Source organism: Streptomyces sp. NPDC002564 (assembly GCF_042889645.1).
In the GTDB taxonomy this organism is placed as follows: Bacteria; Actinomycetota; Actinomycetes; order Streptomycetales; family Streptomycetaceae; genus Streptomyces.
This window is the reverse complement of sequence record NZ_JBIARE010000002.1, coordinates 363,964-421,634: the sequence shown is the minus strand read 5'-3', so window position 1 is coordinate 421,634 and position 57,671 is coordinate 363,964. Positions and strand designations below refer to the sequence as shown.

The 57,671-nt window shown below is 71.1% G+C and carries 44 protein-coding genes and 2 pseudogenes (2 of these 46 only partly in view); 26 read left to right on the top strand and 20 right to left on the bottom strand.

Features of this window, described 5'->3' with window-relative positions:
* On the top strand, positions 1–613 hold the 3' portion of the coding sequence (locus ACFYXE_RS08355) for a hypothetical protein (protein ID WP_389310279.1). 83 nt of this gene lie to the left of the window's left edge; the window shows 613 of its 696 coding nt (coding positions 84–696); the start codon falls outside the window, past its left edge; the stop codon is at positions 611–613.
* Positions 614–783: 170 nt separating this feature from the next.
* On the opposite strand, the gene ACFYXE_RS08350 is transcribed toward ACFYXE_RS08355, so the two are convergent.
* The 3 genes from ACFYXE_RS08350 to ACFYXE_RS08340 form a co-directional block, all read right to left on the bottom strand.
* On the bottom strand, positions 784–1,365 hold the full coding sequence (locus tag ACFYXE_RS08350; RefSeq protein ID WP_389310277.1) for a fasciclin domain-containing protein: 582 nt from the start codon (positions 1,363–1,365) through the stop codon (positions 784–786).
* 268 nt (positions 1,366–1,633) lie between these two features.
* Positions 1,634–2,470 (bottom strand): hypothetical protein, encoded by an 837-nt coding sequence (locus tag ACFYXE_RS08345; protein ID WP_389310275.1) that lies wholly within the window; start codon positions 2,468–2,470, stop codon positions 1,634–1,636.
* Complete coding sequence (locus tag ACFYXE_RS08340) at positions 2,454–3,716, bottom strand: hypothetical protein (protein WP_389310273.1); 1,263 nt, start codon at positions 3,714–3,716, stop codon at positions 2,454–2,456. Before ACFYXE_RS08340 ends, ACFYXE_RS08345 begins: the two co-directional genes overlap by 17 nt.
* Positions 3,717–3,872: 156 nt before the next feature.
* Here ACFYXE_RS08340 and ACFYXE_RS08335 point away from each other — a divergent pair, with 156 nt between their 5' ends.
* A complete protein-coding gene (locus ACFYXE_RS08335) occupies positions 3,873–6,170 on the top strand; it encodes an SUKH-4 family immunity protein (RefSeq protein ID WP_389310271.1) in 2,298 nt (765 codons plus the stop codon).
* A gap of 70 nt (positions 6,171–6,240) precedes the next feature.
* Here ACFYXE_RS08335 and ACFYXE_RS08330 read toward each other — a convergent pair whose 3' ends face one another.
* Both ACFYXE_RS08330 and ACFYXE_RS08325 read right to left on the bottom strand, forming a co-directional pair.
* Positions 6,241–6,846, bottom strand: a complete 606-nt coding sequence (locus ACFYXE_RS08330; RefSeq protein ID WP_389310269.1) for a hypothetical protein — start codon at positions 6,844–6,846, stop codon at positions 6,241–6,243.
* Between the two features lie 150 nt (positions 6,847–6,996).
* Entirely contained in the window at positions 6,997–7,665 is a 669-nt protein-coding gene (locus tag ACFYXE_RS08325; RefSeq protein ID WP_361169362.1) for a LysE family translocator, read from the bottom strand.
* A gap of 26 nt (positions 7,666–7,691) precedes the next feature.
* On the opposite strand from ACFYXE_RS08325, the gene ACFYXE_RS08320 reads away from it, so the two are divergent.
* Positions 7,692–8,216 (top strand): CGNR zinc finger domain-containing protein, encoded by a 525-nt coding sequence (locus tag ACFYXE_RS08320; RefSeq protein WP_389310267.1) that lies wholly within the window; start codon positions 7,692–7,694, stop codon positions 8,214–8,216.
* 70 nt (positions 8,217–8,286) lie between these two features.
* Here the strand turns inward: ACFYXE_RS08320 and ACFYXE_RS08315 are convergent, their stop codons facing one another.
* Positions 8,287–8,910 carry a hypothetical protein gene (locus ACFYXE_RS08315; RefSeq protein ID WP_361169368.1) on the bottom strand — a complete coding sequence of 208 codons (624 nt, stop codon included), beginning with the start codon at positions 8,908–8,910 and terminating at the stop codon, positions 8,287–8,289.
* A gap of 175 nt (positions 8,911–9,085) precedes the next feature.
* Here ACFYXE_RS08315 and ACFYXE_RS08310 point away from each other — a divergent pair, with 175 nt between their 5' ends.
* The gene (locus ACFYXE_RS08310) at positions 9,086–10,606 is read left to right on the top strand and encodes a helix-turn-helix domain-containing protein (RefSeq protein WP_389310265.1); all 1,521 of its coding nucleotides are present in this window, start codon (positions 9,086–9,088) and stop codon (positions 10,604–10,606) included.
* Between the two features lie 60 nt (positions 10,607–10,666).
* On the opposite strand, the gene ACFYXE_RS08305 is transcribed toward ACFYXE_RS08310, so the two are convergent.
* The 9 genes from ACFYXE_RS08305 to ACFYXE_RS08265 all read right to left on the bottom strand — a co-directional run bounded on the left by ACFYXE_RS08305 (position 10,667) and on the right by ACFYXE_RS08265 (position 20,229).
* A complete protein-coding gene (locus tag ACFYXE_RS08305) occupies positions 10,667–11,035 on the bottom strand; it encodes a low affinity iron permease family protein (protein WP_361169374.1) in 369 nt (122 codons plus the stop codon).
* A 52-nt stretch (positions 11,036–11,087) separates the two neighbouring features.
* On the bottom strand, positions 11,088–12,461 hold the full coding sequence (locus ACFYXE_RS08300; protein WP_389310262.1) for an NAD-dependent succinate-semialdehyde dehydrogenase: 1,374 nt from the start codon (positions 12,459–12,461) through the stop codon (positions 11,088–11,090).
* Positions 12,462–12,721: 260 nt separating this feature from the next.
* Positions 12,722–14,968 (bottom strand): SpoIIE family protein phosphatase, encoded by a 2,247-nt coding sequence (locus ACFYXE_RS08295; protein WP_389310260.1) that lies wholly within the window; start codon positions 14,966–14,968, stop codon positions 12,722–12,724.
* A complete protein-coding gene (locus ACFYXE_RS08290) occupies positions 14,965–15,381 on the bottom strand; it encodes an STAS domain-containing protein (RefSeq protein WP_389310258.1) in 417 nt (138 codons plus the stop codon). Before ACFYXE_RS08290 ends, ACFYXE_RS08295 begins: the two co-directional genes overlap by 4 nt.
* A 215-nt stretch (positions 15,382–15,596) precedes the next feature.
* Positions 15,597–16,403: a glycosyltransferase gene (locus ACFYXE_RS08285; RefSeq protein WP_389310256.1), complete on the bottom strand. Its 807-nt coding sequence runs from the start codon at positions 16,401–16,403 to the stop codon at positions 15,597–15,599.
* Positions 16,400–17,038, bottom strand: a complete 639-nt coding sequence (locus ACFYXE_RS08280; RefSeq protein WP_389310254.1) for an SAM-dependent methyltransferase — start codon at positions 17,036–17,038, stop codon at positions 16,400–16,402. Before ACFYXE_RS08280 ends, ACFYXE_RS08285 begins: the two co-directional genes overlap by 4 nt.
* On the bottom strand, positions 17,035–17,955 hold the full coding sequence (locus tag ACFYXE_RS08275) for a PIG-L deacetylase family protein (protein WP_389310252.1): 921 nt from the start codon (positions 17,953–17,955) through the stop codon (positions 17,035–17,037). The genes ACFYXE_RS08280 and ACFYXE_RS08275 overlap by 4 nt, the downstream gene beginning before the upstream one ends.
* The gene (locus ACFYXE_RS08270) at positions 17,952–18,917 is read right to left on the bottom strand and encodes an acyl-CoA dehydrogenase (RefSeq protein WP_389311379.1); all 966 of its coding nucleotides are present in this window, start codon (positions 18,915–18,917) and stop codon (positions 17,952–17,954) included. Before ACFYXE_RS08270 ends, ACFYXE_RS08275 begins: the two co-directional genes overlap by 4 nt.
* 322 nt (positions 18,918–19,239) lie before the next feature.
* Positions 19,240–20,229 (bottom strand): SDR family NAD(P)-dependent oxidoreductase, encoded by a 990-nt coding sequence (locus ACFYXE_RS08265; RefSeq protein WP_389310250.1) that lies wholly within the window; start codon positions 20,227–20,229, stop codon positions 19,240–19,242.
* 353 nt (positions 20,230–20,582) lie between these two features.
* On the opposite strand from ACFYXE_RS08265, the gene ACFYXE_RS08260 reads away from it, so the two are divergent.
* From ACFYXE_RS08260 to ACFYXE_RS08235, 6 genes are all read left to right on the top strand, one after another.
* Positions 20,583–21,767, top strand: coding sequence for an alcohol dehydrogenase catalytic domain-containing protein (locus ACFYXE_RS08260; protein WP_389310248.1), 1,185 nt, complete (start codon positions 20,583–20,585; stop codon positions 21,765–21,767).
* Positions 21,768–21,972: 205 nt separating this feature from the next.
* The gene (gene tal, locus ACFYXE_RS08255) at positions 21,973–23,631 is read left to right on the top strand and encodes a transaldolase (protein WP_389310246.1); all 1,659 of its coding nucleotides are present in this window, start codon (positions 21,973–21,975) and stop codon (positions 23,629–23,631) included.
* A gap of 186 nt (positions 23,632–23,817) precedes the next feature.
* Positions 23,818–24,276, top strand: coding sequence for a DUF4383 domain-containing protein (locus ACFYXE_RS08250; protein WP_389310244.1), 459 nt, complete (start codon positions 23,818–23,820; stop codon positions 24,274–24,276).
* Between the two features lie 146 nt (positions 24,277–24,422).
* Complete coding sequence (locus ACFYXE_RS08245) at positions 24,423–24,668, top strand: DUF6479 family protein (protein WP_361169403.1); 246 nt, start codon at positions 24,423–24,425, stop codon at positions 24,666–24,668.
* Between the two features lie 621 nt (positions 24,669–25,289).
* Positions 25,290–26,060: a SigB/SigF/SigG family RNA polymerase sigma factor gene (locus ACFYXE_RS08240; protein ID WP_389310242.1), complete on the top strand. Its 771-nt coding sequence runs from the start codon at positions 25,290–25,292 to the stop codon at positions 26,058–26,060.
* Between the two features lie 78 nt (positions 26,061–26,138).
* Positions 26,139–26,585, top strand: a complete 447-nt coding sequence (locus ACFYXE_RS08235) for an SsgA family sporulation/cell division regulator (protein WP_389310240.1) — start codon at positions 26,139–26,141, stop codon at positions 26,583–26,585.
* Between the two features lie 430 nt (positions 26,586–27,015).
* Here the strand turns inward: ACFYXE_RS08235 and ACFYXE_RS08230 are convergent, their stop codons facing one another.
* The gene (locus ACFYXE_RS08230) at positions 27,016–27,528 is read right to left on the bottom strand and encodes a CPCC family cysteine-rich protein (RefSeq protein ID WP_389310238.1); all 513 of its coding nucleotides are present in this window, start codon (positions 27,526–27,528) and stop codon (positions 27,016–27,018) included.
* 133 nt (positions 27,529–27,661) lie between these two features.
* Positions 27,662–28,543, bottom strand: coding sequence for an NmrA/HSCARG family protein (locus ACFYXE_RS08225; RefSeq protein ID WP_389310236.1), 882 nt, complete (start codon positions 28,541–28,543; stop codon positions 27,662–27,664).
* A 467-nt stretch (positions 28,544–29,010) separates the two neighbouring features.
* Between ACFYXE_RS08225 and ACFYXE_RS08220 the strand changes: the two genes are divergently transcribed.
* From ACFYXE_RS08220 to ACFYXE_RS08205, 4 genes are all read left to right on the top strand, one after another.
* Positions 29,011–29,994, top strand: a complete 984-nt coding sequence (locus ACFYXE_RS08220) for a polysaccharide deacetylase (RefSeq protein ID WP_389310234.1) — start codon at positions 29,011–29,013, stop codon at positions 29,992–29,994.
* Between the two features lie 46 nt (positions 29,995–30,040).
* Positions 30,041–30,706: a hypothetical protein gene (locus tag ACFYXE_RS08215; protein WP_389310232.1), complete on the top strand. Its 666-nt coding sequence runs from the start codon at positions 30,041–30,043 to the stop codon at positions 30,704–30,706.
* Between the two features lie 41 nt (positions 30,707–30,747).
* The gene (locus tag ACFYXE_RS08210; RefSeq protein WP_389310230.1) at positions 30,748–32,187 is read left to right on the top strand and encodes a pyridoxal phosphate-dependent decarboxylase family protein; all 1,440 of its coding nucleotides are present in this window, start codon (positions 30,748–30,750) and stop codon (positions 32,185–32,187) included.
* A gap of 64 nt (positions 32,188–32,251) precedes the next feature.
* Positions 32,252–33,493 (top strand): amidohydrolase family protein, encoded by a 1,242-nt coding sequence (locus tag ACFYXE_RS08205; RefSeq protein WP_389310228.1) that lies wholly within the window; start codon positions 32,252–32,254, stop codon positions 33,491–33,493.
* Between the two features lie 249 nt (positions 33,494–33,742).
* Here ACFYXE_RS08205 and ACFYXE_RS08200 read toward each other — a convergent pair.
* Positions 33,743–34,041 (bottom strand): annotated as a pseudogene (locus ACFYXE_RS08200) (hypothetical protein); the annotation flags it as partial.
* A 688-nt stretch (positions 34,042–34,729) separates the two neighbouring features.
* On the opposite strand from ACFYXE_RS08200, the gene ACFYXE_RS08195 reads away from it, so the two are divergent.
* Together ACFYXE_RS08195 and ACFYXE_RS08190 are read left to right on the top strand one after the other, a co-directional pair.
* Positions 34,730–36,055, top strand: coding sequence for a GAF domain-containing SpoIIE family protein phosphatase (locus ACFYXE_RS08195; protein WP_389311377.1), 1,326 nt, complete (start codon positions 34,730–34,732; stop codon positions 36,053–36,055).
* 27 nt (positions 36,056–36,082) lie between these two features.
* Positions 36,083–36,499, top strand: a complete 417-nt coding sequence (locus ACFYXE_RS08190; RefSeq protein WP_389310226.1) for an STAS domain-containing protein — start codon at positions 36,083–36,085, stop codon at positions 36,497–36,499.
* Between the two features lie 111 nt (positions 36,500–36,610).
* Here ACFYXE_RS08190 and ACFYXE_RS08185 read toward each other — a convergent pair whose 3' ends face one another.
* Positions 36,611–37,354, bottom strand: a complete 744-nt coding sequence (locus tag ACFYXE_RS08185; RefSeq protein WP_389310224.1) for an ANTAR domain-containing protein — start codon at positions 37,352–37,354, stop codon at positions 36,611–36,613.
* 118 nt (positions 37,355–37,472) lie between these two features.
* On the opposite strand from ACFYXE_RS08185, the pseudogene ACFYXE_RS08180 reads away from it, so the two are divergent.
* The 5 genes and pseudogenes from ACFYXE_RS08180 to ACFYXE_RS08160 form a co-directional block, all read left to right on the top strand.
* Positions 37,473–37,903: pseudogene (locus tag ACFYXE_RS08180) on the top strand (hypothetical protein); the annotation flags it as partial.
* A 2-nt stretch (positions 37,904–37,905) separates the two neighbouring features.
* A complete protein-coding gene (locus tag ACFYXE_RS08175) occupies positions 37,906–38,343 on the top strand; it encodes an STAS domain-containing protein (protein WP_389310222.1) in 438 nt (145 codons plus the stop codon).
* An 830-nt stretch (positions 38,344–39,173) separates the two neighbouring features.
* Positions 39,174–40,736: a DUF4331 domain-containing protein gene (locus tag ACFYXE_RS08170; RefSeq protein ID WP_389310220.1), complete on the top strand. Its 1,563-nt coding sequence runs from the start codon at positions 39,174–39,176 to the stop codon at positions 40,734–40,736.
* Between the two features lie 77 nt (positions 40,737–40,813).
* Positions 40,814–42,148: a tetratricopeptide repeat protein gene (locus tag ACFYXE_RS08165; RefSeq protein ID WP_389310218.1), complete on the top strand. Its 1,335-nt coding sequence runs from the start codon at positions 40,814–40,816 to the stop codon at positions 42,146–42,148.
* The gene (locus tag ACFYXE_RS08160; protein WP_389310216.1) at positions 42,145–43,818 is read left to right on the top strand and encodes a nickel transporter; all 1,674 of its coding nucleotides are present in this window, start codon (positions 42,145–42,147) and stop codon (positions 43,816–43,818) included. The genes ACFYXE_RS08165 and ACFYXE_RS08160 overlap by 4 nt, the downstream gene beginning before the upstream one ends.
* A 269-nt stretch (positions 43,819–44,087) precedes the next feature.
* Here the strand turns inward: ACFYXE_RS08160 and ACFYXE_RS08155 are convergent, their stop codons facing one another.
* On the bottom strand, positions 44,088–45,242 hold the full coding sequence (locus ACFYXE_RS08155) for an epoxide hydrolase family protein (RefSeq protein ID WP_389310214.1): 1,155 nt from the start codon (positions 45,240–45,242) through the stop codon (positions 44,088–44,090).
* A 1,163-nt stretch (positions 45,243–46,405) separates the two neighbouring features.
* Between ACFYXE_RS08155 and ACFYXE_RS08150 the strand changes: the two genes are divergently transcribed.
* From ACFYXE_RS08150 to ACFYXE_RS08130, 5 genes are all read left to right on the top strand, one after another.
* Positions 46,406–46,606, top strand: coding sequence for a hypothetical protein (locus ACFYXE_RS08150; RefSeq protein WP_389310212.1), 201 nt, complete (start codon positions 46,406–46,408; stop codon positions 46,604–46,606).
* A gap of 254 nt (positions 46,607–46,860) precedes the next feature.
* Positions 46,861–48,186, top strand: a complete 1,326-nt coding sequence (locus ACFYXE_RS08145; protein ID WP_389310210.1) for an ABC1 kinase family protein — start codon at positions 46,861–46,863, stop codon at positions 48,184–48,186.
* Between the two features lie 147 nt (positions 48,187–48,333).
* On the top strand, positions 48,334–49,932 hold the full coding sequence (locus ACFYXE_RS08140; protein ID WP_389311375.1) for a PfaD family polyunsaturated fatty acid/polyketide biosynthesis protein: 1,599 nt from the start codon (positions 48,334–48,336) through the stop codon (positions 49,930–49,932).
* 80 nt (positions 49,933–50,012) lie between these two features.
* A complete protein-coding gene (locus ACFYXE_RS08135; protein WP_389310208.1) occupies positions 50,013–55,868 on the top strand; it encodes an SDR family NAD(P)-dependent oxidoreductase in 5,856 nt (1,951 codons plus the stop codon).
* On the top strand, positions 55,858–57,671 hold the 5' end (the start) of the coding sequence (locus ACFYXE_RS08130; protein ID WP_389310206.1) for a beta-ketoacyl synthase N-terminal-like domain-containing protein. It continues 4,594 nt past the right edge of the window; only the first 1,814 of its 6,408 coding nucleotides appear in the window; it begins with the start codon at positions 55,858–55,860; the stop codon falls past the right edge of the window. The genes ACFYXE_RS08135 and ACFYXE_RS08130 overlap by 11 nt, the downstream gene beginning before the upstream one ends.

Sequence of the window (57,671 nt, the reverse complement as noted above, 5' to 3'; positions counted from 1 at the left end):
GCTCTTCTACGCCCGTCGCGCCGTCGACCGCTTCCGGACCCTGCTGGGCCGCCAAGGGCTCCTCGACCTGCTGGCCGACGACATCGAGGAGGGCAACGCCTTCCTGCGCGAGAGCGCTCGCACCTCCGGAGGACGCTTCAAGGCGGGCACCACCGTGCTCGCGACGAAGGGCCTGACCTCGACCGCGTTCCTCGCCTGGATGGACGGGGCGTTCGCGGGCGACGAGAGGGCGCTGCTGGCGGCGCATCCCGAGCACTACGCGATGGGCACCGACGCCGTCGGGGCACGGGTGGTGGAGAACATCGGCCCCCACGTCTGCTCGTTCTACATGGGCGGCTGGGGAACCGACGCGCTGGACTGGGCCGCGGACGCGGACGAGCTCCTCCCGGAGTCGGAGTTTCCGCGCAAGATGTCGTCGAACCTCTTCCTGGCCGACGGCACCGTCGTCGGGCGCGCGCTGATCCAGTTCGGTGACACCGCCGACGGCTTCACGTCCGCCCTGACCGTCTACCTGCCCAGCGCGTGCCCGGACGAGGTCCTGGACCACCACTTGCGGCACTACGCCGTCGAGTTCAGGAACTGGATCGTCGCCGCCGCGGCCGCCCGCGCCTGACTCCCCCACGGACTCGGGGCACCGGCACGGCAGTCCGGGTCCGGCGGCACGCCACCGGACCCGGGCCACCGGCTCGCGCCCCAGCCCTTCGACTCCCGGCTCTTCGACTCTCGGCTCTTCGACTCTCGGCTCTTCGACTCTCGGCTCTTCGGCCCTTGGCTCTTCGGCCCTCAGCTCTTCGGCATGAGGACGGAGTCGATGATGTACACCGTGGCGTTGGACGTCTTCACGTTGCCGCACACGATGTTCGCCGCGTCGTTCACCTTGAACTTCTCGCCCGATCCCGTGGTGGTGATCATGCTTCCCTCCAGGGACTTGAACGATCCCTTGGAGAGCTGATCGGGGGCGACCTTCTCACCGACGACGTGATAGGTGAGGATCTTGGTCAGCTGCGCCTTGTCGGCAAGGACCTTGTCGAGGTCGGCCTTGGGGATCTTGGCGAACGCATCGTTCGTCGGCGCGAAGACCGTCGCGTCCTTGGCGTTGTTCAGGGTGTCGACGAGTCCGGCCTTCTTGACGGCCGTGACGAGCGTGGACAGGGCCGGGTTGTTCGAGGCCGCGGTGGCGACCGGATCGGAGGCCATGCCGTCGAAGCTGCCGGCGCCGTCCTTGGGGACGCCGGCGCACGCCGGGCCGAACGGTCCGGACATGTCGTCGGCGTGGGCCACCGGGGCGAGCAGCCCCAGCGAGACGGGCAGCGCGAGGGTCGCGGCGGCTGCCACGGCGGTCCTGCGGAGATGTGTGGTGCGCATGGTCTTCCTCCCTGACGGAGGTCGGTCCCGGACCATTCCCGGGAACGGCCCGGCCGGCCGGGTGGCCGCCGGGACAGCGGGTGCGCGCGTTCACTTCGCATAGCGCGCCGCGTCGTTCACACCGCATGGCGCGGCGCATTTCGCGGCGCTTTCGCACCGCTCAGGGGCGGCGCTTTCACACTCGCTGCACAGGTACTTCCCGGCCGCGTAGCGCCACGGATGCGCAGATTCATCACTTTTTACGCTTCGTGGCGGAAAGCGGGACTTCTCACCTCTCCGCCCCGGCGATCCCGGCGCCGGGGATCCGGGCGCCGGGGATCCGGGAAACTCGTGCCGGTTCGGGGGGCATCACATCTCCCGCGCTGACCGTGTACGTCAGCGCGGGATAGGCGAAGTCCGTCTCGGTGTTCTCGCGGCGCCGCATGCGGAAGAATGCGACCCGCTGCTCCTCGTCGGCCACCGTGAGCCGCGTTCCCCGCGGCAGATACGGAAGACCGTCGCTGAACCGGATGAAGGTCTTCGAGGTGCGGAGCGTCAGGCCCAGCCACTCGTTGTCCGCCGCCTCGACGGGCCCGTCGAGCACGATCCTGTGCCGGAGCCGTCGATTCGTCCCGACCGAGAAGACCACGATGCCGTGGTGGGTCAGAGGGATCTCGACCTTCTCGCCGTCCCCCTCCTTCGCCTCGAAGATCAGCTTCCTCGGCGGTCCGGATGCGGGATGCCGGTAGCAGGAGAACACCGCGATGAACGAATCGTCCGCCAGATCGAGGGCCTGGTCGGAATGGCCGCCCATCTTGGTGTACGCGTTGGTGTACCGCTCGATGAGGGCGTTGTTGAAGCCGACCGGAAGATCCGCGTGCTCCAGGATCTGCTGCGCCAGCCGTTCGTGCACCGGCCGGAAGGGCTGCGTCGGGCAGCCGTACTGGGCGGTGGTGCGCACGAGAGGCACCTCGCCGGACGCGTCGGGCCTCGTGAGCGCGGCGGCCCGCCTGCCTTTGCCCACGCCTTCCCAGGCCACCGAGGCGGACAGTTCCGCGAAGAGGTTCCCTTCGACCGGAAGGACGCCGGAGAAGATCTCGTCCGGGATCCTAGGCCCTGGGGGCACGGTAATCCCCCGTATTCATGCTGAAGAAGAAGGCGTCACCGTAGTCGATGAAGGACGAGGTCCTGTTCTCCGCGGCGTACAGTCCGCGCAGCTCGTCCATGCCGGCCTCCGTCGGGGGCTCCAGTTCCACCCGGTCCCCGGCGCCGGTTCCTCCCGTTGGGGTGAGGAAGGTCCGGCCGTCCTCATGCACGGCTTCGGCCTTGGAGCAGCGGACCACGTATCCGAGCCGGGTCGGAATCAGGTCGGCGTCCAACGCGGACGGGCGGATCTCGTGCGTGTAGAGGCGGTTGGTGGACAACGGCATGAGGAAGACGGAGCCGGGGTGGAGCGTCACGGTGAACTGCGCGGGGAACGGGACGTCGTCGCGTTCCCCGGTCGGATCCCTCAGATCCTTCAGATCCTTCAGGCGAAAGCGCAGGCGTGTCAGACCGCTGACGCCCTTCCGCCCGACATCGAAGGGGTCGTCGGGCAACGGCTGCAGGTGATCGAGCCCGTCGTAGAACGTGCAGAACGCCATGATGCCGTTGGCGGGCATGTCCTTGGTCTTGTCCGCGTGCGCCGAGATCCGGGCCTTGGACTGCTTGCGCTCCGGCGTGGCAAGGGTGTTGTGGTAGATCTGGGCCAGGACGTGATTGAGCGGTGCCTGGTCCCGGAAGACGCCGGCGGCCTCGCGGTTGAGTTCCTCGACGATACGCACGTCGGTGGGCCCGAAGTTCTCGGTGGGCCCCGATAGGTTCGTGGAGCACCGCAGCAACCGGAAGTGCAGCGCGTCGCCGTCCCGCGTGACGGGCGTCAGATAGATTCCGCTGCGCCGGGCGCTCCCCGGCTTGGTGGACTCCGTCAAGGACTGGAACGTGTGCTCCGCGCGGATACGGCCGAACTCGTCGCCGCCGGGCCCGAAGAAGCGTCGGTAGTACACGCCGGCGCCGTGCACGCGGAGCGGAACGCGCCCGGAGTCGACCAGGGACCACGGCGCGCCGACGCCCTCGGGGTACCCGTGTGAGAACTCCCGGATGACGAAGACCCGTGCCGCGGACCGCAATCGGCGTTCGTCGATCCCGGAGAGGTCGCCGCAGAGGTAGAGGGTCTTCCCCGCGAGATCGGGCGCGGCGGAGGCAAAGTCCTCGGGTGTGAGGGTGGTCCCGAGGAATTCCCTGGCCCATTTTTGGTCCCGCAGCCCGGACGGCACGACCAGGAAATGTCCCGAACCGACGATTCGGGCTTCTGTGGCCTCTGTTGTGCCCATGCGACGGTTCCTGTCCTCCGCGCTCGCGAGTGGTTTTCCAGCGAGGAGAGCGAGGCGACCAGTTTCTTCCCCCGCGGGGCGAGAGGGCGCCCCGTTGTCCTCGGCCTCCGGAACGCTAACAGCCCTGCGGAGAGGACGCCCCACGGTTTCTCCGGCATGCGGTTCTCCACCTGGGCCCCGCTCCCCCGGTCGGCGATCCGGCTCATTACAGTGATCGGCTTCGGAGCGGCGGCGAAGAGGAGCGGTACGACGGTGGCATCGGTGGGCAGCCCTGCGGAAGAAGTGTCCGGTCGCGTGGGCGCCTGGTGGCGTTCCGGCGGGAGAGGTGGCAGCGCCGCCCATGTCGTCGCTCCGGCCGGCGCCGACACGGGGGCCGTCCTGCGGCGGGTGCACGAGGACGTGCCGGGGAGCGTCCTCGTCGATGCCACCGGGCTCACCGCCGAGCAGGTGATGCGCAAAGCGCTGTCCGCGCTGGGAGTTGACCTGTCGTCCGGCGAGCGGGACGACTGGCGGTCGGCGCTCGGTTCGTGGGGCGAGGAGCGCCTGCTGGTCCTCGTCAACGCCCACCGTGCCGGGCGCACCCGGCGGTCGTACGAGCCGGAGCGGTTGATACGCGGCACCGTCCCCCTGCTGGCGCACGCGAAGGTGGCCGTGCTGGCCGATACCCGGCCGGAGTTCCTGCCCCGAGCGGCGCCCCCCGAGGCCGTTTTCCGGCTGTCCGAGCCCGACGGTGCCGTACGCGCTCCCGACGCCCCGGCCGCCCTGCGCGCTCTCGCCCTCGCGGAGCCGCGGGTCGTGCCCCTGCCCGTGTGGGCGGAGCTCGTCGCCGCCGTGACCGGCACGCCCATGGCACCGGCCGCGCTCGCCGAGTGGGCCCGGGAGCATGCGGACGTGCTGCGCGTCGGCGCTCTCGGGGTCTCCTTCACCGAGGAGGCCGTGGCCGAAGCCCTGCGCCGCCGTGTCGGCTCCGAGGAAGTGGCCCGCGTCAATCGGCACATGGTGGCGTGGCTGCTGCGCGCCTCCGCCGAGTTCCGTCATCCCCACGGGTGGGCCGAGGACGGCGCCGTCGGGCGGTACGCGGCCACCGGGCTCGCCATGCACGCCGTGCGGGCAGGGACGTACGAGGAACTGCTGCGCGATGGGCGTACGGTGGCCCATCTGCCGCAGACCGCGGTCATGGACGCGGCGCGCAGCCACAGTCCCGTCGTTCCCGGTAACAGTCCCGCTGCCGACGCGATGCACCTGTGGGAACGGGGTGTTGCGCCGGAGAGCCAGCGCGAGTGGGCCTCCTGGCTGCATGCGATGGCCTGGTCGCGCGACGATGCGGCGTTCGCGCAGTCCGTGGCATCGTCCGGCATCTCCCTTCCCTGGCAGGCGAAGTGGGTCCGCTGGCGGCCGCCGGGCGGGTTCCATCCGCGCTTCCTCGAAGGGGGCAGGTTCTCCCGGCTGGCGGAAGTGTGCTGGCGGGGGCGGCCCGCCCTGGCCGGGCTGCAGAAGCGCATGGTGGGCCGCTCGCCGCACCCCCTCGTCTCGGTATGGGACGCGGGCACGGGTGAACGCGTCGCCGGACCCTGGACGGGGGACGAGATTCCGCTGGAGGAGCGATCGGACCTGGCCCTGCCTCCGGCGGCCGATGGGCGTCCCGGACGCCCCGGGCATCCCACACGCCTCGTCGAGTTGTTCGCCTCGTCGTCCCCCCGGCGGAACGCGCGCGCCTTCCTGTTGCCCTGCGCCCCGCTGGCCGTGGGCGATGTCGTCGTGTTCGGGGGCGACTTGGGCCTGATCGCCGTCCAGCCGACGGACGGCGTGGACCCGTCGGGTACCTTCGGTCTCCTGGAGCCTCCCCTGTCCCCAGGTGACGCGGTCACGGACCTGAGCAGTCCCGTGGACGCCCCGCCGCCGAGCCACCGGGACCTGGTCCCCCTCTTCGGCGAGAGCGACATCTGGGAGTCCGACCCCGGGGACCTGCCCGCCGGGTTGACCCATCAGCCCACGCGCGACCTCCTCACCGGGTTCGGCCTGCCGGACCTGGGGGAAGGCGGCATGGCGCTCCTGCCGTACGGGGACGCCGACGCCGATCTCTTCGACGAGGTGGACTGGCCGGACGGTGCCGCAGCCGTCGCGGAGGGCGGTCCCTTCTTCCTGATCGGCCGGTGGATGGGGGGCGAGCTCGTCATCGACGGGCCCACCGGGCACGTCCTGCGCATGCCGACCCGTACCGAGCCGGACGGCCCCGACGAGGAGTACCTGACCGGGCTGCCCGCCGCACGTGACCTGGAGAGCTTCCTCGGCATGGTCGCGCTGTGGGTCGCCGGGCTCCGCAGCCGTGACCTCGCCCCGCCGGGGAGCGCCGAGCGGCGGCGGATCGCTCATCGGGTCCTGGCGGAGCTGGCCGCAGTCGACGCGCCCGGCGGGAGCCGGCCCGCGTGGTCGTACGTCTTCCACGACGAGTGACCCGGCGAGCGGTGATCCGGATCGGTGCCCGTCCCGAGGGCACCGACCCGGATCACGGCATCACACGGCTCTAGCCGCAGGGAATCACGTACCGGACGGGATTCCAGTCACCGTGGGCGTCGGAGCTGTACGCCCGCGGCGTCTTGTAGATCATGCTGCCGCTGGGGTTGTACATCCGGGCCCGGCGGCTCTCCAGGTTGCGGGTCTGGTCGTTGACCCAGGAGCCCCCGCTTCCCCAAGTGGACACGTAGTACTTGGTGTTGCACTGCCACATCCTGATGATGCTTCCGCCGAAGTTGTCCCGCTGGTAGGCGCAGAAGTTGCCGGAGACCCCCGGGTTGTCCAGGCACGGGTCGGCGGCGATGCGCATCCCGTTGCCCGAGGCGAAGTCGCGCGGCCGGGCCTCGCCGGGCAGGGCGACCAGGACCTCGCCCTTGCCGTCGAGGTCGATCTTGTTGAGCGCGACCTGGGTCCCGCCCATCTTCTTCAGATAGCGGTTCACGTCCGCCTGCAGCGCCGTGGTCTGCGCGCTGGTCAGGTGCGCCGACTCGGCCTGCCGGGCGAAACCCGGCGTGGCCGACGCCCCCGTTCCCGCCTCGGCCGCGCCCACGCCCGTGGCGAGCATGAGCAACCCGCCTGCCGCCGCGACGGCGACACGTCCCTTGCTGAATGCCATGTCGTTCCCCCTGTCTTTTCGCGGTTCCCCGCGAAGGCCGCCGCACCGTCGCGGCGCCTCCAGGAGGTTCCCATCGGAGGGAAATCACTTCGTCCACCCTGGAGTTGAGCCGGGGTAAACCTTCGCGGTAAGGCCTGCGGATGACGGTGGTCAGACCTGGGCCCGGGCAGGTACCTCGCGGACGAGGAGGAGCGCCACGGCGCCCAGCAGGGCGCCGGTGACACGGCGTTGCACGGCGGCCCGGCTCGGGCGGCGGGCGAGGAAGCCGGCGATGGCGCCGGCGGCGATCACGATCAGGGCGTTGACGGTCAGGCTCACCACGATCTGGACCGACCCGAGGGTCAGGCCCTGCACGGTCGGGTGCCCGCGCTGCGGGTCGATGAACTGCGGAATCAAGGTCAGGTACATGATTGCCGCTTTGGGGTTGAGCAGATTCGTCACCAGACCCATGCGGAAGAGCCGGGCCGGGCTGTCCCGGGTGACGTCGCGGACCTCGAACACGCCGCGCCCGCCGGGCCGCAGGGCCTGCCAGGCGAGGCGGGCCAGATAGACGACACCGGCGGCCTTGAAGGCGATGAACAGCCAGGGCACGGCGACGAAGACGACCGCGAGGCCGAGGTTGGCCATCAGCATGTAGACGACGAAGCCGACGCCGGTACCGGCCAGCGAGACGAGTCCCGCGGCACGCCCCTGCCCGATGCTCCGCGACACGAGGTAGATCATGTTGGGCCCGGGGGTCAGCACCATGACCAGCGCGGTGAGCGCCATCGCGAGGACGGACGCACCGGACACGGGCGAGGACAACGAGGTGAGGGACATGCCGACCACCCTGCTGTAATGCCCTTATGCATCTCAACCCTTACGGTGAGTACGCCGTTCTCCTCGCCCGTTCCCTGGCGGACGACTGGCCCGACACCCGGGCCGGGATCGTCGAGCGGACCCGTGAGTTCGGCATGACCATGCCTTTCCCCGAGCGGCCCGACGATCACGCGCGGTGCCGGGCGGTGCTCGACGACTGGATCCGGGTCGTCGACGCCGACGACCCGGACGAACGGGCGGCGCTCCTCAACGAGCAGATGGCCGCCACGGCCGCGTATCCGCGGCTGACCGACCACAACGGCGAGGGCTGGCACCTGCACTACCGCGACGTCGACGACGACCTGCCGCGCGTCCTGCACGCCGTGTTCAGCGTCGGCACCGCGCTGCACCTGACGACGCGTGGGGTGCACCGCCTCGGCCGGTGCTCGGCGCACCCCTGCACGAACGTCGTCGTCGACACCTCGCGGAACGGCACCCAGCGGTACTGCTCACCGCGCTGCGGCAGCCGGGACGCGGTCCGTCGGCACCGCGCCCGCCGACGCGAGCGGTGACGCCCGCGGGGCCGTCCTTCCGACCCCCGTGGCGGGAGGACGGCCCCTGCTCTATTCCGGTGGCGCCCGGTCAGTACAGCTTGTTGACGGCCGTCGTCGTGGTCTTCTTGAAGGCGGTCACGGGCGCGTCCCCGAAGTCGCCGAGCTGTCCCCACTTCACGACGGTGACGGTCCTGCCGTCCCGCCCGACCGACATCAGGGCGATGTCGGTGGCGCCCCAGGACGTCTCGGTGTGCAGGCCGCGGACCCGGGCGCCCTCCTCCACCGGCAGCGTGCCGTAGTCCCGGCCCTCGGCCTCGACGTCGGGCGTGGACCGCTCGATGCGGGCGGCGCAGGTGCGGATCAGGTCGTCGTAGTGCTTCGCCAGGCCCTTGGCCTGGGCGGCCGTGCCCGTCACGACGGTCAGCTGCACGGCGTTGGTGTCCAGGTCGGTCCGGAACTCCCGGTGCCGGTAGGCGTAGGAGGGCACGCCCTCCGTGCTCACGCAGAGGCCGAGCCCCTCCGGGAAGCCTTCGGTGACGGGCCCGGCGGTCCAGGACGACGTCGGGTGCGGCGGCAGCTGGGACGCCGACAGGAACGTGGGTGTGGCGGCCGTCGTGGCGGCGCCGGCGGCCGGTGCCGTGAGGACCGTGCCCGCCGCGAGGGCGGCGACGGTGAGTGCGGTGCAGGCGCTCGTTCGGATGCGCAGGGACATGGGTGTTCCCCCGGGGATCAGTGCGTGGACGTGGAGGTCGCGACGAGGCCGGCTGGTCGGCCCGGGCCTGGCTGCTGCGACACCAAGAGCATCAGCGGTCACGGCGGCCCGGTGCAACAGCCGACGGCCGATCGGCCGCGGTGGAACCATCCCAGCCCATCTGACGTGCAGGTACATGAGGTGCCTGGGATGCCGTCCCGGGGCCGTGCGAGGTCGTACGAGGACGGGGGGACCTGTGTCGGCGCAGGACGAGGGCGACGGCGTCGACGAGGTGGCGGAGTTCGCGGCGCTGCTGCGGGCGCTGAAGGAACGCACGGACCGCAGCTACGGCTCGCTGGCCCGTCGTCTGGGCATGAACACCTCGACGCTGCACCGCTACTGCGCGGGCGACGCGGTGCCGCTCGACTTCGCCCCCGCCGAACGCTTCGCGGCCCTGTGCGGGGCGACCTCGGAGCAGCGCCTGGAACTCCACCGCCGTTGGCTTCGCGCGGTGGCGGCCCGCCATCGGCCCCGTACGGCGGCAGCGGCGGAGAGCGCCCCCGACGCCGCGGCGACGCGAGCCGTGGACGACGCGGCGCACCCCGCGGACCAGGCGGCGGACGGACCGGGCCCAGAGGCGCAAGGCAGCACCGCGCCGGACACGGCGCCGACGGCCGACGGCGGTCCCGTCGTCACCCCGGACGCAGCGCCGAAGGCCACCGGCACCCCCGTCGCATCGGAGCCCGCCCCCGCACCGCCCGGCGCGCCCCCGCCCCCGCACCGCCCCTGGTACCGGCGGCGCCGTCTCGTGGTCGGCCTGGCCTCGGCCTGTGCCGTCCTCGCGATGCTCGGGGCCTTCTCCGCGCTGCCGGACGAGCGGCGGGCCTCCGCCGAGGGCCCCGACCGGGCCGCCGGTACGGCGGAGGCCGGGGCGCCGCAGCGACGGGGCACCTCACCGAGTCCGAGCGGCACCCCCACCGCCGAGCGGCCCTCCGGCTCCGCCACTCCGAACGACCCGAACGGCAGGAAGCGGAAGCCGGGCACTTCTCACCGCCCCGGCGCGACATCGGCGCCGCCCCGCGGCGAACGGCGGCCCGCCGGGTTGCCGCTCACCTGGTCGGCCAACTCCCACGCCTGGAAGCTCGGCTGCGGTCACGACTACGTCATCGCCAAGCCGCCGGGCCAGGTGCCCCCTCCCCCGGTCCCCCAGGACGCGGCGCCCTGGGCGGCGACGCAGAGCGCGACACACGGCGGCGAGACACTCGTGCAGCTTTCGGTGCAGGGGCGCGGCGACACGGCCGTCGTGCTGGAGGCGCTGCGCGTACGCGTGGTCGGCCGCACCGCACCGGCCGGGGGCAACGCCTACGCCATGGACCAGGGCTGCGGCGGCGCGGTCACTCCCCGGTACTTCACCGTGGACCTGGACAAGGACCGCCCCATCGCCCGCGCGGTCGCCGGGAACGACTCCGGCACGCCGATCCCGGCCGTACGCATGCCCTACCGCGTCTCGGCGAAGGACCCCGAGGTGCTGCTGATCACGGCCGGGACCAGCTCGTGCGACTGCCGCTGGTACCTGGAGCTGGACTGGTCCTCCCAGGGCCGCACGGGCACGGTGCGCATCGACGACGACGGCCGCCCGTTCCGCACCAGCGCCATCGACGGCCTGCCCCGGTACGCGTACGACACCATCGGACGCCGGTGGCGGACCGCCGACTGAGGGCGGGCACGTCGCCCCGCCCCCGGGTGCGGCCCGGCGCGCCCGCCGCCCGGGCCCCGCTCAGGTCTGCTCCTCGATGCCGATGGCCGTACGCAGGGTGCGCTGGGCCGGGCCGGGTTGGCCCTGCTGCGTCTCCAGCAGGGCGGCGGCGATGGCGTCGAGTTTGCGCTGCACGGCGTGCTCGGCCCGGCGTTCGCTGTTCTTCAGGAGCGCCAGCAGCAGGAGGGTGACCGCGGTCATGGACTCGCCGGCCAGCAGCATCCAGGTGAGCGGCGCCTTGGCGATGTGCACGCCGATGACGATGCCGACCAGGAGCAGGCAGACCCCGAAGAACGCCGGACTGCTGGTGAAGTTGGACGCGCGCTCGGCGAGCCGCTCGAAGGGCCCGCGTCTGTTGCCGCCGCGTTCGGCCGGGTGCTCCAGGGTCATGTGCTGCCTCTTTCGGTGCCGCTGGGTGTGGTGCGGTCCTGGTGCCCGGGGGTCAGCGGACCACGCGGACCAGCTTGTGGTTGGCGAACTCCTCCATGCCGAAGCGGCCCAGTTCACGGCCGAAGCCGGAGCGCTTGACGCCGCCGAAGGGCAGTTCGGCGGCGGTGCCGGCCGGTCCGCCGACGAACACCATGCCCGCCTGGAGGCGCTGGGCCACCCGCTGCGCCTGCTCGGCGTCGTCGGTCTGCACCGAGGCGCTGAGGCCGTAGGGCGAGTTGTTGGCGAAGTCGACGGCCTCCTCCTCGGAGCCCACCTTGAACAGCAGCGCCACCGGGCCGAACAGTTCCTCCTTGTAGGCGCGCATCTCGGGAGTGATGCCGGTCAGGACGGTCGGTTCGTACCAGGCGCCGGGCCGGTCGATGCGCCGCCCGCCGGCCAGGACGGTGGCGCCCTTGGCCACGGCGTCCTGGACCTGCTCGTCCAGGGTGTCGACGGCCTTTTCGGAGGAGAGCGGCCCCATGTACGTGTCCGGGTCGGCGGGGTCGCCGGGCACGATGGCGCGGACCGCGTCGGTGTAGCGCTCGGCGAAGGCGTCGTAGTGCTCGTCCAGGGCGATGATCCGCTTGGAGGCGTTGCACGCCTGCCCGGCGTTGAGCATCCGGCCGCCGAGGGTGTTCTTCACGACCCGGTCCAGGTCGGAGACGCCCAGGATCAGGTAGGGGTCGGATCCGCCGAGTTCCAGGACGACCTTCTTGAGATTGCGCCCGGCGATCTCGGCGACCGCCGCGCCGGCCCGCTCCGAACCGGTCAGCGAGACGCCCTGGACGCGGTCGTCGCCGATCAGGGTCTCGATCTGGTCGTTGGTGGCGAAGATGTTGACGTACGCCCCGCGCGGCAGGCCCGCGTCGTGGAAGATGCGCTCCATCTCCAGCGCGGACTCGGGACACTGCGGGGCGTGCTTGAGCAGCACCGTGTTGCCGAGCATCAGGTTGGGCGCGGCGAACCGGGCGACCTGGTAGTACGGGAAGTTCCACGGCATGATCCCCAGCAGGGTGCCGACGGCCTCCTTGCGGACGACCGCCCGGCCGCCGGAGGCGACCTGGAGCTCCTCCTCCTTCAGGAACTCCTCGCCGTGGTCGGCGTAGTACCGGTAGATCGACACCACGATGGCGATCTCGCCGAGACCCTGCTTGACGGGCTTGCCCATCTCGCGGGTGATGACGGCGGCGAGCTCCTCCTTGCGCTCCTCGTACAGGTCGGCGACCCGGTGCAGCACGGCGGCGCGTTCGGCGGGCTCGCGGGCGGCCCAGTCGCGCTGGACGGCGTCGGCGCTCTCCAGGGCCTCGCGCAGTTCGGCGTCGGTGGCGGTCGGGTACTCCCGCTCGGTCTCGCCGGTGGCGGGATTGACGACTCGGTAGTGCTCCATGGCTTGGCCGTGCTCCTCTCGGTCGCCGGGCCGGGGAGGCCGCCACGGTTCGCGGCCACCGGTGTCCGGACGCTACGGACGCCCGGCTACCCACCGGGGCGGACCGGACACCCGGGCGGTGTCCCACCCGTGCGTTCCGGTCTGTCCGTCCGGTCTATCCGAGAGCGGGGCCGCCCGCCCGTCGAGCGGGGCCGCGGACCGGGGCGGACGCGGACCTTGAACGAGGGGGTCGAGGGAGTCGAGGGGGTCGTGACCGTCCGCTAGGCCCGTGGAGCCGCCGAGGGCCGGGTGGGTTCGGTGGCGGTCAGGACCAGGATGGCCTGGTCGTCGTCGATGTCGAGGCCCGCCGTGAAGGTGTGCACGGATCGGGTGACGGCGTCGATGACGTGCTGCGCGGCATGCCGGGCCGGGGCATCGGAGACCGCGGCGACGAGGCGTTCGTCGCCGAAGAGCTGGTCGCCCCTGCGGGCCTCGGTGATGCCGTCGGTGTAGAGCACCAGGCTCTCGTGGGGTCGCAGGCGCAGGCGCCGGGGTGTGACGTGGGTGGTCTCGCTGATGCCCAGCAGGATGCCCGGTGTGTCGATGGGGTGGACGGTGCGGTCGGTGTCGAGGTGCAGGGGCGGGGTGTGGCCGGCCCGCACCAGTTCGATGTCCAGTCCGGAGGGAGTCGGGGTGAGCTGGCCGTAGACGAGGGTGACGAATCCGGTGCCGTGGCTGCCGGGCCGGTTGGTCAGGGCCCGGTTGACGGCCGTGACGACGTCGGCCGGGCCGGGGAGGAGGGGGGCGACGGCGCGGGCGGTGTGCCGGACCAGGGCGGTGGTGGTGGCGGCGATGGCGCCGCGCCCGCAGACGTCGCCGAGCAGGAACGCCCACCGGCCGTCGTCGAGGGGGAAGACGTCGTAGAAGTCGCCGCCGATGTCGAGGCCTTCACCGGCGGGGTGGTAGTAGGTGGCCACGTCGGTGCCGGGCACGTCGGGCAGGTCGGGCAGGAGCAGGCCGGCTTGCAGGTCGCGGGCGAGGGCGGCGCGATGGGTGTACTGGCGTGCGTTGCGGGCCGAGGAGGCGGCGCGGCGGGCGAGTTCTTCGGCGAGTGCGACGGTGTGGCCGTCGAAGGTGTGCTCGCCGGTGGAGAGCAGGGTCAGGGTGCCGAAGGCGCGTTCGCGGTCCATGAGGGGGACGCACAGGTAGCCGGTGACGCCCAGGGTGTGCCAGGGGCCGGGGCCTGTCGGCGTGCGGCGGGCCACTTCGCTCGTGCCGGAGGCCAGAACCCGGGCGACGGCGTCGTCGACGGCATCGTAGACGGGGATGTGCGAGGCCAGCAGGTCGTGCTCGTCCTGCGTCGGGGCGGCGGTCGCCACGCGGCGTACCCGGCCGCTCTCCACGATGTCGACCGCGCACAGCGGCGCAAGGGCCGGGGCGCAGGACGCGGCCAGGTGGTGAAGGGTCTGGGCCGCGTCGAGGTCGGAGGCGAGGGCGGTGCTGGTGTCAAGGAGGAAGGCGAGGTCGTCGCGGGCGGCCTTCTCGCGGGCTTCGGCCGCCGTGCGTGCCTGTTCGGCGTGGTGGCGTTCGATGGCCAGGGCCGCGGTGTCGGCGAAGACCCGGGCGAGCGCGAGGTCGGTCTCCTGGGGAGCGCGCGGGACGCGGTGGTACATCGCGAAGGTGCCCAGCAGCGCGCCGTCGCGGGCGAGGATCGGGGTGGACCAGCAGGCGGCCACCCCGGCCTTGGTGGCCAGGTCGCGGAAGTCGTCCCAGAACGTGTCGGTGCCGATGTCGGTGACGATCACGCTGCGGCGGCGGTGCGCGGCCGTGCCGCAGGAGCCGACGCCCTCGCCGGTGGCGATGCCGTCGATGGCGCGGTTGTAGAAGTCGGGCAGGCTCGGGGCCGCGCCGTGCCGCAGGTGGCGCCCGTCGGCGTCGGCCAGCAGGACGGAGACCAGCACCTCCTCCGGGGCGAGGTCCTCGATGGCCCGGGCCATGCCGTCCAGGACGTCCGGAAGGGGGGCTTGCCGGGCGATCTGCTCCAGCAGCACCCGGTGCTCGGCGGTGAGCCGTTGGGCGTGCTTGACCTGGGTCGTCTCCACCCCGATCACCCGCACTCCCATGACGTTGCCGCCGACGTCCGGGCGGGGCTCGTAGGTGAGGTCGAAGAAGGCCTCCCGCGCCCCGGCTCCCCCGCCGAGCAGCACCCGGGCATCCCGGTCGGTGTGGGGGATGCCCGTGCGGTAGACCCGGTCCAGGGGCGCGATGAAGCCCTGCGCGACGAGTTCGGGCAGCAGTTGCCCGATCGGCAGGCCGGTGCGGGTGCGCTCGGGGTCGCCGCCGATCGCCTTGAAGAAGGCCTCGTTCGCCGTTTCCAGCATGTGCGCGGGACCGGCGAAGGAGGCGAACAGGGTGGAGGACCGGCCGAACAGGGCCCGGAGATCTTCCTCCGCGGCCGCCTCGGCGGCGGTGTGCGCGCCCGGCTGCCCGGCAGTCTGGGCCGCGGGCTGCCCGGGTACGCGCGTCATGTGCTCTGCCTGTCCATCGGATGGGTCTTGCCGTCGTTGTCAGCGGTCACCATGTCACGCCCGCCCCTGTCTGCGTCCAAAGCCTCTGCTTCCAGAGCCTCTGCGACGTCGGTGTGCAGGCTGAAGACCTGGTCGAGGCCCGTCAGTGAGAAGACGCGGCCCACCGAATCCGGCACTGCCGCCAGGCGCAGCGTCCGCTCCTGCGCCTCCAGTCCCTGGAACAGCCGCAGCAGCGAGCTGATCCCGGAGGAGTCGCAGAAGGTCAGGTCGGCGCAGTCGACCACCACAGGTCCCGCACCCCGCCCTCTGGTCAGCTCCGCGGCACCGGCCTCGTCCACCTGGACCGTGCTGTCGAAGTCGAGCTCCCCGCACAGGGCGAACACCGCACCCCTCGCCTCTTGCCTGACCTGCACCGAGAACACCCTCAGCTTCCTCCATGCGAAGCTCCCACCAACGACCCACTCATGCTAGAGACCGGAAACCTCACCGGAGAAACCGCACGCAATATCGACTCCGCACACCCCTGCTGCCCCGCCCACGCCGTGGCAACCACGACGCACAGTGGATTTCCTGACCGACGGCCGACGGTCCGACGGCCGACGGTCCGACGTCCGTAGAGGAACAGCGCTCATCGGTCCCGTCCGTGGGGGATCGGTGAGCACTGCGTCCCGGCGTCGGACGGCAGGACGGTCCGGAGCGGGGGCGGCGACGGTCGCTCCAGGGAGGCGAGCAGGTCGGCCAGACCGCCGGGCGCGCGACCGCGCAGGCGGTCCGCGGTGCGCACCGGATGGTCGTCGGCCCGGGCGATCCGGTATCCGGCAGCGGCCAGCCGGACGGCGAGGTCGCGGTCCTCGCCGGTGGTGAGCGCCGCGAAGCCGCCCACCCGGCGGTAGGCGGCGGCGGACACGCCCATGTTGGCGCCGTGGACGTGCGGGTGCTCCCAAGGCGCGTCCGCCTGACGGGTCGGACGGGTGCGGTAGTAGGCGGCGTCGTGCCGGTCGTTCCGCGCGCGCCGGTGGCCGGGGTGCGGGGCCGGGGCGAGGCGGATGGTGCCGAGGACGGCGTCGTGGCCCCGGCGGGCCCACGCGAGCTGGCGGGCCAGCCAGTGCGCGGGGACCGTGGAGTCGGCGTCGGTCATGGCGAGCCAGATGTCCGGTCCGGCGGTGCCGGGGGCGAGGCCGAGGAGGTCGAGGGCGTGGCGGGCCCCGGCCGCGCGGGCGGCGCCGACGTTGTGCCCGCGGATCTCCAGGACGTGCGCGCCCTCCCGCGCGGCGAGGGCGGCCGTGGCGTCGGCGCACGCGTCCGCGACCACCACGGTGACCACGGGGAGCGGGGCGATCCGTGCCGCGGCCGTGCGGACGGCGCGCACGCACGCCACGATCAGGTCCGCCTCGTCGTGCGCGGGCACCACGACGGCCGCGGCCGCGACCCTCACGCCAGGCCTTCCGCGCGGGCCGGGGACAGTGCGGGGTCGGGGCCGGTGCCGCGTTCGTGGACGGTGAGGGTGAAGTCCGGGTCGTCGTAGCGGGCCAGCGGGCGCAGGCCCGGCAGGGTGTCGAGCTCCGCGGCGATGTCCCGGCCCGTGCAGGTGTGCTCGCTGACGGGGTGGTTCCAGTGCACGGTGAGCAGGTGTCCGCCCTCGCCGAGGCTCCGCACGCTCTGCCGCAGCACTCGGGTGCGGGTCGCGGTGTCGAAGTAGTAGAGGAGTTCCGAGAGGACGACCAGGTCGAAGGTGTCGGACGGCCACTGCTCGGGCACCGCGAGCAGGCGCACCGTCACGTGGGACTGGCCGGCGAGGCGTCGGGCGGCGGTGTCGACGGCCGAGCGGACCCGGTCGGTGGCGAGCAGGGTATCGCAGCGCGCCCCGAGGAGTTCGGTGAGCACGCCGACCGAGCAGCCGGGCTCGAAGGCGCGGGCGTAGCGGGCGCGGGGCAGCGCCGCGACGGTCAGGTCGTACTTGCGCCGGTCGTACCACCGCTCGGCCAGGTGCCAGGGGTCGGGGGCGTGCGCGTACTGGCCCTCGAAATAGCTGACGGGCGTGTTGGCGGAGGTGTCCGCGGGGCTGTTCAACGCATCACCGTTTCGAACATGCGGGTGTGGTGGGCGATCTCGTGCGGCGGCAGGACCGGTGCGCGATCCTGGCCGCGCGGTTCCAGTTGGCTGGTGAAGCAGGCCAACGCGGCCTTCTTGCGGGCGAGTTCCGTCTCGCTCAGGGGCAGGATCCCGGCCCGGTGCCACGGCACCCTGGCGTCGGCGGGCCGCGCCCAGTGCCACATCCACACCGGGTAGGTCCACACCGTGGTCCCGGTGTCGCGGCCGGCCCGGCGGGCGGCGCGTCCTGCCGCCTCGTGGTCGCTGTGCAGGTCGTCCTCCCAGGGCGCCAGGCACAGCACCGCACCCGTGCGTGTCATCGCGTCGGCGATGACCTGGCGGGCGTGTTCCTCGTGCCGGTCGAGGGCGGTGTCGGGCAGTCCGGCGTGCACGGGCCGGGGAAGCGGGCCGAGGGCGTCCAGGGCCGCGCCGAGTTCCGCGCGGCGCCGGGCGGCGAGCCGCCCGCGCGTGCCGGGGTCGCCGGGGCCGTGCGAGGCCTCGCCGTCGGTCAGGCACACGGTGTGCGCGGGCACGTCGGCCGCGAGCAGGCCCGCGAGGGTGCCGCCGCAGCCGAGCACTTCGTCATCGGGGTGCGCGGCGACGACCAGGACCGGTCCGGCGGGTATGCGCAGCCGGGGCAGCGAGCGTGCCAGGTCCGCGGCCCGCCAGTCGGCCTCGTCCGTTCCCCGCGCGTCGATCTGGGCCGCGGCCGCCTGCCGGGCCGTACGGGTGTCGGGCCGAGCCGTGCGGGTGTCGTGCCCGGCTGCACGGGGGCCCTGCCCGGCCGCACGGATGTCCTGCCCGGCCGTGCGAGTGTCCTGCCCGGCCGCACGGGGGTCCTCGCGAGCCGTACGGGGGTCCTGGCGAGCCGTACGGGTGTCGGGCCGCGTGTTCATCGGCGCGCTCCGGAGAGTCCTTCGGCGGCCAGGTGCCCGAGTTCGGCGAGGTTCGCCTCGGCATGGTGCTGGCGTACGTACACCGTCAGGTCCGCGACCGCGCGCGCGTGACGCTCGTCGTGGCACAGCGGTCCGGCGCCCGTGGCGCGGCCCACGTGGCCGAGGACCTCGGTGCACACCTTCTCGACGAGCGCGCGCACCCGCAGCCCGCGGATCCGGGCCTCGCCCCGCTCGTCCCGGGGATCGGCGTCGATGGCGTGCGCCGCCTCGCGCACCATGGTGTCGGCGGTGTGCAGGAGCAGGTCGACCGAGCCCAGGTGGGCCGCGGCGTGTTCGTCGACCCGGTCGGCGGCCGCGCGCTCGTACAGCGGGTCGGCGACCGCCCGCGCGCCGCCCAGCCAGCAGGCCGCCACGCCGACCCCGCCGTGCTGGAAGCCGGGCCGCCGCAGGTAGCCCTCCGGCTCCCCCACCGCCCGCGCGGGCACGTCGTCGAACAGGACGTCCAGGGTGTCGCTGCCCTTCATGCCGACCGCCGGCCAGGTCCCGTCCACGGGCTCGACGCCGGGGTGGTCCAGCGGGATCGCGAACAGGCGGTAGCCGTCCTCGGCGTCCGCGGTGAGCAGCGCATGCGTACAGGCGCGGGCGCCGGAGCAGTACGGCTTGAGTCCGCTCACCCGCCAGCCCCGGCCGGTGGGTTCCGCGCGCACGCCGGGGCCCGGTGGGCGCGCCGCCCACACCCCCCACCGCTCCCCCGGCGCGGGCAGCGTCCCCTCCACCTCGTGCAGGATCGCCGCCGCGTCGAGGTGGCCCTCGGCCAGGCGCGCCAGCGACAGGTCCCTGCGGCCGAGCTCCGCCAGGGCGGCGAAACGGCGGTCGGTGGCACGGCCGGGCAGGGGGACGTCCGCGGCCTCGTGCGCGACGAAGTCCGCGAACAGCTTCCCTGTCCGCAGCTCCGGTGACAGAGCTCCCGTCTTCGACTCCGGTGACAGCGCTCCCGTCTTCGACTCCGGTGACAGCGCTCCCGTCTTCGACTCCGGTGACAGCGCTCCCGTCTTCGACTCCGGTGACAGTTCTCCGGTCCGGGACTCCGGTGTCAGTTCTCCTGTGCGCAGTTCCGGTATCGGTCCGGTCTGCGGAAGATCCCCTCGGTGGGGAGGGTTGGTCGGCACGCGCTCCTCCTGTGCGGCCAGCGCCCTGGGGCGGGCGGTCGGATGTGCGGCGCCTGTGGTCCCAAGCGCGGGCTGGGTTCCCACCGGTGGAGATCCGAAACAACCGTCTCGGGCCTCACGAGCTGGTACGGGGCCCGGGCTCGCGCTGGTTGGCCTCCGCCACCGCGCGGTCGTTGCGCGCGCTGCCCCACGCCCTGATCCGCCGCGCGAGCGGGTTGCGCGGCTCACCGGCCTCGGCGCCCTGCCGCAGCGGGCCGGGCCCGGACGCGGACGGCAGCAGCCGCGCGACCACGCCACTGAGCCGGGTCGTCAGCCCGGGGGCCACGCCGTGCGCGAGCTGAGCCGCCTTGGCCGGCGCGGTGAGCACCAGCCGGGCGCGCCGCTGGATCACCGCGTCGACGATCCGGCGGGCCGCCCGGTCGGCGTCCATGGAGAGCAGCGGGGCGCCCGCGGCGGTGCTGAACCAGCCGAACTCGGCGCTCGTGTCCCCGCCGAACTCGGCCTGCCGGTGCGAGCCGGTCCGCATGAGCCCCGGGTGGACGGCGGTGACGCTCACCCCCGAGGCGGCCGTTTCCGCGTGCAGGCCCTCGGCGAGCGCACCGACCGCCGCCTTGGCACACGAGTACGGCAGCAGGTGCGGCACGCCGAGCAGCCCGCCGACCGAACCGATCAGGCCCAGGCGTCCGCGGCTGGCGCGCAGGTGGGGCAGTGCCTCCAGTGAGGTGTTCAGGGCACCGTGGAACATCGTGTCCATGGCGTCGGTGAACTCCTTGGAGCCGATCGCCTCCACGGGCGCGACCTGGATGACGCCGGCGTTGGCGAGGACGATGTCGAGCCCGTCGCGCTCCTGGACCTCACGCATCATGGCGGCGACGGCGGCCCGGTCGCGCACGTCGCACACCGCCACGTGCACCGTCGCACCGGTCTCCTCGCGCAGCTGCTGTGCCGCGCGTTCCAGCTCGGCGGCGTCCCGGGCCGCGATGGTCACGACGCAGCCGCGCTCGACGAGGTGCCGGGCCAGGAACAGCCCCAGTCCCCGTGAGCCGCCGGTGACCAGGGCCCCCGGCCCTTTGATCCGGGTGGGGAGGCGGGTGCGGTGGGTCATCTCGTCGCCTTTCACAAGCTGCGCGCGGGCCGACCTGGCTCATCGGATGGGATGCGCCCCGAGTGCCCGGAAGTCACTGCCCGTAACGTGTTGGCTTGACATCTTTTGTGCCGCATCTCTTGCGCCGCGTTTTCAGCGCCGCATTTTCTGTGCCGCATCTCTTGCGCCGTATCCGGCTCGGCCGTCGGTGACGAGGACCGCAGGTGGCCGATGTCAGGATCCCCGACATCGGTCCGGGCTGCATCCGCGCGCATGGCAGCCCCTCATGGGTTACCCGACCATGAAGGTGTGATGCCGGCCCACCGGGAAACCCGGCCGCCACATCACCCCTTCCACGTTCCACGGAGGTTCCGATGAGGGCCCTGACCTGGCACGGCAAGCGCGACGTCCGCGTCGACACGGTGAGCGACCCGGTACTCAAGGAGCGCGACGACATCATCGTGCGCATCACGTCCACCGGCATCTGCGGTTCCGACCTGCACCTCTACGAGGTGATGGGCCCCTATCTCGATCCGGGCGACATCCTGGGCCACGAGCCGATGGGCATCGTCGAGGAGGTCGGCCCCGACGTCGCGCCGCTGTCGGTGGGGGACCGTGTCGTGATCCCGTTCAACATCTCGTGCGGTCGCTGCTTCATGTGCGACCGCGGGCTGCACTCCCAGTGCGAGACCACGCAGGTCACCGAACGGGGCACCGGCGCCGCGCTGTTCGGCTACACGAAGCTCTACGGGCAGGTGCCGGGCGGGCAGGCCGAATTCCTGCGGGTGCCGTTCGGCAACGAGCTGCCGATCAAGGTGCCGCACGGGGCACCGGACGACCGCTACGTCTATCTCTCGGACGTCCTGCCGACGGCCTGGCAGGCCATTGAGCACGCGAACATCCCGCCGGACGGCACCGTCACGGTCCTGGGCCTGGGCCCCATCGGCGCGATGGCCGCCCGGATCGCGCTGCACCGCGGTGCGCGCCTGGTCGTCGGCGTCGACCTGGTGCCGGCCCGGCTGAGCCGCGCGCACCGGGACGGCGTCAAGGCCCTGGACCTGCGCCGCCACGGCAAGGACCTCGGCGACGTGGTCCGGGACCTGACCGACGGGCGCGGCACCGACGCCGTCATCGACGCGGTCGGCATGGAGGCCCACGGCGCCCCCGTGGCCAAGGCGGCCCAGTGGGGGGTCGGGTTCCTGCCCGACGCCCTCGCGGAGAAGCTGATGGAGCGGGTCGGGGTGGACCGGCTCAGCGCCGTGCACGCGGCCATCGACATCGTCCGCCGGGGCGGCACGATCTCCCTCTCCGGCGTCTACGGCGGGGCGGCCGATCCGCTGCCCCTTCTCACCATGTTCGACAAGCAGATCCAGTTGCGGATGGGCCAGGCCAACGTGAAGCACTGGGTCGGCGACATCCTCCCGCTGCTCACCGACGAGGACCCGCTGGGCGTGGACGACTTCGCCACCCACCACATGTCCCTGGAGGACGCCCCCACGGCGTACCAGCAGTTCCAGGACAAGGAGGACGACATGATCAAGACACTCCTCACTCCCTGAGAGGGACCTCCTCGCTCCCCGAGAGGGACCTCCTCACTTCCCGAGAGGGACAGGGACACCGAGGCGGTGATTGCGTCGGGCGCCCGACGGTTCGGGTACGGCGAGCGGGGGACCCGGCACGTCGAGCGCCGCCACCGGCCCCGCTCCGCCCGCCGGGCGGACCGCATCCGGGCACAGGGCGGCGCCGCCCCTGTGGAGGTGTCCCATGTCCGTTTCCGCTGGTTCCGGTCCGCTTGCCGAACTGTCCGCCGCGGGGGTGTCGGTCTGGCTCGACGACCTGTCCCGCGAGCTCCTGGCCGGTGGTGAGCTGCAGAGGCTGGTGCGCGACCGGCACGTCGTGGGCGTCACCACGAATCCCACGATCTTCGCCTCCGCACTCTCCGAAGGGGACCGCTACACCGAGCAGTTGCGCCGGCTGGGCGAGGAAGGCAGCAGCACCGAGGACGCGGTGTTCGCGCTGACCACCGACGACGTGCGGGACGGCTGCGACGTGCTGCTGCCCGTCCACGAGCGCACCGGTGGCTTCGACGGACGGGTCTCCCTCGAAGTGGCCCCCGCGCTGGCGCACGATCCCGAGGCCACGTGCGCCTTCGCCCGCAAGCTGTGGGCGGCGGTCGACCGACCGAATCTGCTCGTCAAGGTCCCGGCCACCCGCGAGGGGCTGACGGCGATCACCGCCGCCGTCGCCGAAGGCATCAGCGTCAACGTCACGCTGGTCTTCTCCCTGGAGCGCTACCGCGCGGTGCTGGACGCCTACCAGACCGGTCTGGAGCAGGCCATGGCCGCCGGGCGCGAGGTGGCGGACATCCACTCGGTCGCCTCGTTCTTCGTCTCCCGCGTCGACACCGAGGTGGACCGGCGACTCGACGCGATCGGCACCTCCGAGGCCCGTGCGCTCAAGGGCAGGGCCGCCGTCGCCAACGCCCGGCTCGCCTTCCAGGCGTACGAGCAGGCGCTCGTGACCCCGCGCTGGCAACTGCTCACCGCGGCAGGCGCCCGGGTGCAGCGTCCGCTGTGGGCGTCGACCGGGGTCAAGGATCCGTCCTACCCCGACACGATGTACGTGAGCGAACTCGTCATCCCCGGCACGGTGAACACCATGCCGGGCACCACCCTGGCCGCCTTCGCCGACCACGGCTCCTTCACGGACCACACGCCGACGGGGCAGGACTTCCGGGCGGCCGCCGACCATCTCGCGGCGCTGGCGGCCGTCGGCGTCGACTTCGCGGACGTGACCGACGTGCTGGAACGCGAAGGCGTCGCCAAGTTCGAGGCGAGCTGGGGCGAGTTGGGCGAGTCGGTGGACCGCGCCATGCACCCCGGCTCCGCCGCCGCCGCTCGCCGCCCCCGGGACGGCGGTGACGGTCGGACCGGGCTGCTGGGGCTCTACCTCAACGACCACTACGCCGCCGCCACGGGTGGCGCGGAACTGTTCCGGCGGTCGGCGCAGGCCCGTTCGGAGCCGGTGGAGGCCAAGGGGCTCGCCGATCTGGCCCGTCAGGTCGACGAGGACCGCGCCGCGCTGGCGCAGATCATGAGCGACGTGGACGTTCCCATCAGCCGCTCCAAGGTCGCCATGGGCTGGCTCGCGGAGAAGGCGGGGCGCCTCAAGCCCAACGGCCACGTCCTGTCCCGCTCCCCCCTGAGCGACCTGCTGGAGACGGAGGCCATGCTCCTGGGCGTCGAGGGCAAGGCGGCCTGCTGGCAGACCCTGCGCGGTCTGGCCGACCACGACGAGCGACTCTCCACCGCACACCTGGACGCGCTGCTGGAGCGCGCGGGGCGGCAGATCGCCGACCTGAAGACCCTGCGCACCACGACGGCCGCCCGGACACTGCGGTCCCGGGCCCCCGCCCAGCGGTGACACCCGCGCATCCGCGTCAGGCCCCCCCTGCTCCCGGTCTGGTCCCGGTCCGCTCCAGGTCCGCTCTCCCGGCCTGCTCCCGATCGTCCGAATATCGCCGCCTTCCGAGTGGAGCAACCGTGCGCTGCCGGGTACCCACCGCGAGCCGGACTCGACGGACGGGCCCGGCAGAAGGGTGGGACCGACATGGCAACCCGCACACACACCTCGGCCACGAGCCGACGCGCACCGGTCCAGTACGGAGCACAGCTGGTGGGCGCCGTCTTCCTGCTGGTGGGCATCCTGGGGTTCGTCCCCGGTGTCACCGCGCACTACGACTCGATGGAATTCGCCTCGCACGGCTCCGGCGCGGAGCTCCTGGGTGTCTTCCAGGTCTCCGTACTGCACAATCTCGTGCACCTGGCCTTCGGGGTCGCGGGACTCGTCGCGGCCCGCACGGATGTCGCCGCGCGCACCTACCTGATGGCAGGTGGCGCCATCTACCTGGTGCTCTGGCTCTACGGCCTGTTCATCGGCCATGACAGCAGCGCCAACTTCGTACCGCTCAACACCGCCGACAACTGGCTGCACTTCGTCCTGGGCATCGGCATGATCGCGATGGGCGCCCTCCTCCCCAAGCGCCGGCCGCACCACGGCGGCTCATAGCCCGTATCCCGTCCGCAGCAAGCGATCCCGCGGACACCGACGTGATACGACGCATGCGCCGGCGGCCGGCCGAGCACCCCCGTCGACCTGGTGGTGTCCTTCTGATGGGCGCCACTGGCACGGTGTGCGGTGGGTACTCGGCCGGCATGGAAACTCACAGCAGTGCGGTCGTCCTGGCCGCCTCGGGCACCTCGTCGCTCCTCCTGATCATCGTGGGCATCGCCGTGGTCATCGGCCTGCTGGCCGCCCTCGTGGTCGGCCGACGCCGATCCGCCCGGCGCAGCGCCCCGACCACGCCCACGCCCTCACCGGGCCCGGCGGACCAGCAGCAGCGGGGCGTGGGCTGGCAGACCCCCGACGACGACCCTGAGCAGGGTCACCCCCACCGCTGACGCCGGGCACGCCCGCAGCAGCGAAAAGGAAGGGCCGTATCCGCCGCCCGTGGCTCCGCGCGATGCGGGTCCGGGCGGCGGTGCCCCGCGCCGACGGCGTGCCGTGGCGCCCTGCGGCCATCTCGGTCTGGGCAAGAGCTGCCGCTGCGGGCTAGTCTTGGGGCGGGCGTCGGCTTTCGACTGCCCGGCTGTCCCCAGCCCCGGACGGTTCATCCATCCGCTGCGGCACAAGGGACGCCCCCCATGGACGCGCTTCCGCGGTTCCCGGCTTCCTGTGCTGCCGCCAAGAGCGGCGAAGACGTTCGCGTCGCACCACGCACCAGCCGTCGGCGGCTGCCGGGCGGCTGCGGACAAGCACGTCGCACACCCACGCCGTACCGGCCGAAGACCCTCGCCGCAGCGAACACGCCGGGCCACCACCCCGGCGCTCTCCGGAACTCCACCTGATCCATCCCGGCCCGCGGGCCGGGTGCCTGTCCTCCTTCCACGACACGGGAGTGAGCAGGCTCAAGTGCTTGGGACCACAGGCGCTCACGCGAAAGCGGCGTGCCCGGGCCCAGGACTGCCCGGCACTCCCCACTCGCTGTCATGTCGCTGACCGCCATGCCGAGGAGAGCCCCCATGACCAGCCGACACCCCCACGACGACGCGCCCGACACCGCCCGGACGTTCGCCCGCTTCACCGCCTGCCCCGCCGGGCGCGAACGCGACGCGCTCTGCGCCGAACTCGTCGAAGCGTGGCTGCCCATGGCCCACCGCCTGGCCATCCGCTTCCGCAACAAGGGCGAGAACGTGGACGACCTCAAGCAGGTCGCCGCCCTGGGCCTGGTCAAGGCCGTCACCCGCTTCGACCCCGCACGCGGGGCCTTCGAGACCTACGCCATCCCCACCATCACCGGTGAACTGCGCCGCCACTTCCGCGACTACACGTGGGACGTCCGGGTGCCCCGGCGCGTCCAGGACCTGCGGAACAAGGTGCGTGTCGCCCGCCGTGAGCTCGCCCAGCGACCGGGCCGCCTCCAGACCGAGCCCAGCCTGTACGAGATGGCCGAGCAGGCGCACCTGACCACGGACGAGGTGCGTGACGGGATGGAAGCCCTGGAGAGCTACCGCACGCTCTCGCTCGACGCCGACACCACCTTCGAGGGCGGAGGACTCAACATCGCAGGCACCCTCGGCGCGGGTGACCCCGGCTTCGACCTCGCCATCGACCGTGAATCGGCCAAAGAGGCCCTCAAGAACCTCCCGGAACGTGACCGCACCATCCTCTATCTGCGCTTCTTCGAGGACTGGAGCCAGACCCGCATTGCCGACCAGGTCGGCCTCTCCCAGATGCACGTGTCCCGGCTGATCGCCAAGAGCTGCGCCCACGTCCGCACCTGCGCCGCTTGAGGCCACGGCACCGAACCGGTACGAGAGCAAGCCTCCCCACCGGCCCACCGCCCCCTCCCCTGTTGGAAGTGACCCCTCGTGCCGTATCCCCTGGCCCTCATCCAGGTCTATCCGCACCGCGTCACCACACTGCGCCACCGGGTCCGCCTGCTGCGCAACGGGCTGCCTCCCGCGCCGCTCGATCTGCGGCTGCGCTACACGGCGGCGGATCCGTTCGCCGTACGCATGACCCTGCTGGCGCACGGCGTCACCGCGGGGTGGACGCTGTCCCGGGAAGCCCTGGTGCTCGGGCTGCGCAGGCACGAAGGAGCGGGCGACGTGGCCGTGTGGCCCGTACGGGCGCTGCCGGGGCCCGACCGACTGAGCCTCCGCCTCGGGCCGCTGGGCAATTGCGCCGTCTTCCAGGCCGAACGTGCCGTGGTCTCCGCCTGGCTCGACGTCACCCTGCGGCTCGTCCCGCCCGGCTCGGAGAGCGACCACGTCGTCTGGGACGACTTCCTCGCACCGCTCCTGGACCAGGGCTGAGCGCGGTCCTTCGGAGCGAGGCCGAAGGAAGGCCGAACAGCGCGGATGCGTGGGCCCAAAGACCCCTGCCCACGGAGAGGAAGAGGCGAAAGCTGTACGCATGCATGACGTCACCGGCCTCCACCCCGCACCGCACCACCCGCCGTGCGTGCCCTCGGACACCTCATGCGCCCCCGATACGCCCATCAACTACGTCGTGACGCCCCCTGGAGGGCCGAGCGCCGAGGGAGAACCGCGACGAGAGGGGCCGTGGCGACGGCGCATCGGCACCGCGGCGTATGTCGCCACCTTGGGCGGATCAGTATGCGTCCTCTTCGGCGGACTGCTGCCGTGGCACGGGCACTGAGGGCGTCCCGGTTGGTCGGTCACCCCTGGCGTCCGGCGGCCGGCCGGGAGGAAGCACGCCCCCTCTGCACCGGCCGGGTCCGGCTCAGTCGTCGGACGGAGGAGAGGGGCGCGTCGGGGGCGCGTCGCGGCGCCAGAAGGTGGGGCGCCACCAGTACAGGACCGTCAGGTCTTCAGGCCACTCGGCGCTGCTGCCCGGCTCCTCGAAGGAGTCCCGCGACGGGTCGACCGGACGCCAGCCAGGATCCAGGGGTTCATCCCGGGCGGGCGGCCGCACGTTCTTGAGGAACCGCTCCTCGATGGCGCCGAGACGCCGAAAGTTGCGTTGCGCCTCCACCAGGCACACGGCGTTGGCCCCGAAGCTCCAGGGCCGGCGCAGCTGCACCAGGTCGTCCTCCCAGAAGCAGACGGCACAGATCTCGTAGCTCCCCTGCTCCCCGAACGTCTGGTGGCCGCAGCAGGGACACGGAAGCCAGCCGCCCGGAGGCGGTGCGGCGCCGCTCTCCGGGATCACCAGCGGCTCCCCTCGCGCCTGCGCGGCTTCGAGTGCTTCGAGTTCGGCCAGCTCGGCGCGTATCTGCGGATCCAGGTCGTTCACGGAGACGACCCTACGAGGCGGCATCACCGGGCTCGTCCGCGGGTGAGCACCCGGCCGGCCGACGCCACGCCGGCCAGTGGCCGACCGGAGCACTCGCCCCGCGCGTCCGCGTCCGTATTCGCGTCCGTGTTCGTCAGAACGTGGAGGCCGGTGCCGCAGGCGCCGACCAGTGCGCACCCACCCACGCTTCCAGCGACGTCAGCCCGGGGTGCCGCGCGCGCAGCGACGCCGGATCGGCCGCGAAGCCGACCGTGTTGAACCAGTCGAACATGGCGGCCAGCTCCTCGCTGCGGGCACGTACCTGCTCGATCGGCTGGGAGACGAAGCGCACGGGGCTGCCGGCGGCGCGGGCGAAGACGTCGGCCAACTGCGGGCCGGTCAGCTCGTCCGCGGCGATCTCGACGGTGCGCCCCAGGTGGTCGGCCGGGGCGTCGAAGGCGTCGGCGGCGATGTTCCCGATGTCGCCCGGGGTGATCATCTGCAGCTTCGTGTCCGGCTCCAGCGCCATCGTCAGCGTGAGCTCGCCGTCCACCCACTGCGGGCCCAGGTGCTCGAAGTTGGTGATGAAGAAGGTCGGCCGGAGGACGGTCGCGGGCAGCCCGAGCGCCGCGATGTGCCGCTCGACTTCGCCCTTGCTGGCGAAGTGCCGCACCTGGCCGGGGCGCTCGGCGCCGTCGACCGAGCTGTAGACGAAGTGCGCGACACCCGCGCGGGCGGCCGCGTCCGCGATCGCCTCGCCCTGTCGGATCTCACCGGCGAAGCCGTCCGGTCCGGCAAAGGTCTGCACGCTGAACACTCCGTACGCGCCGCGCAGGGCCGCGTCCAGCGATGCCGTGTCGTCCAGGTCACCGCGGACCAGGACGGCGCCCGACTCCTTCAGCGCCAGCGCCTCGGGCTTGTCCGGGTCGCGGACCAGTGCGTGCACCGTCCAGCCGCGGGACAGCAGGGCGCGCGCGGTGGCGCCACCCTGCCTTCCCGTCGCACCAGTCACCACGACGACACGGTTGTCAGACATCTGAGGCTCCTCGATCACGCAGGTCCCGGGTGCCTTGAGCGGCATCCCCTCGATGCACGGAACTCTGCTCCTTCAACAGGACTTGAGGTCCAGCCCCTGTGGCGCACGTCACATCTCCCGCCGAGGGTGCTTGTCCCACCGGGCTCTGTCGGCGCGCTTCATCACGGAAGTACCGGGGCAACGTTCCGACCACGCGACTCACGTGCTGCATTGGACGCCGATTTCCGGAGTTTATGCAGGCACCGCGAGCCCCGGCGCCCTCACGATTCCGCACGCGCTCCCCTTTCGCTCCTCCGCACCCCGGGGGAAACCGGCCAGAATTCACCACTCCACCTTGTCGCAGTTTGGATGAATCACGCGCAGGGCAATCAGCATTCGAGAAGAGACAGCAATTCCCATCGCCCCACCATCACCTTTGCGTTCCGAAGCGACTGACGGCGAAAAACTGTACGATTTCCGACCCTCGCGTGTATCGACTTTCGAAGATTCGCACGACGGAAGAAAGCGGAATGGGCATGGTGGAGCAGGAGGGCGGTGGGGACAGCGCTCCCGGTGCCGAGGCGCCGTGGCGGTGGGGCGAGGACAGATGGCGGGCACTGGCCGCGCAGGTGGGGGCGGGACGGGGCCTGCCACTGCGCACGTGGCCCGACGGTGCGTCCGTGGCGGTGGCCATCAGCTTCGACGTCGACGACGAGACCGCAGCCTTCTGCCAGAACGTCACATCTCCGGGCTACATCACTCAGGGCCACTACGGGGCGCGGGTGGGGATACCCCGGATTCTCGATCTGCTGGCCGTTTTCGGCGTGCGGGCCACATTCTTCGTTCCCGTCGTGTCCGCCCTTCTCCATGAAAGGGGAATCGGCCGGATCCAGTCGGCCGGACACGAGCTGGGATTGCACGGCTGGATCCACGAACGGTGCGGCGACCTCAACCAGGGCGAGGAATACGAGCTCGCGGAAAGCAGCCTCCACGCACTACGTCGGATCACCGGCTCCACGCCCACCGGAATGCGGACTCCGTGGTGGGACTACACCGAGCACACCTTGCCCATCGCCCGCGGACTGGGCCTGTCGTACGACTCCTCGCTGATGGCGGACGACGAGCCGTACGAACTGCTCCACCAGCACGAACCGACAGGGCTGGTCGAGATCCCGGTGTCCTGGATCCGCGACGACGCCCCGTACTTCCCGGATGATCCCGCTGCCCGCCAGGCCATGGCTCCCCGCCAGGTGCTGCAGATCTGGAAGGACGAGTTCGACGGGGCCCGCGACGTCGGCGGACTCTTTCAGCTCACCCTGCATCCGCATGTGATCGGCCACCGTTCCCGCCTGCTCGTCCTGCGGGAACTGCTGGTGCACATCACCGCCCGCGCGGGCGTCTGGTTCGCGACCCATGAGGAGATCGCGCGCCACACCCACCACACCCTCGTACAGCAGCGCGGGGCTCCCTGACGGGCCGGAGCCGCGGGACCCCGTCGCGCCCCAGGAGGGACCCATAATGGCGCAACAGCACCCGGCCGCCCGGTTCGACTGCCGTCCGGCCTCGTACGACCACCGTGACCGGCTCATCGAGGTCTACCGCGGCGCCTTTTACACCGACCCCGTCTTCGCGTGGCTGTTCCCGGACGAAGCGACCCGCACGGCGCGGCTGGAGACGTTCTTCACGATCATGGTCGACCACACCTTCGGCCACGGCGGATCCGCCCTGCAGACCCGCGACTACGGGGCGGTCAGCCTCTACTTCCCGCCCGAAGCGGTGGAGCAGCCCGACGACGTGCACACGGCACTGCTGGACTCTCTGCGGCACGCGCTGGGCGCCGACGCCGAGCGCGTCCTCTACCTCTTCGGTGTCCTGGGGGAGGCACATCCCAAGGACCTGGCGCCGCACTTCTACGGCACGTTCGTCGCCGCCCTGCCCGAGCACCAGGGCGCCGGCCTGGGCACCCGGCTGAAGCAGAGCCTGTTCGCGCTGGCGGACCAGTACGGTGCGGACCGGCACGGTGCAGATCGGCACGGCGCCGGGGCGTACGCGGAAGCATCCTCCCCCCGCAACCTCGCCTTGTACGAGCGGTTGGGCCAGCGCCGCCTGGGCATCGACATCACCCTGCCCGACGGCCCGCAGATCTTCCCGATCTGGCGCGCCCCGCAGCCCGCGTCCCGGTAAGCGCACCGCCGCGTCCGCCGCAAGAGGAAAGTGACGAGCTGATGGCCAGCGAACGACTCGACCGCATCATCGCCCCGCCGGCACCCCGTCCCACCGACGACCCCCTCGTCCCCGAGGCAGGTGACCTGCTGGCCGCCGTCGCGCAGTACGCCCGCACCTTCCTCCAGACGGCGCGGCCCATGCGCCCTCGCGCCCCCGAGCAGCTCAAGGACCTGCTGGGCGGCAGTATCCCGACGGCCGGACACGATCAGGAAGCCACCCTGCGAAACCTGATCGCCGCGGGCGAGGCCGGCCTCATGCCGTCCGGCGGCTCGCACAGCTTCGGGTACGTGGTGGGCGGCGCCCTGCCCATCGGCACCGCGTCCGACTGGCTGGTCAGTCTCTGGGACCAGTGCGCGGCGGTGTACGACACCAGCCCGCTGGCCTCGGTCGCCGAGGAGGTCTGCGAAAGCTGGCTGACCGACCTGTTCGGGCTACCGGCGAGTACCGTGATGGGACTGTCCTCGGGCTGCACGACGGCGAACCTGGTCTGTCTGGCCGCCGCCCGCCAGCACCAGCTCGCCGCAGCCGGCTGGGACGCCAACGACCAGGGAATGGCCCAGGCACCCCCGCTGACCGTCCTGCTCGGCCAGCACACCCACGTGTCGGTCCTGCGCTGTCTGCGCCTGCTCGGTCTGGGCGGTCACATCGGCGTCGTCGACGCGGGAGACGACGGCCGCATGGACGTGCGCCACCTCGCCGAGCTGGCCGGCCGCGCGCCCGGCGGACTGATCGTGTGCGCGCAGGTCGGCTCGACCGACTGCGGCTCCATCGACCCGCTGACCGAGGTCGGGACCATCACCCACAGCCACGGGGGCTGGCTGCACCTGGACGCGGCCTTCGGCATGTGGGCCGCCGCGTCCCCGGCCCTCCAACCCCTGCTCAACGGCCTGGAGCGGGCCGACTCCTGGGCCACCGACGGCCACAAGTGGCTCAACACCCCCTACGACTGCGGCATCGCCCTGTGCGCCCACCCCGACACGTTCCGCGCGGCCGTCGGTTTCAGTGCCGACTACCTCAACTCGACCCCTCGGGCCGGACGCGACCCGATGGACTACCGGGTGGAGATCTCCCAACGCGCCCGCGCCCTGACCTTGTGGGCCACCTTGCACCACCTCGGCCGCGACGGGATCGCCGACATGGTCGAGCGCAACTGCGAAGCCGCCCGCACCTTCGCACAGCTCCTGGCCCGCGAACCCGGCATCGACCTGCTGGCCCCGGTGATGCTCAACCAGGCGCTGCTGCACATCGGCGACGAAGCCACCACGCGAAGGATCATCGACACCCTCAATCACAACGGCTCCTGCTGGGTCACTCCCACCACCTGGCACGAGCGACCGGCGGTCCGTATCTCCGTCAGCAACTGGCAATCCGGTCCCCACAGCGCCGAAGACACCGCGAATGCTTTCCTGCGGGCCTACCGCGACCACCGCAGCCCCTGAGCCCACGGCCCCGGTCCCCCTCACGTCCGCGCGCCGCTCCACGACCCCGGACAGGCAGGAGCCCATGAGCGACACCGTTCTGCTGACCGCCCCCCACTGGTGGGACGGCCACCGTCTACGACCCCACGCCCGCGTCCTGGTCCGGGACGGCCGGATCACCGACACCGACTGCCGCCGTCCGCCCCCCGGCACCACGCACACCGATCTGGGCGGCCACACCCTGCTGCCCGGACTCATCGACTGCCACGTCCACCTCGCCCAGCCCCCTCCCACGACCGCACCCGACACCACCACGAGCCGAGCCCTGGCCGCCCTGCCCGCCCTGCGCGACCTGCTGGCCAACGGGTTCACCACCGTCCGTGACCTCGGCGCCACTCTGGACGATCCCCCGACGATCCACCTGCGCCACGCCCTGGCCACGGGCATCATCACCGGCCCCCGCCTGCTGCTCGCCCCCCACATGATCTCGCCACGCAACGGGCACGCCGACCACTCCACCTACGCCGCGCCCCCCGGCACCCGCGAGCACGGGGCCCTCGCCGACGGCACCGACGAGATCCTGCGCCAGATACGCCTCGAAGCCCGCCTCGGAGCCGACTGGATCAAATGCGCGGCCACCGGCGGCATCACCAGCCCCACCGACCGACCCGACCTGCCCGCCTACACCCAGGACGAACTCGACACCCTGGTCCGGGCCGCCACCGACCTCGGCCTGCCCTGCGCCACCCACGCCTTCTCCGACGACGGCATCATCCGGGCCGTCCGCGCGGGCGTCCGCTCCGTCGAACACGCCTGCCTCGCCACGCCCGCGACCCTCGAACTCCTGCGCACCCACGGCGTCTTCCTGGTCCCCACCCTCTACGCCGTCACCTACCACCTCGACCGCCTGGACGACGAAGCCTTCTGGGCCGGCCGCCCCCGGGAACACGCCAAGCTCACCCGCTACGCCGAGGCCCTGCGCGGCCACGGGTCACGCATCGCCGCCGGTAACACCAAGCTGGCGTTCGGCACCGACGCCGGCCTGTTCCCCCACAGCGAGAACTGGCGGGAGTTCCCCGCCCTGACCACCGCCGGCCTCGCCCCCCACCAAGCCCTACGAGCCGCCACGTCCACCGCCGCCGAGCTCCTGCGGTGCCCCGACCTCGGCACCATCGCCCCCGGCAGCCGGGCGGACCTCATCGCCGTCCCCGGCAACCCCCTGCACGACATCGACGTCATGGGCGCCGTCGACTTCGTCATGCAGCACGGCGCCGTCCGCCGCTGCCCCCACCCCTTCGGCGACAACTGCCCCTGCGGCAGGCCATAACGACCGAGGGCCGGGGGCGTGATCGTCCTCGACCGGTACAACATCAGCTCCGATGACGACGAGTTCTACTCCGTGATCAAGCACCTGGGCGAGCTGTGCGGGGCGTCTGCCTACCTCGTAGAAAGTCCGTTGCGCGGGGAGGCGGAGGGGGGAAGGGGCGATCGGCTGCCGGCGGTGTGGCCCCTGCTGCCCACTCCCGTTGTGTGCGCGTGTCAGCTGTCCAAGCGACGCTTGGCGAGCCTGGTGACGATCTCGGTTCTCCGCCATACGCTCGGCACGTACGGGCTTCGAGATGCGGACGATTTCGCGCTCGGTGAGCCAGCCGCCCCAGGACTGGTGCTGCACGCCGTGCTCGCGCATGAGGGCGTGGAAGTCTGCGCGCTGGAAGAAGGGGTGGGTTTCGACCTGGTTGACGCACGGCCGAAGGCTTCTTCGTTGCCGTAGGCGGCGGCGTCGACCAGGCCGTATCCGGCGCCCAGTGCGTCGGACACGGCTCGCTCGGTGTCGTCGGCGGGGATCTGGTAAACGCCGAAGCCGAGGAGCGGCATCCCGACACCGTTGTTTGTTCCTGACCAGCTACAACGGTATCCGCGCGTTTTCAGGAGGAGAATCGGAGGGCAGTTCCGGTCGCACCGGGAGCCCGGCGCGACCGGTTCCGCCTCCACCGCAGGCGCCGGAGCCGCGGGAGTGCCTCAGCGTTGCGGGAGTTCACGGCTGGTGGCATCGTCGGCGGGATTCGCCGCTGGAAGGATGCCACCAGCTAGTCGATGCATTCCCGGTCAAGTGACCCCAACACTGGTTGAAGGGCGAACGCTCACCGGCGGAAGCCGTTCTCCTGCGGCCATCGTGGCGGGTCTTTCCCCAGGGGCAGTACCGCAGCGACATCATCGGAAAGGCCACTCCGGTGCCTGTCGAGGTGAGTCCGGTACCCACCCGGCCCTGGACCCGGACGCGGGCGTGGTCGACCTCAGGTTGCGGGAACCGTCAACAGGGTTGGCGAGGGCGGGAAGTGCGCGGTGCGGCGGGCAGGCCATGAAGGCAGCCGGTATCGGCCGGTTCCAGGCGTCTAGTGCGTGGGGCTGGCAGCTGAGCTGCGCAGTCCGGTGGCCGGCTCATGGGGTCGTGCTGGCAGTGGCCCGCCGTATGGACCGCTGGTGACGCGGCTGGCCGGTTGTGGTTGGGTGGCCCGAGATCCTGCGGGAGAGCCGGGGGAAAGAGGGCAAGTCGGTGAGCGTGCTGGAGTATCCGGAAGGAGCCCGGGACGATGGGCTGCCGGCGGTGCTTTCCGATCCCGTACGGCTGGCTGCTCTCGAAGCCAGCGGCATGATCGCAAGCGCACCGGAGCAGGAGTTCGACGACCTGACGCGGCTGGCGGCGTCGGTCACCGGCGCGGCGATCTCAGCGATCACCTTCGTGGGTGATGCGCAGACCTACTGGAAGTCGGTGCCACACCTGCCCTATGGCGGGGTGGAGGCGTGGCAGAACGGGGTGGGGGAAAGTTTCTGCTACTTCGCCGTCGGCGCGAACGGCCCGTTCGTCGTGGAGGACGCGGCCAAGGATGCCCGCACTGCCGGTCACCAGGCGATCGGTCCGTGGGGCGTGGGCGCCTGGGCCGGGTTCCCGATCGTCACCACCGACGGGCACGCGATCGGGACCTTGTGCGTCATCGATGCCAACCCCCGCCAGTGGCAGCCGCAGGAGCTGGAGAGCCTTGCCGTGCTCGCTCGGGCGGTGTCCAACGAGATCAACCTGCGCATCTCGCTGAACATCGCACAGAGCGCCCTGGCCACGGCACAGAGTGCGCTGGCCACCTCGCGGGAGTTGGCCCGCAGCCTCCAGGACAGCCTGCTGCCCCCGGTCCTGCGTCCGGTGCCCGGACTGGACGCCGCGGCCCGCTACCTGCCCGCCACCGGCAACGTGGAGGTCGTCGGCGACTTCTACGACCTCTTCCATGCCCGCGGGCCGTGGTGGACGGCCGTGATGGGGGACGTCTGCGGCAAGGGCACCGAGGCGGCCAAGGTGACCGCCCTGGCCCGCTACACACTACGCGCGGATGCAGGGGACCACCTCTCCCCCGCCGAAGTCCTTGACCGGCTGAACACCGCCATGCTCGCCCAGCGCGCGCCGCGCTACCTGACTGCCGTGCAGGCCACCTTGCGCACCGCCCCTGCCGGCGCAGCCGGGCGGCTGTGCCTGGCCGGGCACCCTCCGGCCCTCATCCGCCGGGCTGACGGCCGTGTCCGGCAGGCCGGGGTCCCCGGCACCCTGCTCGGCACCATGCCCACCGTCCGCCTCACCGACGTGCGCTTCCGCCTCGCCCCCGGCGATCTGCTGTTCCTCTACACCGACGGCGCCTGCGAAGCACGCCCCGGCCCGCACAGCGCCCTGCCCCACCGGCCGATCTTCGACGAGGACGCCCTCGCCCGCGCCTTGGCGGACACCCACGGCTTGGACGCGGCGACCACCAACGCCCGCATCGCCGAGGTGCTGGCCGGCCATCACGGCGGCTGGGCCAGCGACGACACCGCCCTGCTCTCCCTGCGAGTCCCGCCGCAGCCCTGATCCTCGGGGACGGACTGGCGTCCAGCCGTGCAGCTTCCGGCGCAAAAAGCACATGAACAGCGCCACAATGGACAGAAGGCACCTGACATGCAGGAACGCCCGCCCGATGATCTTCTCGTCCGGATCACCGAGCACACTCGTCCCAACGCCTGCGTCCTGGCTCTGCTCGGCAGTACCGGAGCGTGGAACCTTTCTGCCCTGGAACGGGCGTTTCGCGATGCCGGAGCCACGGGACGCCCGCTCGTGGTAGACCTCTCCGGCCTCGACTTCGGCGACGAAGTCCTCCTCGGCCTCCTCCTCCATGCGTACGCCTCCCCCTGCGGACTCGTCCTGATCGCCCCCGCTGCCGGCGCCTTCACCCGCCGCCTGCACCGCACCGGAGTCGAGGAAATCTTCAACACACAGCACAGCCTGGCCCTGGCCCTGGCCCAGCTCCCCGGCTGACCGGGGCCAGCTCTGTTCGACCTGTCGCACTTCCGCCGATCACCTGTTTCGCCAGCTCCGAGACCCGCAGGTGCGGGGGCCTGCGTACGTGCGGAAGATGACGGGCCATGGTCATCCTCCCTTGCCCTCGTCGGGCGAATCCGGCCCGTTTCCGTCGTGGTTGAAGCGCAGACGTCGGGCGACGACGCCTCCGGCCACGGTTGTCAGCGTCTCCTCGGCGCGAAAGGCGTAGCCACGCAGGCGGACGAGTGCTTCGTCCAGCGGCACCCCGAGCTGGGCGCTGACCATGCCTGTGGCCTGGTGCACCACGGCCCGGCGAAGGTCATGGGGCGGACCTGTGAGCGAGGGGGGCGCGCCGTCGCGGGCAGAGTCCTCGGCGTGGCTGCTCAGGAGGTGGGCGGTGAGCACGGCGGCCAGCGCCGTGGCGTCCGCGTACTGCCGGGAGGTCAGCGGCTGTTGTCGTGCAGAGCAAAGGATGATCAGGACGCCAACGCTGATGGCGCCGACGCCGAGGGGGAAGCAGTACACGCCCTGCACTCCGAGCTCGCGGGCCGCGGGCAGCAGGACCGGCCACCGTTCCGCGCGCACCGCCCCCAGGTCGGGGACCAGAACGGGGACGGCGTGACGGACCGCGTCGAGCCCTGGGCCCTGTCCAAGGGTGAACTGCAGTTCCTCGAACTGTGCGCTGATCTCGGGAAAGCACCACACGGGCTCGGTGGACACCCCGCTGGTCGTGACCAGGGAGATCACGACACCGGCAGCGCCCAGGGCCCGCGTCGCGTCCCGGGCCAGATGCTTCACGTGCCCGTGGTGCACGGAGCGCAGGACCTGGGTCATGCCGCTTGTCGCCAACACGCTCCCTCCCGCCGTGCCTCGAAGTGCGGGGAGGGAAGGAGTCGGCGGGCCTCGTCCGCGCAGGTCGATCCAGCACTGCCTCCCCCAGTCCCGGGGCACCAAACGGTGAAGAGCACAGATGGCCGGTTCGCCCCCGCCCGCACGCAGGCGGGGAGGTGTTTGTCGGCGTCCTGATGGGCGCCCGACACGGCGGTTCGGCGCGGCGGTCGCGGACACGGCGATCGCCGGGCTCGCGCAGCGTCTGGCGCGACAGCTGCTGCAGGACCCGGCGCTGCCGGCGGCGGCCGGCGATTCGGTTCCGGCCCTGGCCCTGCTCCACCTGCTCGACCATTTCCAGCAGGACGCCGCCGCCACGGCGGCCCGCGCGGGCGCGGGCTATCCCCTCTCCGAGCGCGGAGCCCGCAACCTCGTCCAGATCACCGACGGCGTCGCCGCGCTGGAGCACCTGCGCGCCCCGACAGCCCCCGTCCGGACCTCATCGTCCTCGACCTCAACGTGCCCCGCATGAACGGACGGGACCTGCTCAAGGTCCTCAAGAACGACGAGAACGCGTGGTGGCGTCGGCTCGGGGCCCGGTGAAGTTGCCTCGATCCACGTTGACGCCATATTGGGCGAGTTATGGATTGAGGGACCCTGATGGCCCCGGACGTCTACATGTTGACCACGCGCCCGCACGGAGCTGCCACCCTAGCCACCTGCGAGGTGAGATCGACGTTCTCACCGCACCCGAACTCACCGGCGCCCTGCTGCTGACCCTCCAGCCACAGCGACCGGACCTCCTGATCGACCTACGCCCGGTGACGTTCATCGACACCAGTGGCCTGACCGCCCTGGCTCTGGTGCGGCACCGGGCCGTGACCCGTGGCGGACGGGCGCGGTTGATCTGCACCCATGCGCGGACGCTGTGGATGCTGGGTCACCCCCGCCTCGGCTTCGGTCTCGAAGTCCTGCCCGCCGTCCCGGACACCAGATCACCCTGCTTGCCTTGAGCTGCTTGCCTTGAGAGGGCCGAAGCCGCACAGCGGCAGCACCGGCCCGCCCCGCCACCGCACGCGGGGCTCTTCGGCGGTCAGGGCAGAGCCGGCGAGCGTGGCTGCCCTGTTCGCGTGCCACGCAGGAAGCGGATCGCAGCCCTGACTACGTCGGCCGTGGCAACACGCCCGCATGCGGCAGCCCTTCGAAGCTGTGGATTCGCCAGGCAAGTCCCCTCTCGCGACCACGGTGTAGGTGAGAAGAGGCAAATTGATGAATTCGGAGCAGGCGCACAGAAGGATTGGCCCGAATCCGGAGAATCAATCGAAAGACGGAATATTGCGCCCAGCTGAAGCGCATCTTCGACGCTGCGGCCACTGAGGCCCGGAGGGACTCTTCAGGCAGCAACAAGCCCCATTTCGGAGCGCTATGGGGTCAGGCGAGATTTTGAGGCCGGAAGCGTCCCTGTTGCCAACGGTGTGCAATAAGGTCACGAGCCTCATTCGGCGTAGCGTCCGCAGTTGTGTCGCCGTCGATTCTGCGGGCCGTATCGAATAGGTGCCAGCGGGCTTCACCTGCGCCTTTCGCTCATTCTGTGAACTCGGGTTCGTCGGCTGGAGGCGCGATGCGGTACGTAGCCCTCGGCGCACGTGGTTTTCTGCGTTGAGCCATCTCTCATGTCGTGCCGCAGCGAATTGATTTGACGCCTCGTCAGGTCCTTGTCGTGCTGCTCCACGGGGTCTGTGGGCAGCCCTGTGCACGGCTTTTCCTCTCAGCCTGGTCGGCCGGCGTCTCACCTTGGGTGGGCAGGTGCGTGGACAGGCTGTCGCGAAAGGATCACCTCCTGATGTCCCCTTCCAAAAGACCGGCCAGGCGCGTGGTCGACCAGGCGCTGCTGGTCCTGGGTTCCGGCGCACTGGCCGCGGGCCTGGCCGGACTGGCGCTCGCACCGACGCCCAGTGCTGCCTCCAGCCACCGTGAGGCACCCCTGATCGCCGGGGACCCGCGTGCCGACAACACGGACGTGTACGCCTTCACCAGCCCGGACCGCGGCGACTCCGTCACCCTGGTGGCCAACTGGATTCCCTTCGAAGAGCCCAACGGCGGTCCCAACTTCTACGCCTTCGCGGACGACGCCCGCTACCACATCAAGATCGACAACACCGGTGACGGACGCCCCGATCTCACCTACACGTGGACGTTCCGCAACCAGGTCCGCGACGCAGGCTCGCAGTTTCTGTACAACACCGGGCCGGTCACCTCGCTGAGCGACCCGGACCTGAACTTCCGCCAGACCTACGACCTCAAGGTCACCGACTCCCGTCACCGCACCCGCACCCTGCTGCGCGACGCGCCGGTGGCCCCCTCCCGTACGGGCAAGGCCTCCATGCCCGACTACGGGGCTCTGCGCACCCAGGCCGTCCGCTCGCTGAACGGCGGCGCCAAGGCGTTCGCCGGGCAGGCCGACGACCCGTTCTTCGCCGACCTGCGCGTCTTCGACCTCCTCTATGGAGGCAACCTCAGCGAGCGCGGCCAGGACACCCTGGCCGGGTACAACGTGAACACGGTCGCGCTGCAGATCCCCAAGAAGGCCCTCGCGCTGCGCGGCAACGCCTCCCGCAATCCCGTGGTGGGTGTGTGGTCGACCACCGAGCGGCGCGGCGCGCAGGTGTCCGACAGTCGCTCGGGCCACCACGGCGGCTGGCGCCAGGTGTCCCGCCTGGGCAACCCGCTGGTCAACGAGGTGGTCGTCCCGCTGAAGTACAAGGACGCCTTCAACTCCCTGGCACCGCACCAGGACCGTACGGTCAAGCCGGTGGTCGACAAGGTCCTCGACCCGATCCTGCCCAAGCTCATCCAGAAGGTCTACGGCGTCCCGGCACCCGCCACCCCGCGCAACGACCTGGCCGAGATCTACCTCACCGGCATCTGCAAGGCGTGCGGGCCCATCAAGGCCGACCTCAACGCCCACCGCCTGAACAAGGACGCCGTGCCCCGCCGGATCGTCCCGGCCGAGGAACTGCGCCTGAACATGGCCGTGGCGCCCGCCGCCCAGCCCAACCGTCTCGGCGTCCTGGCCGGTGACCTGGCCGGCTTCCCCAACGGCCGCCGTCTGGGCGATGACGTCGTCGATGTCTCCCTGCAGGCCGTCGAGGGCGCCGCGCAGAGCGGCAAGCTCGTACCCGCGCTGGCCGACGGCGACAAGGTCGACGCCAACGACGCCGCCTTCGGCTCGTCCTTCCCCTACCTGGCCCTGCCCAACACCAAGAGCGTCAACCAGGCGGCCGCAGGCGCCCAGGGGGCCCAGCGGTCCTCGCTGAAGACGTCCCAGGCAACGGCTGCCGGCGCGGCAGGTGTGCTGCTGCTGGGAGCCGGCGGCTACCGGATCCGTCGCCGGCGCACCGCCTAACACCCCCCCATCCCTGGCGGGCCGCGCAGTACGCCGCGCCCGCCAGGGCCTAGCCCCCTTTTTTTACGGAGGTATGCGTGCCCAGCGACCACCCGAACCGCAAGCCGGCCGGGCGCAGACATCTGCGCAGCGCCGCGGTCAGTATCGCCCTGGGCGCCGTCCTGTTCACCGCCGGTGCACTGGGCCTCTCGCCTCAAGGCGAGGCCACCTCCAAGTCCCCCGCCGTTCAGGGCGCTTCCGCACACGGCGGATCAGTCGATGCCCTGCAGCAACGGGTGCGCCACGTGCCCGCAGACCCGCAGGCGTGGTCGGCTCTGGGGATGGCGTATGTGCAGCAGGCCCGCCAGAACGCCGACCCGGCCCTCTACGCGAAAGCCGAATCCGCACTGCGCCGCTCGCTGAAGGTGCGACCGTCCGGCAACGACCACGCAGAGACCGCGATGGGAGCACTCGCCGCCGGCCGCCACGACTTCACCGCGGCCCTCGCCTGGTCGCGCAAGGCCACCACGACGAACCCCTACAGCTCCTCCGCCCACGGCGTCCTGGCCGACGCCTACACCCAGCTCGGCCGCTACGAGCAGGCGTTCGACTCCGTCCAGCGCATGATCGACCTGCGGCCCGACAGCACCTCCCTGGCCCGCGCCTCCTACATGTGGGAGCTGCGGGGCGAACGGTCCAGGGCCCGTGCGCTGATGGCCCGCTCGCTCAGGGCCGCATCGTCACCTGCCGAGCAGGCGTTCGCCCATGCCCACTTGTCCCTCCTCGCCCTGGACCGGGGCGATGCCCGCACCGCCCTGCGCGAGGCCCGGTCGGGACTGCGCGCCGCCCCGCACGACAGCGCCCTGCTGGAGGCGCGGGCCCGCGCCCACGCCGCGCTCGGCGACACCGGCCGGGCCGTGCGCGACTACCGCCAGGCCATCGCGATCGCACCGCTGCCCCACTATCTGCTGGGCCTCGGAGAGCTCCAGCAGTCCCTCGGCCGGCGCGAACAGGCCCGGGAGCAGTACGACGTGCTGCGCGCCCAGGACAGGGTGCGTCAAGCCACCGGCGCGGCGCCCGACACCGACGCGATCCTCTTCGAAGCGGACCACGGAAATCCGCGTACCGCCGTCGCCCTGGGCCGCCAGGCCGTCACCACCCGGCCGTTCCTCGCCGTCCACGACGCCTACGCCTGGGCCCTGCATCAGGCCGGCCGTGACGACCAAGCACTTGTGGAAGCCAACCGCGCCCTGGCCCTGCACACCCAGAGCGCCCTCTTCCACTTCCACCGGGGCATCATCCACCAGGCGCTCGGCCACACCACCAAGGCCCGGCAGGACCTCGGTCGTGCGCTCGCCATCGACGGCCGCTTCCACCCCCTGCACGCCCCCCAGGCCCGCACCGCGCTCCGCAGAATCGACGGCACCCGATGAACTCGATCACTCTCCGCGCCGCTGCCAGGCTGCTTGTCGCCAGTGCGTGCCTGAGCGGCGCGATGCTGCTCTCCGTCCCTGCTGCCGCGGCACACCCGCTGGGCAACTTCACCGTGAATCACCACACCGGACTCGTCCTGCACCCCGACCACATCGACGCCCGTGTCGTCGTGGACCGCGCCGAGATCGCCGCCGCCCAGGAACTCCCCGACGTCGACACCGACCGCAACGGACGCCTCACCCGCGACGAGAAGAACCGCTACGCACGAGCTGCCTGCACCACTCTGAAGCGGCAACTCACCGTCACAGCCGGGCAGAGCCTCCTCGCCTGGCGCCTCGACTCCAGCCGCTTCGGACGGCAGCCCGGCGAGGCCGGGCTCAACACCAGCCGCCTCCAGTGCGCCCTGAGCGCACCCGCCGACCTGCACGCGCCGTCCACGCTCGCGCTGCGCACGGCGTACGACACCCGGCGCGTCGGATGGCAGGAGATCACCGCTCGCGCCGACAGCCTCGCACTGACCTCGTCCGACGTCCCCGCACAGTCACCGACCAGCGAACTGCGCCACTACCCCGAAGACCCGCTGGCCGCACCGCTGAACCAACGCACCGCCACCCTGCACAGCGAGCCGGGGCAGACACAGGCGCTGACCGCCGTCCGCGACGCCCTCCCCACGACAGGCCCCCTCGGCACGGCACTGGCCGCCACACAGAACGCCTTCGACGCAGCTCTGGGCGCACGCGAACTGACCGTTCCCGTCGGGCTGCTGGCGCTGCTGCTCTCGCTCGTTCTGGGCGCCTCGCACGCCGCCATGCCCGGGCACGGCAAGACCCTGATGGCCGCCTATCTCGCCGGACGACGCGGCACCCCGCGGGACGCCCTCACCGTCGGCGCCACCGTCACCTTCACCCACACCGCCGGCGTTCTCGCCCTCGGCCTCGCCCTCCCCCTCGCCACCCACCTCGCCGGCGAAACCGTCCTGACCTGGCTCGGCGCGACCAGCGGCCTCATCATCACCGCCATCGGACTGTGGCTCCTGCGCTCCGCACTCCTCAACCGCACTAACCCGCACCACCATCACCATCACGGACACCACCACCATCACGGTCACAGCCATGGACACGGCAGCGACCACCACCACAGCGCTCCCGACGGGAGCGAGCCGGCCGGTGCACGGGCCTTCACCGGCTCGACAAGCGCGACGGCCCCACAAGAGCAGCTCGAGCCAGGTTCCGTCGCCGTCCTGACCAAGGAACGCGAGCACCCTCACAGCCACAGCCACAGCCACAGCCACAGCCACAGCGGAACGGACCACGCCGCGCACCCTCCCCGGACCAGGCGAAGTGGCCTCATCGGCATGGGCATCGCCGGAGGCCTCGTGCCAAGTCCGTCCGCGCTCGTCGTCCTCCTCGGAGCCACGGCACTGGGCCGCACCGCCTTCGGCATCACCCTGGTCATCGCCTACGGCATCGGGATGGCAGGTACCCTCACCCTGGCCGGCCTCCTCCTCGTACGGCTGCGCGACCGCATCGAAGCCGGACTGCGCACAGCCGACGCACCGCGCTGGAAGCGGCTGCGCCGCCTCGCCCGCTACGGACCGATCGGTACCTCGCTCCTGGTCCTCTGCGTCGGCCTCGGCCTGGTCACCCGCGCTGCCACCAGACCATGGTGACGAACGCTTCCATCGTCGCTCCCCTCGCCGACAACGCGACACCTCACCGCACCGCAGTCGCCCGTATCGCGGTCTCGATCACCTACAACACACCCGTCGCGCCGGACCTGGCCGCGCGCCTGGATACAGCGGCGCAGACCGCCCTGCGCGGGGCACCGGAGGGTCTCACCTCGGTGGTCACGGAGGTCCTCGACGCGGCGGGCGGCCCCCTCTGGGAGGGAGTTGCGCACACCCCCCGATCCAACAGGTGTCCACCGGTGACAGCGAGTTCAGGTGCGCAGGGTACGGAAGAAGGCGCGGATGTCGTCGACGAACAGGTCGGGAACCTCGAACGCGGGGAAGTGCCCGCCCTCGGCGTGCTCCCGGAAGAACACCGCACTGTCCGGGGCGGGACCGAGGACCTTACGGACGACGGGGTCGCTGTAGAAGAGCGAGGAAGCCATCGGCACGCTCGAAGGGCTGCCCCAGCCGGCGTTGTCGGCGTGGGCCAGTTCCCAGTAGAAGTCGCCGGCCGCGGGCCCGGTACGGGTGAACCAGTAGAGGCTCGCGGTGATCAGGACATTGTCGCGACTGATCGGTGTGGCGGGGTTGGCCCACTGCACGAACTTCTCGGCGATCCAGGCCAGCTGAAGGATGGGTGAATCGGTCAGGCCCACCGAGAGGGCGTTGGGCGCGGTCGAGTGCAGCACCTTGTAGCCCTTCATCTGTGACCATCGGTGCTGGGCCGCTTCGAGTTCGGTGCGCTCCTGCGAAGTCAGGCCGTCCGGCACCGGGAGATCCTCACCGACCATGCCGAGCTGGAGCCGGTCACCATGCGTATGCGCGCCGATGACCCGCTCGGGCATCAGCGTGGCCACCCGGCCGGTCACGCCGGCCCCCAGGTCGCCGCCTTCAACACCGAAGCGCTCATACCCCAGACGGGTCATCAGCTCCCCGAATGCCAGGGCGGTGCGCTCCAGATTCCAGCCGCGCGCCGAGAGCGGGCTGGAAAAGGCGAACCCGGGAAGGGAGGGAATGACGACATGAAACGCGTCGACCGGATCTCCGCCATGCGCGCGCGGATCGGTCAGAGGCCCGCTGGCTTCCAAGAACTCCACGAACGATGTCGGGTAGCTGTGGTTCAGCAACAGCGGCGTGGCGTCCGGCTCCGGCGAACGCAGATGCAGGAAATGGATGGTCTGCCCGTCGATCTCGGTCAGGAACTGCGGGAAGGCATTGAGCCGGGACTCGTGGGCCCGCCAGTCGAAACCGTCCGCCCAGTAGTCGGCCAGTTCGTGAAGGTAGGACTCGGGGATGCCGCGCTCCCACTCCGATTCGACGCCGGGAACCGGGTAAGGCGACCGCCTACGGGCCAGGCGGTCATGCAGGTCTTCGAGATCTGCCCGCGGGATATCGATCCGGAAGGGGCTGAGGTCAGCACACATGTTCATCAATCTATGACCATTCCAGGCAAAACGCCGTGAGCGAGCCCAGTACGAGGCGAGGAAGACGCCAGGCCGCAGGCCGCGGTCGACATAGCCCCGCGCCGCCGCACAGCAGCGCCCTCAGTAGAGCTCAAGGAAGGCGAAAACGCTCCTGCGCAAGCCAACGCCACCTGCTCCGAGCGGAGCGGCGAAGTCGGCCGCGCACGCACGCCCCAGCGCGGGCGGGGTGCCGGTCGCGGCGTGGCCGGCCCCAGGAGCACCTGGGCGAGGGCCTGGTGGTGCTGCCGGGACCGGCGTCGGAGCCGGCGGCCACGCTGATGGCCGGGCGCACGGTGCGCCTCGGGGGTGCCGATGGTGGTCTTCAACGCGGCCCCTGTCCTCAGCGGAGGTGAACGACGCGTTGCGCCGACCGGGTGAAGGGGGCGCTCTCGCGACGACCTACCGCGCCCTTGAAGTCTTGGCACGCACCACCAAGCCGTCCGTGAGCGGACCGGTGGTGCCGGGAATCGAGTCGTCGCGCGACGGAAGTTCGGCAAGGAGTGGATCTGACGGCCGTCGGCCCACCGCGGTCGCCCCAGAGCAGCACGGACGCGGGGCGAACAGCACACCCCGCCGGCCGGGCTACGCCCAGTTCTGCTCCGCGAACGCGACCAGAGCGCCCATGGCCATGCCCACAGGGATCCACGTGGCTATCAGGTTCCAAACCTTGGGGTCCGAAACATACTTGCCGGAGATTTCGTTGCACTCTGGCACGTTCGGTTGGTCGCGCGCGCCTGCTGAACACCCCCTCCCCCCTTTACGGTGCGAAAAAAAGATGACCCGAATCCGACCGTTTTGAATTCTGATCTCCGATTCCCCATGCGCTCTTGCCGAAGACGACCGAAGCTCAAGCCCACCTTTACCCCTCTCGAGTAACGCGGACGCGCGTAGACTCGAACGCGTGTTTTAACGGGCGAATGCGTCAGGCGAGACGCTTTCTAGTCAATCAATTTTGTGCCGGAGAATTGACGCTCGCCAGGACATCCCGGATTATCGGATACGAAGTACGGTGTTTGGCGACCTCCCGCATGAGCCCCTCGCTCAAGAGGAAATGCGCCACCCGGCACCTGCGACCCAAAACGAAAGGAAGATAAGACATGGCCCGAAGGTCTATCCTCGACGACATGATCAAACGTTCCGAGAACTTCAACCGCGACTCGTCGAAAGCGCTTCGGAAAGGTCTCAAATCGACCAAGGGAAAGGGTAACAAGCGCGCCAAGCGCAATGAGAAGCACATCCAGATCCTGTCTGAGCAACTTGGCACCCTGGCTCAGCAAGTGGCAGCTCTGACTGCGCTGCACAAGGAACGGGAACAGAAGGTCTAGAGGGAGAGCGAGTCCGGGTGTCTGAAGGACGCGGTGCACGTACAGTCCGCATCGTCTCTCGCTTCATCGGGCGTGAAATCGGCTGCACCTTGCGCTCACATCCTTGGGGCAGCCGGTCGAACGCCGTCAGCCCTCACCAGGCGCACCTCCGGAGAGCTAAGGAATTGCGCCGTACGCTGGAGCATCTCGGGCCGTTGTACACCAAGGTCGGACAAGTTCTTTCCACCCGGCCGGACCTAGTACCCCAGTACCTCATGGACGAGCTGGAGAAGCTGCAGGACCACGCGATGGTGGAGCCTTTCGGCGAGTACGAAAGGGTGCTGTGCGAGGAGCTGGGAGAAGACTGGCGGGAGCGTTTTCGGGACATCCAGACCTCGCAGCCCCTGGGGGCCGCATCACTGGCCCAGGTGTACAAGGCCGTCACTTGGGACGGCCGGCCGTGTGTCGTAAAGATCCAACGCCCGGGAAGCAAAGAAGCCGTGCTGGGGGACATGACGGTCCTGCGTACCGTGTCACGCCTCCTGAAGCGCGCCGCTCCACGCTTCAGTGAAGTCGTCGATACCAGTGCGATGCTGGAGCTGCTCTTCGCAGTGATGGAGGATGAACTCGATTTCACGCGCGAGGCGAAAAACATGAAGGACGCACGCCGGGTGGCGGCACACTATTCCCAGATCAAGGTGCCACGGGTTATCGCAGTGACGCCACGAGTGCTGGTGCAGTCCTTCGCCGAAGGTGTTCCGATCAGCCAGGTAAAAGCGGACGATTTTACGAAGAAGCAGCGCAAGAAGACGGCCAACCAGCTGATCTCCTACATGTTCCGAAGCTACTTCGTCGAACGCACCTTCCACGCGGATCTACATCCGGGAAACATCATCATCAGCCCGGACGGAAAAGCCCATCTGATCGACTGGGGCATGGTGGGAAAGATGGACCGAGAGACGAGCAGCACCATGCTCGGCGTCTTTCTCTCCCTGGCCCAGAACGACGGTGTCGCGATGGCAAGACACTGGGTTCAGCTCGGTACCGCGACTCCCTGGAGCAACGTCTCATCCTTCGTCGGCGACATTTCGCGCGTGGTTCCTCGGTGGGCCGATGCGAGCCTGTTGGAACTCAACTACGGCGTCGCCCTGATGACCGTCATGAAGCACTCCTCGGCCAACGGAATTCAGATCACGCCGCTGGTTTCGGTCATGGGGAAATCCGTGGCCAACCTTGAGGGCTCTTTGCGCTGCCTGTACCCAAGGCTCAAGTTCGCCGCGGCGCTCCGGGAGTCGCTGCAGGACATCATGCGAGACCTAGTCCTCGACAACCTCTCCGCGGAGCAGGGGGCGCAACTGACGCTAAGCGTCCTCAAGACGCTCGGGACAGTGCCCGCTCAACTACAGTCAGGTGCCAAGGATCTCGCGGACCGCCAGCTCGCGGTGCAGACACGCACCAACCTTGCCGACCCCATCTCCGCCACCAGGAGACAGCATCTGTCCGTCGCCTGGCGGAGGCTCGATGCGCTGGCGGGCGTCTCCACCGCGCTGGTGGCGCTCAGACAGTCACGGCAGCGTAGGCGCTTCTCTCACACTCCCTGAGACCGGCCCTCCGCGGGCGCCCTGTACTCGGGACGCCTCGCCCGCCGTTCGCAGAATCGTTCACGTAGGGGCCCGGTCGCGCAAGTGGTGCGGCCACGCCCCGTGCCCCCCCCACATCCCCACCGCAAGGAGCCGACCTTGCCTGAAGTGCCCCTCCCCAGAACAGCAGTGCAGAATCGGGGCTGCCGAGTTCCTCACTCCCCCGCCGCCGTCACGGCAGCCGTCCACAGCTTCCGCTCACCCGCGCGCCTGGTCCTCGATGCTTCTTCCGGAAGTACAGGAGTACTCCTTGCCGAGCAGGAGACCGGCGGCCTCCAGGTGATCGGCTCGCTCCCGGCCCTCTACCCCGAATGGCTGGGCGATCGCTCATTCACCGCCGCGCACGGCACGCGGTTCGCCTACGTGGCCGGCGAGATGGCGAACGGGATCTCCTCGGTTCCGTTGGTGACGGCCATGTCAAGGGCCGGGTTCATGGCCTTCTTCGGTGCCGCAGGTTTGGCCTCAGACCGCGTGAGCAAAGCGGTGCAACAGCTCCGCACGGGATTGGGCGGTTCGCGCAACTGGGGCGTCAATCTCATTCACAACCCGATGGAACCCGGCGCCGAGGAAGCGATCGCAGACCTGCTGATCCGTAGCGAGGTGCCCTGCGTCTCGACGTCGGCGTTCATGGACCTCACGCCTTCCGTCGTGCGCTGCGCGGTGGCCGGCCTCCGCCTGGACGGCGCGGGACGCATCGTGCGCGGCAGGAGGATCTTCGCCAAGGTGTCCCGTCCGGAGACGGCGCGGCTGTTCATGTCGCCTCCGCCAGGTGATCTGCTCGAAGGACTATTGCGGTCAGCCCAGTTGACGGAAGACGAAGTGCGGCTGGCCGCGCGCATCCCGGTCGCCACCGATGTGACCGCGGAGGCGGACAGCGGAGGGCACACCGATAACCGGCCGCTGGTATCTCTGCTGCCGGTCCTTTCACAACTGCGCAACACCCTGGTGGCGGAGCACGGCTTCGAGGAACCCGTGCGGATCGGTGCGGCAGGCGGCCTAGGCACCCCCCAGAGTCTGGCCGCGGCCTTCGCCATGGGCGCCGCCTACGTGGTCGTCGGTTCGGTGAACCAGGGGTGCGTCGAGTCGGCACTGTCGGCCAGGGGCAAATCCATGCTGGCCGGTGCCGATCTGGCGGACGTGACCATGGCCCCGGCCGCGGACATGTTCGAGCTCGGGATCAACGTGCAGGTGCTGCGGCGCGGATCCCTGTTCCCCGGGCGGGCCCGCCAGCTGTACACCCTGTACGAAACCTACGGCGGGGTGGACGAACTTCCCCGTGACGTCCGCGAGCGCCTGGAGCAGCATGTGCTCGGTGCCTCGCTGGCAGAGGTGTGGCATCAGACGCGGGCTTTCTGGAACGAGCGTGACCCGCGCGAGGTGCGGCGAGCGGAGCAGGAACCCAAGCACCGGATGGCACTGATGTTCCGCTGGTATCTGGGCAACGCGAGCCGGTGGGCGATCGAGGGCACAACCGAGCGCGCGACGGACTTCCAGATCTGGTGCGGGCCGGCGATGGGAGCGTTCAACCGGTGGACGGCAGGCAGCTTCCTGGCGGATCCCGCTGAGCGCACGGTCGTCCAAGTCGCCCTGAATCTGATGGAGGGCGCGGCGGTCGTCACCCGTGCCCACCAGTTAGGCGCCTGTGGGCTGGCCGTGCCGACCGCCGCGTACTCCTGTAGCCCCCGCCGTCTCTCCCTGCCCGTCTGACGGTCGGTTTCCCGCCGAGGCCGGCGGTCGGCCCTGTCATTCATCCACCCGCGCTTCATGGCTTATGGGGAGTGTGCTCTGTGAAGTTCGCCATCGTCGGCATGAGTTCGCTGCTGCCCGGATCCGGCGATACCGACGGCTTCTGGGCCTCGGTGGTTGCCGGGCGGGACTGCATCCGCGACGTCCCGTCCACTCACTGGCTGGTCGATGACTACTTCGACCCGGATCCGGCCGCGCCGGACAAGACCTATGCTCGACGCGGTGGGTTCCTGGACCCGGTCTCCTTCGATCCCCTCGCCTTCGGCATCACACCCAATTCCCTTGAAGCCACCGACACTTCGCAGCTCCTGGCCCTGCTGGTGGCCGAGCGCGCCCTGCGGGACTACGGGCGGCTCGAGGAGCTGGGACGCGAGCGGGTGAGCGTCATCCTGGGCACGGCGGGCACCGAGCTGCTGGGCACCATGGCCGCTCGTATGCAGCGACCCGTCTGGCTGAAGGCGATGCACGAGTCCGGGTTGGAGGAGCAGCGGGCGCTCAAGCTCGCGGACCGGATTTCCGAGCACTACGTGCCCTGGCAGGAAGCCACCTTCCCCGGGTTGCTCGGCAATGTGGTCGCGGGGCGCATCGCGAACCGCTTCGACCTGCACGGAACGAACTGCACGACCGATGCGGCGTGCGCCAGTTCGCTGGCCGCGCTCTCCCTGGCACTCAACGAACTGGCACTGGGCCAGGCGGACCTGGTCCTCACCGGTGGCGTCGACACACTCAACGATCCCGTGATGTTCACCTGCTTCAGCAAGACACCGGCGCTGTCCCCCACCGGCGACTGCCGGCCCTTCTCGGCGGCGGCAGACGGAACGGTTCTCGGTGAGGGGCTGGTGATGCTCGCCGTGCGGCGCCTGGAGGACGCCGTACGCGACGGCGAGCGCATCTACGCGGTCATCGCCGGGCTGGGCACCTCGTCCGACGGACGCGACACCGCCGTCTACGCGCCTCATCCCGAGGGGCAGGCCAGGGCTCTGCGTCGCGCATACGAGCAGGTCGGCTTCGGCCCGGAGTCCGTGGATCTGGTCGAGGCGCACGGCACCGGTACACGGGCGGGGGACGCCGCCGAGTTCGCCGCCCTGCGTCAGGTCTTCGCCGAGGCCGGCGGCGAACGGTCCGGCTGGTGTGCGCTGGGCTCGGTGAAGTCGCAGATCGGGCACACGAAGTGCACCGCGGGCGTGGCGGGTCTGCTGAAGGCGGCGCTGGCCCTGCATCACAAGGTACTGCCGCCCACCATCAAGGTGGACGCCCCCAATCCGGCGCTGGCCGTTGAGGGAAGCCCGTTCTACCTGAACACGCGGGCACGGCCGTGGATCAAGCCCGTGGGGCAGCCTCGACGGGCCGGCGTCTCCAGTTTCGGGTTCGGGGGGAGCAACTTCCACGTGGTGCTGGAGGAGTACCTGCCTGCCGCCGGGGAGGGCAGGTCGGCCGAGACGCTGCGCGCGCTGCCCAGCACTTTGTTGGCCTTCAGCGGCTCCTCCCGGGATGAGCTGATCGCCCGGCTGGAGGAGGCCGCCCGCACCACGAATCCCGCGTCCGTAGTGGCGCTCGCCAGCTACCGGGCGTTCCGCTCCGTCGACCGCTGCCGGCTCGCCCTCGTGGCCGAGGAGGGACAGGAGTTGCAAGCGAGGCTGGCGGAGGCCGTGGCCACGGTGCGGGGCGCCGACAGGGGCGACGCAGCACCAGGCGTGTACCTCGCCGAGGGAGCGGCGGAGCCGGGTGAGGTGGCGCTGCTCTTCAGCGGGCAGGGCAGCCAGTACCCGGGTATGGGTGAGGCCCTGGCCGTGCACCATCCGGTCGCGCGCAAGGTGTGGGACCGGGCCAGCAGCGTGTTGCGGAAGGGCCGGCGCCTGGATCAGCTTGTTTTTCCCCCTCCGGTCCAGGACCGTTCCGACGCGGCGGCGCAGGAGGAAGCACTGCGGCGTACGGAATGGGCCCAGCCGGCTCTGGCCGCGGTGGGGTCGGCTGCGGCCGCTGTGCTGCTCGAGGCGGGGCTGCGGCCGGTTCGTCTCGCCGGTCACAGTTTTGGCGAGCTGACGGCATTGCACGTCGCCGGTGTGCTCTCGGCCGATGACCTGCTGCAAGTGGCCCGTCGGCGCGGCGAACTCATGCGAGACGCCTGTACCGACCCCGGGGCGATGCTGGCGGTGGCAGCCGGGGCCGAGGAACTCGCCGACCTGGTGGAGAGTACCGAGGGCACCCTGTGCGTCGCCAACCTCAACGGGCCTAAGCAAACCGTCCTCTCCGGTTGCCCGCAGGCGGTCTCCCACGCTGCCAGCCGGCTGAAGGAGCTCGGGGTCGGCTCGAGTCCGCTGCGTACCGCGGGCGCCTTCCACAGTCCGCTCATGGAGCCGGCGGTCAGGCCGCTGCGGGACGCCCTCGCCGGCGTGGACATCACCGCGGGCCGGCTGCCCGTGCACTCCAACATCGACGGCCTGCCGTTTCCCGACGACCCCGACCTGGTACGGGACCGGCTGGCCCATCAGCTGACCGAGCCGGTGCGATTCGGTGAAGTGGTCGAAGCCCTGTACGCGAGCGGCGTGCGGGTGTTCGTCGAGGTCGGGGCGGGCCGGGTGCTGACCTCGCTGATCGGAGACATCCTCACCGGCCGGGACCACCTGGCAGTGGCCACCGACGTCCGGGGAACCAACAGCGTCACCGCCCTGCAGCATGCGCTGGCGGCATTGGCCGTCCGTGGTGTGCCGCTCGACCTGGCCTCCCTGGAGGCCGGCAGGCGAGCAAGGGGAGCCACGGAGCCGCACTCCGAGCTCGCGGTGGAGATCAGCGGAACCAACCACAACAAGCGTTATCCCACCCCGGCAAGGAGCATTCCCGTGACCGAACCCCGACCCGTGTCCCCGACGGACTCCGATTCCTTCGTCGTCCCGGCCGCCCCCGCTCTGCCCACCGTCATGGACTTCACCGAGAGCACCCCTCCTGCGTCCACACCGGCGCCTTCGCCAAGCGCGATGGCCGATCCGCAGTGGCTGGCACTCGTGGCCGACGCGCAGCGGCACACCGCCGACGCCCACGCCACGTTCCAGCGGGCGATGGCCGAGAGCCATATCGCCTTCCTCAAGATTGCCGAAGCATCTCTGCGTGGCCCCTACACCCTGGCTGCGGACGCTCCGTCCACATCCGCAACTGCAGATCCGCCGCGCTTCGCTCCGCCTGCGCCTCCCCTGTCTGACGCACCGACCCCGCCGCCTTTGGCCCCTGCCGTCGGGGCCGCCGAGCCCGCCGCTCCACCCGTTGCCGTGCCCGCGCCCATCCCCACCCGACCCACCGCCCCGACATCGCCTGCGGCCGTGGGCGAGCGCATCGAGGACGTCCTGCTGGAGGCCGTATCGGAGAAGACCGGCTACCCCGTCGACATGCTCGCCTCCCGAATGGATCTGCAATTGGAAGCCGAACTGGGCATCGACTCCATCAAGCGGGTGGAGATCCTCGGCGCCGTCAAACGCCGCGTGCCGGGCTTTCCCGCTCTGGGGGGAGCCGAACTGGCCGGGCTGCGTACCGTCGGAGAGATCCTGGAGCACGTCCATCAGGCCGTCGGGGGGAACCGGGCGCGTGAGCACCGTGCGCCGGGCGCAGAGGAGGACGGCCATACCGATGGCGCCTCGCTCCCCCCGCCGGTGCGCATCGAGGAGATGGACCCCGTCGCCGTGCCCGTTCCCGCACCCGGAATCGCGCTCAAGGGGATCAGAGACGGCGAGCTCCTCATCATCGGCGGCAGCAGCGACCTGACACGAGAGATCGCGGCGCTGCTGGCCGAGGCCGGCGTACACGCCACAGCAGGGACCGAAGCCACGCCGCAGACCTCTGCGCTGCTCCACCTCGGCGGCCTGTCCGAGATCACCGCACTTGCCGACGGCGCTCGCATCCAACGGAACGCCTTCGCCCAGGCCCGCACCATGGCTGGGCGACTCACCACGGGCGCCGGGCTGTTCGTCACCGTCCAGGACACCGGAGGCACCTTCGGCCTGGACGCCGGCAGCAGCACGGGCCACGAACGCTGCTGGGCGGGCGGGCTGGCCGCCCTGCCCCGAACCCTTCGCTGGGAATGGCCGCAGGCTTGCGTGAAAGCGATCGACTGCGCCCAGGACGGACGCGAAGCGCGCGCGGTGGCTGAGGCGTTGGTGGCGGAACTCCTGTTCGGCGGCACCGCCGACGCAGGTCTCAAGGCCGACGGGACCCGCGTCGAGCCCCGTCTACGCCCAGCCGCTCCCGCACCGGCGGACGCAGACGTACTGGGCGAGGACCCGGTACTGGTGGTGACCGGAGGCGCCCGCGGCATCACCGCCGCCTGCCTGCAGTCCCTAATCCGTACCCGCCCCGCAAGGATCCTCCTGCTCGGCCGGACCGCTCTGACGCCCGAGCCGCCCGGGCTCGAAGACTGCGCTACCGGCGCCGAGCTACGACGCGCCCTCCTCGCCACGGCACCCGACTCCCCCGTCGCGGACATCACCCGCCGTTCGGCCGAGCTCCTCGCTCAGCGGGAGATCCGCGCGAGCGTGCGGTCCTTGGAGAGCTGCGGCGCCACCGTCGCGTATGCCGCGGCGGACATCACCAACGGCCAGGAGGTGCAGGACGCGGTCGCCGCCGTACGGGCCCGGTGGGGCCCGGTGACCGGTGTCGTGCACGGTGCCGGTGTGATCAGGGACCGCAGGATTGGCGACAAAAGGGACGCCGACTTCGACGAGGTCTTCGACACCAAGGTCACCGGACTGTGCAACGTCATGGACGCGGTCGGGGCGGACCCGCTGCGCCTGCTGTGTCTGTTCTCCTCCGGGACTGCCCTGTTCGGCCGACCAGGGCAGAGCGACTACGGCATGGCCAACGAAACATTGAACCATCTCGCGGCCGCCGCATACGCGCGGCGTCCGGACTGCACCGTCCGCAGCCTGGCCTGGGGCCCGTGGGACGGCGGCATGGTCGGCTCCGCGCAAGCCGCCCTCTTCAGCGAACTGGACTGTCCCCTCATCCCTCTGGAAGCCGGGGCACAGCGTTTCCTGGCCTCTCTGCGCCGCGCCGCGCCGACTGCCCGCACGGCCATCCTCGCCGACGGCAGCCTGGAGCCCCTGAGCGGGGCGACCCTGGACACCGTGGGGGAACTGCACGTCGACGCCTCCACACACCCTCAGTTCACCGACCATGCGATCACCGGCACACCGGTCGTCCCTCTGGCCTGGCTGATGGAGTGGTGCACCGCGCTCACCGCCCAGTGGGCCGGGCATCCCGAGCCCGTGGCACTGCATGACGTACGAGTCCTGCGCCGAATCGCCCTGGACGGCTTCCCGCAGGAAGCCCACCGGTTCGTCGTGCGCGCCATCCATCGCGGCGAACACCGGCGCCGTCACCTCTTCCTGGAGTCGGCGAACGGCACCGTGCACTGCACCGCCGAGGCTGGACCCGCCATCGGCGCGCAGCGGACGTGGGATGTTCCTCGCAGCCTGCCGCCCGCCGTCCGCAAGGGCCTGTACGACGGTCACACCCTGTTCCACGGGCCGGCCTTCCAGGCCATCCGCGAACTCGGAGGAGTGGGACCCACAGGTGCCTGGGCGAGGGTGGAGGGCACGGCGTCCCGCACCTGGCCGGGCCCCACCCCCCTCACGGACCCGCTGGCGGTCGACGCGGCGGTGCAGGTCGCCGTGTTGTGGGCCGAGCAGGCACTGAGGGCCGCCACCCTCCCGATGGGGATCCGTCAGGTACGGATGCACCTGCCCGGTCCCATGCCCGGCACCGCCCTGTGCGTGGTGGCGGCCGTGCACGCCGACGACACCTCCGCGGAATGCGACGTCGCCCTGCTCAGCGCAGACGGAGCACCTGCGGTGGAACTGCTGGGCCTCCAACTCGTCAGGCGCCCGGAAGGAGCAGCAAGTGGAGCGTGAACCAATCGCCGTCGTGGGCCGCGGCTGCGTCCTGCCCGGCGCCCTGGACCCCGCTCAGGCCTGGTCCCTCATCGAGCGCGCCGCATCCGCGCTCCGACCGGCGCCACCCGGCCACTGGGGACTGGACACCAATACGGTCGTGAGCCACCCACCGCACACAGCCGACCAGGTCCCCCATGACCGGGGCGGTTACGTCACCGGGTTCGCGGACGTGTTCTCCCCCGCAGGCTTCGCCGTTCCTCCAGCCGAACTGGACGGCCTCGACACGCCGTTGCTGTGGCTGCTGCACAGCGCCCGCCAGGCCCTCGGCGAAGCAGGCGCTCCCGGCGCGGACCGGCGCGGCGGCCTCATCCTGGGCAATCTCTCCTGCCCCACCGCCGGCATGGGCCAATGGGCCGAGCAGCACTGGCGCCAGCAGGCCGGCGGGGCCCTGAAGCCCCGCCCCGGAACAGGGGCAGATCCGCGCAACCGCTTCTCTTCCGCACTCCCCGCCCACCTGGCCGCCCGCGCTCTGGGCCTGGACGCAGGCGGCCTCGCCTTGGACGCCGCCTGCGCCTCCTCCCTGTACGCCATCAAGCTCGCCTGCGACCAACTGCACGACCGGCGCGCGGACCTCATGCTGGCAGGCGGTCTCAGCGGTGCCGACGGCCTTTTCCTCCACCTCGGTTTCCACGCCTTGTCCGCGCTGAGCCCCACCGGTCGCAGTCTTCCCTTCCACCGTGCGGCCGACGGGCTGCTGCCCGGCGAGGGCGCCGCCGTAGTGGCCTTGATGCGCCTGACCGACGCCGAACGGTCCGAGATCCCTGTCCTGGGTGTCATCCGCGGTATCGGCCTGTCCAACGACGGCGCCGACGGCGGGCCGCTGGCGCCCAGCGGCCAGGGCCAGGAAAGAGCCATGCGTGCCGCCTACCAGGTCGCCGAGCTCGCCCCACAGGAGGTCTCTCTCCTGGAATGCCATGCGACCGGCACGCCCGTGGGCGACGAGACGGAGCTGCACAGCTCCGCCCGCGTCTTCGCGGGCGCCCAGGACCTGGTCGTCGGCTCCGCCAAGGCGAACTTCGGACATCTGATGACCGCAGCCGGTGCGGCCGGACTGCTCAAGGTGCTGTCGGCCATGGAGCACGGCCTCCGGCCCGCCCTGCCGGAGGCCGACGCTCCCCTCTCAGCTCTGGCGGGCACCCCTTTCCGTCTGCCGACCGAGGCGGAGCCCTGGGAGGGCCCGCGTCGGGCCGCGGTCAGCGCTTTCGGCTTCGGCGGCAACAACGCCCACCTCATCGTGGAATCCCATGAGCAGTGGCATCGTTCGCAGTCCCGAGGACGCCACCTGCAGCCCGGGCCCCCACGGTCGGCGGCCCGCAGAAACGGTCCGCGGATCGCCGTCGTCGCCGTGGCCGTACACGCCGGAGGGGAAGGGACGACCGACGACTTCCTGGACGCCCTCATGACGGGCACTGCCCGGCACACGCCCCGCACGCAGGCCGTCGTCGACCTCGACGGGCTGCGGATCACGCCGAACGACCTGCACTGCGCCCACGGACAGCAGCCGCTGCTGCTGGCGGCCGTCCAGGAGGCAGTGCACGGTCTGACGCTGCCGGTTGAGCGCACGATGGCTCTGGTGGGTGCCGGCTGCGACCCCGACGGCGCCCGCTACGGTGCCCGCTGGCGCTCGCATCAGTGGCACGATGGCAGCGACCTCGCCTACGCGCGTGCCCTACGGGACGCCTGCGTCGGCCCGTTGACCGCGGCCGCTGTTCTGGGACGCCTGTCCAACATGGCGGCCAACCGGCTGAACAGCCAGTTCGG

What these genes read in the sequence shown, in the direction of transcription:
- ACFYXE_RS08350 (WP_389310277.1), bottom strand. Translation starts at nt 1,365, where the DNA reads ATGCGCACCACACATCTCCGCAGGACCGCCGTGGCAGCCGCCGCGACC.
- ACFYXE_RS08340 (WP_389310273.1), bottom strand. Translation starts at nt 3,716, where the DNA reads ATGGGCACAACAGAGGCCACAGAAGCCCGAATCGTCGGTTCGGGACAT.
- ACFYXE_RS08335 (WP_389310271.1), top strand. Translation starts at nt 3,873, where the DNA reads ATGCGGTTCTCCACCTGGGCCCCGCTCCCCCGGTCGGCGATCCGGCTC.
- ACFYXE_RS08330 (WP_389310269.1), bottom strand. Translation starts at nt 6,846, where the DNA reads ATGGCATTCAGCAAGGGACGTGTCGCCGTCGCGGCGGCAGGCGGGTTG.
- ACFYXE_RS08325 (WP_361169362.1), bottom strand. Translation starts at nt 7,665, where the DNA reads ATGTCCCTCACCTCGTTGTCCTCGCCCGTGTCCGGTGCGTCCGTCCTC.
- ACFYXE_RS08320 (WP_389310267.1), top strand. Translation starts at nt 7,692, where the DNA reads ATGCATCTCAACCCTTACGGTGAGTACGCCGTTCTCCTCGCCCGTTCC.
- ACFYXE_RS08315 (WP_361169368.1), bottom strand. Translation starts at nt 8,910, where the DNA reads ATGTCCCTGCGCATCCGAACGAGCGCCTGCACCGCACTCACCGTCGCC.
- ACFYXE_RS08310 (WP_389310265.1), top strand. Translation starts at nt 9,086, where the DNA reads ATGAGGTGCCTGGGATGCCGTCCCGGGGCCGTGCGAGGTCGTACGAGG.
- ACFYXE_RS08305 (WP_361169374.1), bottom strand. Translation starts at nt 11,035, where the DNA reads ATGACCCTGGAGCACCCGGCCGAACGCGGCGGCAACAGACGCGGGCCC.
- ACFYXE_RS08300 (WP_389310262.1), bottom strand. Translation starts at nt 12,461, where the DNA reads ATGGAGCACTACCGAGTCGTCAATCCCGCCACCGGCGAGACCGAGCGG.
- ACFYXE_RS08295 (WP_389310260.1), bottom strand. Translation starts at nt 14,968, where the DNA reads ATGACGCGCGTACCCGGGCAGCCCGCGGCCCAGACTGCCGGGCAGCCG.
- ACFYXE_RS08275 (WP_389310252.1), bottom strand. Translation starts at nt 17,955, where the DNA reads ATGAACACGCGGCCCGACACCCGTACGGCTCGCCAGGACCCCCGTACG.
- ACFYXE_RS08265 (WP_389310250.1), bottom strand. Translation starts at nt 20,229, where the DNA reads ATGACCCACCGCACCCGCCTCCCCACCCGGATCAAAGGGCCGGGGGCC.
- ACFYXE_RS08260 (WP_389310248.1), top strand. Translation starts at nt 20,583, where the DNA reads ATGAGGGCCCTGACCTGGCACGGCAAGCGCGACGTCCGCGTCGACACG.
- tal (WP_389310246.1), top strand. Translation starts at nt 21,973, where the DNA reads ATGTCCGTTTCCGCTGGTTCCGGTCCGCTTGCCGAACTGTCCGCCGCG.
- ACFYXE_RS08250 (WP_389310244.1), top strand. Translation starts at nt 23,818, where the DNA reads ATGGCAACCCGCACACACACCTCGGCCACGAGCCGACGCGCACCGGTC.
- ACFYXE_RS08245 (WP_361169403.1), top strand. Translation starts at nt 24,423, where the DNA reads ATGGAAACTCACAGCAGTGCGGTCGTCCTGGCCGCCTCGGGCACCTCG.
- ACFYXE_RS08240 (WP_389310242.1), top strand. Translation starts at nt 25,290, where the DNA reads ATGACCAGCCGACACCCCCACGACGACGCGCCCGACACCGCCCGGACG.
- ACFYXE_RS08225 (WP_389310236.1), bottom strand. Translation starts at nt 28,543, where the DNA reads ATGTCTGACAACCGTGTCGTCGTGGTGACTGGTGCGACGGGAAGGCAG.
- ACFYXE_RS08215 (WP_389310232.1), top strand. Translation starts at nt 30,041, where the DNA reads ATGGCGCAACAGCACCCGGCCGCCCGGTTCGACTGCCGTCCGGCCTCG.
- ACFYXE_RS08210 (WP_389310230.1), top strand. Translation starts at nt 30,748, where the DNA reads ATGGCCAGCGAACGACTCGACCGCATCATCGCCCCGCCGGCACCCCGT.
- ACFYXE_RS08205 (WP_389310228.1), top strand. Translation starts at nt 32,252, where the DNA reads ATGAGCGACACCGTTCTGCTGACCGCCCCCCACTGGTGGGACGGCCAC.
- ACFYXE_RS08170 (WP_389310220.1), top strand. Translation starts at nt 39,174, where the DNA reads ATGTCCCCTTCCAAAAGACCGGCCAGGCGCGTGGTCGACCAGGCGCTG.
- ACFYXE_RS08160 (WP_389310216.1), top strand. Translation starts at nt 42,145, where the DNA reads ATGAACTCGATCACTCTCCGCGCCGCTGCCAGGCTGCTTGTCGCCAGT.
- ACFYXE_RS08155 (WP_389310214.1), bottom strand. Translation starts at nt 45,242, where the DNA reads ATGTGTGCTGACCTCAGCCCCTTCCGGATCGATATCCCGCGGGCAGAT.
- ACFYXE_RS08150 (WP_389310212.1), top strand. Translation starts at nt 46,406, where the DNA reads ATGATCAAACGTTCCGAGAACTTCAACCGCGACTCGTCGAAAGCGCTT.
- ACFYXE_RS08145 (WP_389310210.1), top strand. Translation starts at nt 46,861, where the DNA reads ATGGACGAGCTGGAGAAGCTGCAGGACCACGCGATGGTGGAGCCTTTC.